The 54,028-nt window shown below is 69.9% G+C and carries 60 protein-coding genes and 1 pseudogene (1 of these 61 cut by a window edge); 31 read left to right on the top strand and 30 right to left on the bottom strand.

What is annotated here, in order from left to right; translation table 11 throughout:
* Positions 1–272 carry the end of a cyclase family protein gene (locus ACFXI3_RS34255; RefSeq protein ID WP_378405247.1) on the top strand. Its footprint begins 601 nt before the window's first position, so the window shows 272 of its 873 coding nt (coding positions 602–873); the start codon falls outside the window, past its left edge; its stop codon occupies positions 270–272.
* A gap of 11 nt (positions 273–283) precedes the next feature.
* Entirely contained in the window at positions 284–1,816 is a 1,533-nt protein-coding gene (locus ACFXI3_RS34250; RefSeq protein WP_378405245.1) for an AMP-binding protein, read from the top strand.
* A 95-nt stretch (positions 1,817–1,911) separates the two neighbouring features.
* On the opposite strand, the gene ACFXI3_RS34245 is transcribed toward ACFXI3_RS34250, so the two are convergent.
* Genes ACFXI3_RS34245 through ACFXI3_RS34230 form a run of 4 tightly spaced genes read right to left on the bottom strand, consistent with a single transcriptional unit; the run spans position 1,912 to position 6,310 of the window.
* Entirely contained in the window at positions 1,912–3,432 is a 1,521-nt protein-coding gene (locus ACFXI3_RS34245; protein ID WP_378405243.1) for a class I adenylate-forming enzyme family protein, read from the bottom strand.
* A gap of 15 nt (positions 3,433–3,447) precedes the next feature.
* Positions 3,448–3,606: a hypothetical protein gene (locus tag ACFXI3_RS34240; RefSeq protein ID WP_378405241.1), complete on the bottom strand. Its 159-nt coding sequence runs from the start codon at positions 3,604–3,606 to the stop codon at positions 3,448–3,450.
* Positions 3,603–4,958: an amidase gene (locus ACFXI3_RS34235; RefSeq protein ID WP_378405240.1), complete on the bottom strand. Its 1,356-nt coding sequence runs from the start codon at positions 4,956–4,958 to the stop codon at positions 3,603–3,605. Before ACFXI3_RS34235 ends, ACFXI3_RS34240 begins: the two co-directional genes overlap by 4 nt.
* Positions 4,949–6,310 (bottom strand): MFS transporter, encoded by a 1,362-nt coding sequence (locus tag ACFXI3_RS34230; protein WP_378405238.1) that lies wholly within the window; start codon positions 6,308–6,310, stop codon positions 4,949–4,951. The genes ACFXI3_RS34235 and ACFXI3_RS34230 overlap by 10 nt, the downstream gene beginning before the upstream one ends.
* 266 nt (positions 6,311–6,576) lie before the next feature.
* On the opposite strand from ACFXI3_RS34230, the gene ACFXI3_RS34225 reads away from it, so the two are divergent.
* Genes ACFXI3_RS34225 through ACFXI3_RS34205 form a run of 5 tightly spaced genes read left to right on the top strand, consistent with a single transcriptional unit; the run spans position 6,577 to position 11,481 of the window.
* Positions 6,577–7,716 carry an acyl-CoA dehydrogenase family protein gene (locus ACFXI3_RS34225; protein WP_378405236.1) on the top strand — a complete coding sequence of 380 codons (1,140 nt, stop codon included), beginning with the start codon at positions 6,577–6,579 and terminating at the stop codon, positions 7,714–7,716.
* A 2-nt stretch (positions 7,717–7,718) separates the two neighbouring features.
* Positions 7,719–8,639, top strand: coding sequence for an acyl-CoA dehydrogenase family protein (locus ACFXI3_RS34220; RefSeq protein ID WP_378405234.1), 921 nt, complete (start codon positions 7,719–7,721; stop codon positions 8,637–8,639).
* Positions 8,636–9,565, top strand: a complete 930-nt coding sequence (locus ACFXI3_RS34215; RefSeq protein ID WP_378405232.1) for an acyl-CoA dehydrogenase family protein — start codon at positions 8,636–8,638, stop codon at positions 9,563–9,565. The genes ACFXI3_RS34220 and ACFXI3_RS34215 overlap by 4 nt, the downstream gene beginning before the upstream one ends.
* Positions 9,562–10,359: an enoyl-CoA hydratase-related protein gene (locus tag ACFXI3_RS34210; protein WP_344264467.1), complete on the top strand. Its 798-nt coding sequence runs from the start codon at positions 9,562–9,564 to the stop codon at positions 10,357–10,359. The genes ACFXI3_RS34215 and ACFXI3_RS34210 overlap by 4 nt, the downstream gene beginning before the upstream one ends.
* Before the next feature lie 3 nt (positions 10,360–10,362).
* Positions 10,363–11,481: an acyl-CoA dehydrogenase family protein gene (locus tag ACFXI3_RS34205; RefSeq protein WP_378405230.1), complete on the top strand. Its 1,119-nt coding sequence runs from the start codon at positions 10,363–10,365 to the stop codon at positions 11,479–11,481.
* A gap of 7 nt (positions 11,482–11,488) precedes the next feature.
* Here ACFXI3_RS34205 and ACFXI3_RS34200 read toward each other — a convergent pair whose 3' ends face one another.
* Both ACFXI3_RS34200 and ACFXI3_RS34195 read right to left on the bottom strand, forming a co-directional pair.
* The gene (locus ACFXI3_RS34200) at positions 11,489–11,926 is read right to left on the bottom strand and encodes a hypothetical protein (protein ID WP_378405228.1); all 438 of its coding nucleotides are present in this window, start codon (positions 11,924–11,926) and stop codon (positions 11,489–11,491) included.
* A gap of 73 nt (positions 11,927–11,999) precedes the next feature.
* A complete protein-coding gene (locus ACFXI3_RS34195; RefSeq protein ID WP_378405226.1) occupies positions 12,000–12,800 on the bottom strand; it encodes an IclR family transcriptional regulator in 801 nt (266 codons plus the stop codon).
* Positions 12,801–12,858: 58 nt separating this feature from the next.
* Between ACFXI3_RS34195 and ACFXI3_RS34190 the strand changes: the two genes are divergently transcribed.
* The 9 genes from ACFXI3_RS34190 to ACFXI3_RS34150 all read left to right on the top strand — a co-directional run bounded on the left by ACFXI3_RS34190 (position 12,859) and on the right by ACFXI3_RS34150 (position 20,095).
* Positions 12,859–13,959, top strand: coding sequence for a mandelate racemase/muconate lactonizing enzyme family protein (locus ACFXI3_RS34190; protein WP_378405224.1), 1,101 nt, complete (start codon positions 12,859–12,861; stop codon positions 13,957–13,959).
* Positions 13,956–15,125: an iron-containing alcohol dehydrogenase family protein gene (locus ACFXI3_RS34185; protein WP_378405222.1), complete on the top strand. Its 1,170-nt coding sequence runs from the start codon at positions 13,956–13,958 to the stop codon at positions 15,123–15,125. Before ACFXI3_RS34190 ends, ACFXI3_RS34185 begins: the two co-directional genes overlap by 4 nt.
* 190 nt (positions 15,126–15,315) lie before the next feature.
* Positions 15,316–17,013, top strand: coding sequence for an APC family permease (locus tag ACFXI3_RS34180; protein ID WP_378405220.1), 1,698 nt, complete (start codon positions 15,316–15,318; stop codon positions 17,011–17,013).
* A gap of 21 nt (positions 17,014–17,034) precedes the next feature.
* Positions 17,035–17,187, top strand: a complete 153-nt coding sequence (locus ACFXI3_RS34175) for a hypothetical protein (RefSeq protein WP_344264489.1) — start codon at positions 17,035–17,037, stop codon at positions 17,185–17,187.
* A 128-nt stretch (positions 17,188–17,315) separates the two neighbouring features.
* The gene (locus tag ACFXI3_RS34170; protein WP_378405218.1) at positions 17,316–17,450 is read left to right on the top strand and encodes a hypothetical protein; all 135 of its coding nucleotides are present in this window, start codon (positions 17,316–17,318) and stop codon (positions 17,448–17,450) included.
* Positions 17,451–17,483: 33 nt separating this feature from the next.
* Entirely contained in the window at positions 17,484–18,437 is a 954-nt protein-coding gene (locus ACFXI3_RS34165; protein WP_378405216.1) for a GlxA family transcriptional regulator, read from the top strand.
* Positions 18,438–18,541: 104 nt separating this feature from the next.
* Positions 18,542–19,180 (top strand): HD domain-containing protein, encoded by a 639-nt coding sequence (locus tag ACFXI3_RS34160; protein WP_344264495.1) that lies wholly within the window; start codon positions 18,542–18,544, stop codon positions 19,178–19,180.
* 76 nt (positions 19,181–19,256) lie between these two features.
* Positions 19,257–19,670 carry a polyketide cyclase gene (locus ACFXI3_RS34155; RefSeq protein ID WP_378405214.1) on the top strand — a complete coding sequence of 138 codons (414 nt, stop codon included), beginning with the start codon at positions 19,257–19,259 and terminating at the stop codon, positions 19,668–19,670.
* On the top strand, positions 19,667–20,095 hold the full coding sequence (locus tag ACFXI3_RS34150) for a MarR family winged helix-turn-helix transcriptional regulator (protein WP_344264501.1): 429 nt from the start codon (positions 19,667–19,669) through the stop codon (positions 20,093–20,095). Before ACFXI3_RS34155 ends, ACFXI3_RS34150 begins: the two co-directional genes overlap by 4 nt.
* Positions 20,096–20,251: 156 nt before the next feature.
* On the opposite strand, the gene ACFXI3_RS34145 is transcribed toward ACFXI3_RS34150, so the two are convergent.
* The 3 genes from ACFXI3_RS34145 to ACFXI3_RS34135 all read right to left on the bottom strand — a co-directional run bounded on the left by ACFXI3_RS34145 (position 20,252) and on the right by ACFXI3_RS34135 (position 22,513).
* Positions 20,252–20,887 carry an SRPBCC family protein gene (locus ACFXI3_RS34145; RefSeq protein WP_378405212.1) on the bottom strand — a complete coding sequence of 212 codons (636 nt, stop codon included), beginning with the start codon at positions 20,885–20,887 and terminating at the stop codon, positions 20,252–20,254.
* 254 nt (positions 20,888–21,141) lie between these two features.
* On the bottom strand, positions 21,142–21,495 hold the full coding sequence (locus ACFXI3_RS34140; protein ID WP_378405210.1) for a hypothetical protein: 354 nt from the start codon (positions 21,493–21,495) through the stop codon (positions 21,142–21,144).
* Between the two features lie 73 nt (positions 21,496–21,568).
* A complete protein-coding gene (locus tag ACFXI3_RS34135) occupies positions 21,569–22,513 on the bottom strand; it encodes a LysR family transcriptional regulator (RefSeq protein WP_378405208.1) in 945 nt (314 codons plus the stop codon).
* A 113-nt stretch (positions 22,514–22,626) separates the two neighbouring features.
* Here ACFXI3_RS34135 and ACFXI3_RS34130 point away from each other — a divergent pair, with 113 nt between their 5' ends.
* The gene (locus ACFXI3_RS34130) at positions 22,627–23,508 is read left to right on the top strand and encodes an NAD(P)H-binding protein (protein WP_378405206.1); all 882 of its coding nucleotides are present in this window, start codon (positions 22,627–22,629) and stop codon (positions 23,506–23,508) included.
* A 16-nt stretch (positions 23,509–23,524) separates the two neighbouring features.
* Positions 23,525–23,884 (top strand): darcynin family protein, encoded by a 360-nt coding sequence (locus ACFXI3_RS34125; RefSeq protein WP_378405205.1) that lies wholly within the window; start codon positions 23,525–23,527, stop codon positions 23,882–23,884.
* A gap of 59 nt (positions 23,885–23,943) precedes the next feature.
* Here the strand turns inward: ACFXI3_RS34125 and ACFXI3_RS34120 are convergent, their stop codons facing one another.
* From ACFXI3_RS34120 to ACFXI3_RS34095, 6 genes are all read right to left on the bottom strand, one after another.
* Complete coding sequence (locus ACFXI3_RS34120) at positions 23,944–25,092, bottom strand: hypothetical protein (RefSeq protein WP_378405203.1); 1,149 nt, start codon at positions 25,090–25,092, stop codon at positions 23,944–23,946.
* A gap of 206 nt (positions 25,093–25,298) precedes the next feature.
* Positions 25,299–27,089, bottom strand: a complete 1,791-nt coding sequence (locus ACFXI3_RS34115) for an APC family permease (protein WP_378405201.1) — start codon at positions 27,087–27,089, stop codon at positions 25,299–25,301.
* A 76-nt stretch (positions 27,090–27,165) separates the two neighbouring features.
* Positions 27,166–27,507, bottom strand: a complete 342-nt coding sequence (locus ACFXI3_RS34110; protein WP_378405199.1) for a DUF3040 domain-containing protein — start codon at positions 27,505–27,507, stop codon at positions 27,166–27,168.
* Positions 27,501–27,821 (bottom strand): DUF3618 domain-containing protein, encoded by a 321-nt coding sequence (locus ACFXI3_RS34105; RefSeq protein WP_344264528.1) that lies wholly within the window; start codon positions 27,819–27,821, stop codon positions 27,501–27,503. Before ACFXI3_RS34105 ends, ACFXI3_RS34110 begins: the two co-directional genes overlap by 7 nt.
* Positions 27,818–28,228 (bottom strand): phage holin family protein, encoded by a 411-nt coding sequence (locus ACFXI3_RS34100; RefSeq protein WP_378405197.1) that lies wholly within the window; start codon positions 28,226–28,228, stop codon positions 27,818–27,820. The genes ACFXI3_RS34105 and ACFXI3_RS34100 overlap by 4 nt, the downstream gene beginning before the upstream one ends.
* 54 nt (positions 28,229–28,282) lie before the next feature.
* The gene (locus ACFXI3_RS34095; RefSeq protein WP_378405195.1) at positions 28,283–28,408 is read right to left on the bottom strand and encodes a hypothetical protein; all 126 of its coding nucleotides are present in this window, start codon (positions 28,406–28,408) and stop codon (positions 28,283–28,285) included.
* 218 nt (positions 28,409–28,626) lie between these two features.
* Here ACFXI3_RS34095 and ACFXI3_RS34090 point away from each other — a divergent pair, with 218 nt between their 5' ends.
* The gene (locus ACFXI3_RS34090; RefSeq protein WP_378405193.1) at positions 28,627–29,484 is read left to right on the top strand and encodes an SDR family oxidoreductase; all 858 of its coding nucleotides are present in this window, start codon (positions 28,627–28,629) and stop codon (positions 29,482–29,484) included.
* Between the two features lie 97 nt (positions 29,485–29,581).
* Here the strand turns inward: ACFXI3_RS34090 and ACFXI3_RS34085 are convergent, their stop codons facing one another.
* The 3 genes from ACFXI3_RS34085 to ACFXI3_RS34075 all read right to left on the bottom strand — a co-directional run bounded on the left by ACFXI3_RS34085 (position 29,582) and on the right by ACFXI3_RS34075 (position 33,037).
* A complete protein-coding gene (locus ACFXI3_RS34085) occupies positions 29,582–30,691 on the bottom strand; it encodes an enolase C-terminal domain-like protein (protein WP_378405191.1) in 1,110 nt (369 codons plus the stop codon).
* A complete protein-coding gene (locus ACFXI3_RS34080) occupies positions 30,688–32,481 on the bottom strand; it encodes a thiamine pyrophosphate-requiring protein (RefSeq protein WP_378405190.1) in 1,794 nt (597 codons plus the stop codon). The genes ACFXI3_RS34085 and ACFXI3_RS34080 overlap by 4 nt, the downstream gene beginning before the upstream one ends.
* A gap of 220 nt (positions 32,482–32,701) precedes the next feature.
* On the bottom strand, positions 32,702–33,037 hold the full coding sequence (locus ACFXI3_RS34075; RefSeq protein WP_344264541.1) for a plasmid stabilization protein: 336 nt from the start codon (positions 33,035–33,037) through the stop codon (positions 32,702–32,704).
* Positions 33,038–33,135: 98 nt separating this feature from the next.
* Between ACFXI3_RS34075 and ACFXI3_RS34070 the strand changes: the two genes are divergently transcribed.
* A complete protein-coding gene (locus tag ACFXI3_RS34070) occupies positions 33,136–35,088 on the top strand; it encodes an aconitate hydratase (RefSeq protein WP_378405187.1) in 1,953 nt (650 codons plus the stop codon).
* A 3-nt stretch (positions 35,089–35,091) separates the two neighbouring features.
* On the opposite strand, the gene ACFXI3_RS34065 is transcribed toward ACFXI3_RS34070, so the two are convergent.
* Complete coding sequence (locus ACFXI3_RS34065) at positions 35,092–35,991, bottom strand: Ku protein (RefSeq protein WP_344264547.1); 900 nt, start codon at positions 35,989–35,991, stop codon at positions 35,092–35,094.
* Positions 35,992–36,093: 102 nt separating this feature from the next.
* Here ACFXI3_RS34065 and ACFXI3_RS34060 point away from each other — a divergent pair, with 102 nt between their 5' ends.
* Positions 36,094–36,708, top strand: a complete 615-nt coding sequence (locus ACFXI3_RS34060; protein ID WP_378405185.1) for a DUF47 domain-containing protein — start codon at positions 36,094–36,096, stop codon at positions 36,706–36,708.
* Positions 36,709–37,704, top strand: coding sequence for an inorganic phosphate transporter (locus ACFXI3_RS34055; RefSeq protein ID WP_344264553.1), 996 nt, complete (start codon positions 36,709–36,711; stop codon positions 37,702–37,704).
* Here the strand turns inward: ACFXI3_RS34055 and ACFXI3_RS34050 are convergent, their stop codons facing one another.
* The 3 genes from ACFXI3_RS34050 to ACFXI3_RS34040 are packed head-to-tail and all read right to left on the bottom strand — an operon-like array spanning position 37,705 to position 39,025.
* On the bottom strand, positions 37,705–38,334 hold the full coding sequence (locus ACFXI3_RS34050; protein ID WP_378405183.1) for a phosphoribosyltransferase: 630 nt from the start codon (positions 38,332–38,334) through the stop codon (positions 37,705–37,707).
* Positions 38,331–38,705 (bottom strand): hypothetical protein, encoded by a 375-nt coding sequence (locus ACFXI3_RS34045; protein WP_378405181.1) that lies wholly within the window; start codon positions 38,703–38,705, stop codon positions 38,331–38,333. The genes ACFXI3_RS34050 and ACFXI3_RS34045 overlap by 4 nt, the downstream gene beginning before the upstream one ends.
* Positions 38,684–39,025, bottom strand: a complete 342-nt coding sequence (locus tag ACFXI3_RS34040) for a DUF3040 domain-containing protein (RefSeq protein ID WP_378405179.1) — start codon at positions 39,023–39,025, stop codon at positions 38,684–38,686. Before ACFXI3_RS34040 ends, ACFXI3_RS34045 begins: the two co-directional genes overlap by 22 nt.
* A 147-nt stretch (positions 39,026–39,172) precedes the next feature.
* On the opposite strand from ACFXI3_RS34040, the gene ACFXI3_RS34035 reads away from it, so the two are divergent.
* The gene (locus ACFXI3_RS34035; RefSeq protein ID WP_344264565.1) at positions 39,173–39,388 is read left to right on the top strand and encodes a hypothetical protein; all 216 of its coding nucleotides are present in this window, start codon (positions 39,173–39,175) and stop codon (positions 39,386–39,388) included.
* Between the two features lie 119 nt (positions 39,389–39,507).
* Here ACFXI3_RS34035 and ACFXI3_RS34030 read toward each other — a convergent pair whose 3' ends face one another.
* Positions 39,508–40,041 carry a hypothetical protein gene (locus tag ACFXI3_RS34030; protein WP_344264567.1) on the bottom strand — a complete coding sequence of 178 codons (534 nt, stop codon included), beginning with the start codon at positions 40,039–40,041 and terminating at the stop codon, positions 39,508–39,510.
* 434 nt (positions 40,042–40,475) lie between these two features.
* On the opposite strand from ACFXI3_RS34030, the gene ACFXI3_RS34025 reads away from it, so the two are divergent.
* From ACFXI3_RS34025 to ACFXI3_RS34010, 4 genes are all read left to right on the top strand, one after another.
* On the top strand, positions 40,476–40,766 hold the full coding sequence (locus ACFXI3_RS34025) for a hypothetical protein (protein WP_378405177.1): 291 nt from the start codon (positions 40,476–40,478) through the stop codon (positions 40,764–40,766).
* The gene (locus ACFXI3_RS34020) at positions 40,759–42,372 is read left to right on the top strand and encodes a hypothetical protein (protein WP_378405175.1); all 1,614 of its coding nucleotides are present in this window, start codon (positions 40,759–40,761) and stop codon (positions 42,370–42,372) included. The genes ACFXI3_RS34025 and ACFXI3_RS34020 overlap by 8 nt, the downstream gene beginning before the upstream one ends.
* A gap of 11 nt (positions 42,373–42,383) precedes the next feature.
* Positions 42,384–42,617, top strand: a complete 234-nt coding sequence (locus ACFXI3_RS34015) for a hypothetical protein (RefSeq protein WP_378405173.1) — start codon at positions 42,384–42,386, stop codon at positions 42,615–42,617.
* 88 nt (positions 42,618–42,705) lie between these two features.
* On the top strand, positions 42,706–43,467 hold the full coding sequence (locus ACFXI3_RS34010; protein ID WP_378405171.1) for a hypothetical protein: 762 nt from the start codon (positions 42,706–42,708) through the stop codon (positions 43,465–43,467).
* Positions 43,468–43,479: 12 nt separating this feature from the next.
* On the opposite strand, the gene ACFXI3_RS34005 is transcribed toward ACFXI3_RS34010, so the two are convergent.
* Positions 43,480–43,938 carry a cupin domain-containing protein gene (locus tag ACFXI3_RS34005; RefSeq protein ID WP_378405169.1) on the bottom strand — a complete coding sequence of 153 codons (459 nt, stop codon included), beginning with the start codon at positions 43,936–43,938 and terminating at the stop codon, positions 43,480–43,482.
* Between the two features lie 63 nt (positions 43,939–44,001).
* On the opposite strand from ACFXI3_RS34005, the gene ACFXI3_RS34000 reads away from it, so the two are divergent.
* Positions 44,002–44,556 (top strand): TetR/AcrR family transcriptional regulator, encoded by a 555-nt coding sequence (locus tag ACFXI3_RS34000; RefSeq protein WP_378405167.1) that lies wholly within the window; start codon positions 44,002–44,004, stop codon positions 44,554–44,556.
* Here the strand turns inward: ACFXI3_RS34000 and ACFXI3_RS33995 are convergent.
* The 3 genes from ACFXI3_RS33995 to ACFXI3_RS33985 form a co-directional block, all read right to left on the bottom strand.
* Positions 44,553–44,912: a hypothetical protein gene (locus tag ACFXI3_RS33995; protein ID WP_378405165.1), complete on the bottom strand. Its 360-nt coding sequence runs from the start codon at positions 44,910–44,912 to the stop codon at positions 44,553–44,555. The genes ACFXI3_RS34000 and ACFXI3_RS33995 overlap by 4 nt on opposite strands.
* Before the next feature lie 54 nt (positions 44,913–44,966).
* Entirely contained in the window at positions 44,967–46,169 is a 1,203-nt protein-coding gene (locus tag ACFXI3_RS33990) for an NAD(P)/FAD-dependent oxidoreductase (protein ID WP_378405163.1), read from the bottom strand.
* A gap of 143 nt (positions 46,170–46,312) precedes the next feature.
* The gene (locus ACFXI3_RS33985; RefSeq protein WP_378405161.1) at positions 46,313–46,849 is read right to left on the bottom strand and encodes a hypothetical protein; all 537 of its coding nucleotides are present in this window, start codon (positions 46,847–46,849) and stop codon (positions 46,313–46,315) included.
* Positions 46,850–47,010: 161 nt separating this feature from the next.
* Here ACFXI3_RS33985 and ACFXI3_RS33980 point away from each other — a divergent pair, with 161 nt between their 5' ends.
* Positions 47,011–47,493 (top strand): DoxX family protein, encoded by a 483-nt coding sequence (locus tag ACFXI3_RS33980; RefSeq protein ID WP_378405159.1) that lies wholly within the window; start codon positions 47,011–47,013, stop codon positions 47,491–47,493.
* 52 nt (positions 47,494–47,545) lie between these two features.
* Here ACFXI3_RS33980 and ACFXI3_RS33975 read toward each other — a convergent pair whose 3' ends face one another.
* Positions 47,546–48,682 carry an 8-amino-7-oxononanoate synthase gene (locus tag ACFXI3_RS33975; protein ID WP_378405253.1) on the bottom strand — a complete coding sequence of 379 codons (1,137 nt, stop codon included), beginning with the start codon at positions 48,680–48,682 and terminating at the stop codon, positions 47,546–47,548.
* Between the two features lie 5 nt (positions 48,683–48,687).
* Positions 48,688–49,746 carry a biotin synthase BioB gene (bioB, locus tag ACFXI3_RS33970; protein ID WP_378405157.1) on the bottom strand — a complete coding sequence of 353 codons (1,059 nt, stop codon included), beginning with the start codon at positions 49,744–49,746 and terminating at the stop codon, positions 48,688–48,690.
* A gap of 48 nt (positions 49,747–49,794) precedes the next feature.
* On the opposite strand from bioB, the gene ACFXI3_RS33965 reads away from it, so the two are divergent.
* Positions 49,795–50,337, top strand: coding sequence for a TetR family transcriptional regulator (locus ACFXI3_RS33965; protein WP_344264603.1), 543 nt, complete (start codon positions 49,795–49,797; stop codon positions 50,335–50,337).
* A gap of 1,007 nt (positions 50,338–51,344) precedes the next feature.
* Here ACFXI3_RS33965 and ACFXI3_RS33960 read toward each other — a convergent pair.
* Positions 51,345–52,574, bottom strand: a pseudogene (locus ACFXI3_RS33960) (APC family permease); the annotation flags it as partial.
* 387 nt (positions 52,575–52,961) lie between these two features.
* Here ACFXI3_RS33960 and ACFXI3_RS33955 point away from each other — a divergent pair.
* Complete coding sequence (locus ACFXI3_RS33955; protein WP_378405251.1) at positions 52,962–53,894, top strand: bile acid:sodium symporter; 933 nt, start codon at positions 52,962–52,964, stop codon at positions 53,892–53,894.
* Positions 53,895–54,028 lie beyond the last annotated feature (134 nt).

Raw genomic sequence — 54,028 nt, 5'->3', positions numbered from 1 at the left:
TCGGCGTGGACGGGGCGCAATGGCTGGTGTCGAAGGGCGTGCGGTACGTCGGCGCGGACACGATGTCGTTCGAGGTCCGGCCGTCGCCGGTGCCGGGCAACCCGCTGCCGGTGCATGTGCTTTTGCTGCAGCAGCACGGGATTCACATCATGGAATGGGTGAACTGCGAGGACCTGGCGGCGGACGGCGTCGTCACGTTCCTCTTCGTCGCGCTGCCGCTGACGCTGCGCGGCGGGACCGGTTCGCCGCTGCGCCCGATCGCTGTCGTGTGAAGGGAGCCGGGATGGAATTCGCCAACGACGTGCCGCTCAGCCCGCTGAGTTTCCTGCGGCGCACGGTCGACCTCGACGGCGACGGGATCGGTGTGGTCACCGACACCGGGGAACGCGTGACGTGGGCGCGGCTCGCGGACCGGGCGGAGCGGCTGGCCGGACGCCTGCGGGAGCTGGGACTCGGCGAGGGCGACCGGGTCGCCGTGCTGGCGCCGAACGGTGTGCCGTTGCTGGAGGCGCATTACGGCGTGCCTGGGGCCGGATGTGCTTTGGTAGCGCTGAATACGCGTCTCGCACCGGAAGAATACACGCAGCTGTTGCGGCTTTCCGGCGCGAAAGTGCTCATCGTCGACCAGTCGCTGGTCGCGCAGGTCGCCGAGGCGGGGTCCGGGCTGCGCGCGGTCGTGGTGATCGGCGAGGACTACGAGGATTGGCTGCGCACCTCGGATCCGGTGCCGTTGCGGCTGCCGAGCGACGAACGTCAGCCGTTGGCGGTCAACTTCACCTCGGGCACCACGGCCGGTCCGAAAGGCGTGGTCTACACGCATCGCGGCGCGTATCTGAACGCGCTCGGGCAGGTCGTTTCCACTGGCCTGCAAGCAAGTTCGCGCTATCTGTGGACGCTGCCGATGTTCCATTGCAACGGCTGGTGCTACACCTGGGCGGTCACCGCGGCGGGCGCGCGGCACGTCACGCTCCGGAAGGTGGACGCGGCGCGGGCGTTCGAACTCATCGAGCAGGAAGCCGTGACGCATCTCAGCGGCGCGCCGGTCGTGCTCGACCTGCTGGTGCAGGCGAGCGGCGGCGCGCGGTTCGCGCAGCGGGTGCAGTTCGCGGTCGGGGGAGCGCCGCCGTCGCCCGCGGCGATCGCGGCGATGGCCGGGATCGGGATCGAGGTGACGCACCTGTACGGGATGACGGAGACGTACGGCCCTTCGCTGATGTGCGTTCCTCGGCCGGAGTGGCCGGAACTTGGACCGGAGAAACGGGCGAAACTGATGGCCCGGCAAGGGGTCCGGACGGTGAACGTCGAGTCGGCGCGGGTGGTGACTCCGGAGTTCGCGGACGTTCCCCCGGACGGGGAGACCCTGGGCGAGCTGGTGATCCGCTCGAACACGGTGATGGCGGGGTACCTCGACAATCCGGCGGCGACCGAGGCGGCGTTCGCCGGCGGCTGGTTGCACACCGGGGATGTCGCGGTGCGGCATCCGGACGGGTATGTGGAGGTCCGCGACCGGCTCAAGGACGTGATCATCAGCGGCGGGGAGAACATCGCGTCGATCGAGGTCGAGAACGCGCTGCTGGACCACGAGGCGGTCGCGGAGGCGGCAGTGGTCGCGAAGACCGATCCGAAGTGGGGCGAGGTGCCGGTGGCGTTCGTCCGCCTCCGCGCGGGGGCCGAAGTGTCCGGTGCGGACTTGATCGGCTGGCTGCGGGGGCGGCTGGCGCATTTCAAGGTGCCCAGGGACATCCGGTTCGCGGAACTGCCCAAGACGTCGACCGGCAAGATCCGCAAGGCGGAACTGCGCAAGCTGGCGGAATGACGGGTGGTCCGTGAGGGGAACCCGGAGGGACTCTGAGTCCGTGAGGGTTCCCCTCACGGACGTCGAGGCGGGGACCGGCGGCGGAATGCGGGGCTTCAGTCCCGCGCGGCGAGAGCGTCGGCGCGAGCCCGGCGGCGGTCCGGTTTGTTGTTCGCGGTGAGCGGCACCGCGGCGATCAGCCGGACCGTCTTCGGGATCTTGTACCCCGCCAGTTCCGCGCGGCAATACTCGCGCAGCGCGGCGGGTTCCACCGTCCGGCCCGCCACCGCGACCACGCTCGCCTCGACCCGTTCTCCCCAGCGCTCGTCCGGCATCCCGTACACGATCGCGTCGGCGACATCCGGGTGCCGGAGCACGACCTCCTCCACCTCGCGCGGGTAGACGTTCTCCCCGCCGCTGATGATCATTTCCTTGCGGCGGCCCGCGATGGTCACCCAGCCGTCCTCGCTGCGCGACGCGAGGTCTCCGATGTGGACACCGTCAGCCTGGAACGTCGACGCCGTTTCGCCGGCAAGGCCGTAGTAGCCGTGCGTCTGCCACGGGCACGAAACCACCAGGTCGCCGACGACGCCCGGGGCGGCTTCGCGGCCGTCGGCGTCGAGGATCCGCACGGTCGCGCCTGGCAGCGGCCTTCCGACGCCGGCGAACCGTCCGGCCAGCAGGTCGTCGTGGTCGAATCCCATCACCGAGCCGAATTCGGTCGCGCCGAAACCGGCGCGGACGCGGGCGTTCGGGAAGTCGCGCAGCAGGTCCCGCACGAAATCGCCGGTGGACGGGGCGGAGCCGAAGCGGATCGCGGTGACGTTCTCCCGCCGGGTCGACGCGTACTCGGGCCGGGCGCGCAGGGCGGCGAACATCGTCGGCGCGCCCATGAGCCTGCTGGCGCCCTGGTCGATCGCGGCGAGCGCGGCGGCGGGATCGAAACGCCGGTGGATCCAGACCTCGCCGCCGGCGAACAGCGGCGTCAGCAGGTTCGTGCCGAGCGTGATGTGGAAGAAAGGCGAGAAGAACAGCTCGACGTCCGAGGGGACGCGCGGATTGCCGTGGGCGCAGGTGTTCAGCCAGAGCCACAGGCTGCGGTGGGTGTGCACCGCGCCTTTCGGGCTGCCGGTGGTGCCGCCGGTGCCGAAGATGATCGCGAAGCCGTCCTCGTCCGGAGCGGCCGGTTCACCGCTCGGATTGTGCAGCGGGGCCAGCCGTTCGGCGATCGGCGCGGATTGGTTCGCCGAGGGAAGTTCGATGACGCGGTACCCGGTTTCCCGGGCGAGCGGAGCGTACGCGGGGTCGGCGACCAGCGCGGCGGGTTCGAGTGCGCTGAGGTACGCGCGAGCTTCCGGCGCGGTCAGCCGGATGTTCAGCGGCGCGGCTACCATCCCGGCGGCCAGCGCGCCCAGGATCGCGACGGTGTGCGGGACCGACGGTTCCATCGCGGTGACGATCCGGTCGCCCGGCTTGGCCCCGGACTCGCGCAGCCCGGCGGCGGTCGCGTCCATGGCGGCGACCAGTTCGGCGAAGGTGAGTTCGCCGTGCTCGTCGGCCAGGGCGCGACGGTGCGCGCCGTGCGGCTGGCCGCCGATCGTCCGCAGCCAGCTCGGCAGCGTCAGGTCGTTGCCCACGGTCGTTCCTCCTTCTCACAGCTCCGCCCGGAAGACCGGGGCGGGCTCCTCGTATAGTGCCTCGTCCAACGCGGACAGCTCGGTTGCCCAGCCGGGGTAGTCCGCTTCGAGCCGGGCGATCTCGGCCGGAGCCGGGGACAGTCCGGCCGCGGCGAGCAGAGCCGCGACGGTCATCGGACGCTCTCCCACGGCGTCTGGCGGTGCCAGCTGGTCCGTTGCTGGTAGGCGTGTCCGGCGGCGAGCACGGTGGCGTCGTCGAACGGCCGTCCGGCGATCTGCAGGCCGAGCGGCAGCCCGTCGGGGGTGAAACCCATCGGGACGGACAGCGCCGGGTTGCCGACGGCGTTCCAGTAAGAGGTGAGCGCGGTTTCGGCCATCCCGGAGGTACTCAGCTCAGCGATCGCGGGCGCGCCGCGGGTGGCCGTTGGCGTCACCACCAGATCGACTTCGGCGAACAGTTGCGCGAGCTTCCGTTGCCCAGCCCGTCGGACCCGCTGCAGCCGCACGTAATCAGCGGCGGAGACCAGCGCGCCCTTCGCGATCGCCATCCGCGTGGAAGCACCGTAATCGGACCACCGGCGCTGCAGATTCGTTCGGTGCCAAGCGAAAGCCTCCGCCGCGAGACCGAACTTGGTCACCGTCCTCAGTTCCGCGTAGTACGGGAGTTCGACCGGTGTCGTGCGTGCGCCCGCGTCGCGCAGAACAGCCACTGCCTGCTCGAAACCCCGGTCCTCGTGCGGCACCACCCCGATCCGCAGACCGGCCAGCGACTCGGTCAACCCGCTGCGGAAGTCCTCAAAACGCCGGTCGACGGACGAGGGGTCGCCGCGATCGGCCCCGGCGAGCGCGGTCAGCAGGATCGCGCAGTCCTCGGCGCTGCGGGCGAGCGGGCCGACGTGGTCGAAGCCGGGCGCGAGCGGGACGCAGCCGTTCTTCGGCACCCGGCCGTACGTCGGCTTGAGCCCGGTGACCCCGCACAGCGCGGCCGGGTACCGGATGCTGCCCGCGGTGTCGGTGCCGAGACTGCCGAACACCAGGCCCGCGGCGACCGCGCTCGCGCTGCCGGAGCTGGATCCGCCGGGGTAGTGCGTGGGACGCCACGGGTTGCGCGGGAGCGGGAACGGCTTCGTCCGGTCCGGCGCGCCGATCCCGAACTCCATCGTCGTCGTCTTTCCGGTGAGCACCGCGCCCGCGGCGCGCAGCCGGGCGACCGCCGGACCGTCGCCGCGCCGGCCCCAGGCGCGATCGAGCACCTGGCTCTGCGCGGTCGTCTCGCCGTCGTCGGTGGCGAGAAGATCTTTTACTGCCAGCGGAATCCCGTGCAGCGGACCGCGATCGAGGCCAGCCGCCAGCTCGGCGTCCGCCCGTGCCGCAGCAGCCCGCGCCGGTCCGTCGAACCGGGAGAGGTAGACGCCCAGCGCGGCGTCGCGCTTGTCGGCGGCGGCAAACGCCGATTCGGCCAACGCCACCGCGGTGGTCCTCCCGGTGCGAAGGGCCACCGCGGCTTCGGCGATCGTCAGGACCATCGAGCGGCCGGTTCGGCGGCGGGGGAGTCCGCCTCGGACGACGCGGTGAGGTCGCTGCCGCGGGTTTCCGAGATCCGCCAGATCGCCACGATGGTGATCACCGCCCCGACGCCCGCGATGGCGCTCAGCGGCAGGCTCGACCCGCCGAACCCGGCGACCAGGCTGCTCGCGATCAGCGGCGTGAACCCGGCGCCGATCAGGCTCGCCAGCTGGTATCCGAGCGAAACCCCGGTGTAGCGCACCTCGGTGCCGAACATCTCCGACAGCATCGGCGCGAGCGGCGCGTACATCAGATTCTGCAGCACCTGCGCGCCCATGAGACCGACCGTCAGCCACAGCACCGAGCCGCTGGTGACCATGGCGTACAACGGAATCGCGTAGATGATCGTGCCGACCGCGCCGATCAGGCTCACTGTCCGCCGCCCGATCCGGTCCGACCACGCGGAGAAGGTCGGGATGCAGATGATCCCGACGCCCGCGACGAACAGGAGCGCGCGGGCGACGTCGGACACGTCGTAACCGAGGGTTTTGGCGTAGGCGATGCTGTGCGAGCTGACCAGCGCGGTCAGCGCGAACGGGCCGATCCCGGCCGCGCAGGCGAGGATGAGCGCGCGCGGGCGGCGCAGAACCTGCAGCACCGGGACGGCCGGCTTCTTGTCGCCGGACTTGGCCGCCTGCTCGCGGAAGACCGGGCTCTCCGACACCCGCAGCCGGACGTACAGCCCGATCATCAGCAGCAGCGCGCTCAGCAGGAACGGCAGCCGCCAGCCCCACGAGAACAGCGCGGGTTTCGGCAGCAGGCTCACCAGCGCGAACACGAGCGTCGCCAGGAACGACCCCAGCGGCGACCCGAGCTGCATGATGCCCGCCCACAGGCCGCGCCGGCGCGCACTCGCGTGCTCGACGACCATCAGCGCCGCGCCGCCCCATTCGCCGCCGACCGCGATCCCTTGCACCACGCGGAGGAACACGAGCAGCAGCGGCGCGGCGATGCCGATCGAGCTGTAGGTCGGCAGCACGCCGATGAGGAAGCTGGCCGCGCCCATCAGCGTCATGGTCACCATCAGCATCGACTTGCGGCCGAGCTTGTCGCCGAAGTGGCCGAACACGAGCCCGCCGAGCGGACGCGCGACGTACCCGGCGGCGAGCGTGCCGAACGCGGCGATGGTGGAGGTCGAGGAGTTCAGCGACGGGAAGAACAGCGGCCCGAACACGAGCGCGGCGATCGAGCTGTAGATCAGGAAGTCGTAGTACTCGATCACGGTGCCCAGCAGGCTGGACATCGTCACCTTGCGCAGTTCGGGGGACGCGGCGCCGCCGGGGGCGGGCGGCTGGGGTGCTGGCGAGACCATCGGGACCTCCGGGAATGGGGGCGGTGGGCGACCGAGTTGAGGATACTGATAGGTCGCCGGAGTGCAAGAGGTGTGCGCTCCGGATGCGATTCCGTTACCACCGCTATGACCGGTGATTTTGGGACGCTGAGGGAGCTTCGGGTTCCGCGCACGGTTGCGTAGTGGAGCTAATTGAGTATCCTTTATTCATCGAACGAGGTGGAAGGAGTCGGCGACGTGCACCGACTGGACGAAAGCCTGGGCCGCCGCGGGCCGGAGGGACGCTGATGGAGTTCGCGTGGGATCGGGCCGACGTCGCGTTCCGGCGCGAGCTGGGGGACTTCCTCGACCGCGAGCTGGCGGGATGGGACCGGTCCGAGACCGGCCTCGGCAGCGCCGTCTACAGCGATTTTTCGCGCGGGTTCGTCGGCAGGCTGGCCGAAAAGGGCTGGCTGACGCCGCACTGGCCGCGCGAGTACGGCGGCGGCGGGCAGGGCGCGTGGCAGCATTTCGTGCTCGGCGAGGAGATGTGGCGGCGCGGGGAGCCGCGCGGGCCGCAGTACATGAACGTCAACTGGGTCGGGCCGGCGATCATCAAGTACGGCACCGAGGACCAGCGGCGGAAGCTGCTGCCGCCGATCGCGCGCGGCGAGGTCTTCTGGTGCCAGGGCTTCTCCGAACCCGAAGCAGGCACGGACCTGGCCGCGCTGCGGACGAAGGCGGTGCGCGACGGCGACAGCTACGTCCTCAACGGACAGAAGATCTGGACGTCCTACGCCAACGTCGCCGACTACTGCTTCCTGCTCGCGCGCACCGGATCGGCCGCCGCCGGCCGCGACGGCATCTCGGTCTTCCTGCTCCCGCTGAACACCCCGGGGGCGCAGGTCCGGCGCATCCCGGGGTTCGTGGGCGATCATTCCTTCAACGAGCTCTTCCTGACCGACGCCCGGATTCCGGCCGATTGCCTGCTCGGGGAGGAGAACAAGGGATGGGAGATCGTCCGGCGCACGCTCGCCTACGAACGCGTCGGCGCGCCCCGGTACGCGCGGGCGGCGCTGGTGCTGGACCGGCTGGCCGCCGAGGTCCGCGCGTCCGGGCAGCTCGCCGACCCGGGGATCCAGGAGCAGTTCGGCGGCGCGCGGGCAGCGTGCGAGGCGGCGCGCGTGCTGGTGTACCGGGTGATCGACGAGCGGGCGAAAGCGAAGGAGCCGTCGCCGATGGCGTATCAGGCTCGCGCCGCGATGGTGCAGGCCGAACGCGCGGTGGGCGACCTCGCGCTGGACGTGCTGGGCAGCGAAGCGCTCGTCGAAGGGGCGCTGGGCGACGCGCAGTTCCGCAACTCGCTCGGCGCGGGCATCGCCGCGGGCAGCTACGAGGTGCAGCTCAACCTGATCAGCCGTCTCATCCTCGAACTGCCGAAGGACTAGCCGTGGATTTCGAACCGACCTCGACCCAGCGCGCGGTGCTCGACGCGCTGGGCGCCCTGCTGGCCCGGCACGCCGGACCGGAACGCAGCCGTGCGCTGGCGGCTCGCGGCGAATACGACTGGAACCTCGAAGAAGCGTTGCGGCGCGACGGTTTTCTCGACCTGTTCGCCGCGGAGGACGCCGGTCCGCTCGACGCGGCCTTGGCAGTGGAGGCGATCGCCGCCGAACTCGGTGCGGTCAGCGCGGTGCCGCACCTGCTGGTGCTGCCCGCCCTCGGGCTTGACCGTCCGGCCGGGCCGGTGGTGCTCGCGGTGGGCGAGCCGGGTCCCGTCCGTTATGGCGGCGAGGCGACGCGAATGCTTCTCGCTGACGACGATCGGTGTTTCGCCGTTGCCCTCGATTCCGTTGCTGCTGAACGGGTTCCGTCGGCTTACGGTTATCCGCTCGCCCGGGTGGTCGCAGCTGGCCGGGAGGAGCTGGCCCCCGGGAGCGCCGCGACGATGGTGAACTGGTGGCGGGTCGGCGTGTCCGCGGAGGCGGTCGGCATGATGCGCCGGGCCGCTGACATCGCGGTCGCCTACGCCAAGGACCGCAAGGTGTTCCGCCGCTCGCTCGGCTCGTTCCAGGCGCTGCAGCACCGGCTGGCCGAGGTGAACGTGCTGGTGGAAGGCGCGCGCTGGCTGGTGTACGAGGCCGCGTTCGCCGGGGCTCCGGCCGAAGCCGCCGCGGTCGCCGCGACGCACACGATGTCCGCGCTCGGCCGCGTGACCAGGGAAACCCACCAGATCATGGGCGCGATCGGGCTGACCGCGGAGCACGACCTGCACCTCTGGACGCTGCGGTTGCAGGCGTTGCGCGCGGAACTGGGCAGCTGGCGGATGCCGAGCCGGGCCGCCGCCGAAGCACGCTGGGCGACGGCATGAGCGTCGCGTTGACGCCGACCGAGGAGCAGCGGGCGCTGGCTGAGGTGGTCCGGCGTTTCTGCCGGACACACTGTCCGGACGAGGTCTGGCGTTCCGGCGTGTTCCCGGCGGAATTCTGGCGCGGGCTGGCCTCGCTCGGAGTGCTTTCGCTGGCGGTGCCGGGCGAAGGCGGCGGAGCAGGTGACATCGCCGCTGCCTTCGCGGAGCTGGGCCGGGCTGCCGCGCCCGGGCCGTTGGCGGAGACGGTGTTGGCGACCCACGTGCTGCCGTCGGAGCTTGCTGCCCAGGTCGCGGACGGGAATTTGGTGGCCTCGGTCGGCGCGCCGCCCTTGATGCCGTGGGCTCCCGTCGCTGGTGTTTTCGTTGAAACAGACGGCGCCGGTGCCTGGCTCGCCGAGGCTGGTTCAGTCGAGCCGGTCGAGGTGCTGGGCGGCGAGGAGTGGGGCCGGGTTGCGCTGACGCGAGGTCAGCTGTTGGAACGCGTCGAGGCGGCGACGGCGCTCTCGGACATCGCGGCGGCGGCGTACTTGAGCGGTGCGGGACGGCGGTTGCTGGACCTCGCCGTCGAACACGCGCGCACGCGAGTCCAATTCGGACGTCCAATCGGGACATTCCAGGCGGTCGCGCATCCCCTCGTGAATGCCGGGCTTTCGCTTACTGCGGCGGAGAAACTCACCACGATGGCGGCGCTCGCGCTCGACGACGAGCATCCCGATGGAACCGCACTGGCGGCCGCGGCGCGGTGTTCGGGAGGACGGGCGGCGGTCGAGGCGGCGGAAGTCGCGCATCAGACGTTCGGCGCGATCGGGTACTCCGTGGAAGGACCGATCGGGCCGCTTTCGCAACGGATCAGGCACCAGGCACTGCGGCCGGGGTGCGCGGACAAGGTAACGGCGAAGTACCGCCGGAAAGGCCAGGAACGATGAGCGACGCGCCCGAGGTGCTGTTCGAAAAGCGCGACCACGTCGCCTGCCTCACGCTCAACCGCCCGCACCGGGGCAACTCGCTGACCGGGTCGATGATGCCGGTGATCCGCGAGATGTGGGCCGAGGTCCGCGACGACCCGTGGATCCGCGCGGCGATCGTGATCGGCGCGGGGGAGCGGCATTTCTGCACCGGGGCCGACGTGCACGCGGTCGCCGGGCGCGGCGGGATGAGCACCGGGAACGGGCCGCTGACCGACGAGGTGTTCTGGTCGCCGCGGCAGAACCGGGTGTGGAAACCGGTGATCAGCGCGGTCAACGGGCTGGTCGCCGGGGCCGGGCTGCACTTCGTGGTCGACGCGGACATCGTGCTGGCGGCCGACCACGCGGCCTTCATGGACACGCACGTGAACGTCGGTCTCGTCGGCGCGATGGAGAACATCGGCCTGGCGAAACGGCTTCCGCTCGGGTCGGCGCTGCGGATGACGCTGATGGGCAAGAGCTACCGGATGCCCGCCCAGCGCGCGTACCAGCTCGGGCTCGTCGACGAACTGTCCACTTCGGAGGATCTGATGGCCGACGCCGAGGAGATGGCGCAGGCGATCGCGCGGAACTCGCCGGAGGCGGTGTCGCTGTCGAAGCAGGCGGTCTGGAATTCGCTGGAGATGGGGTACGGGCAGGCGTGCGAGTACGGCTGGTCGCTGCTGCGCATGCATTGGGCCCACCCGGACGCGAAGGAAGGCCCGCGCGCGTTCGCCGAGGGCCGCGAGCCCAACTGGACGACCGGGGAGCAGTGAGAGATGGATTTCGGCTTCACCGCTGAGGAAGAGGCGTTCCGGGCGGAGGTCCTCGAGTTCCTCTGGGAATACCGGGACACCGACGGATACTTCCACCGCGGCAAGGACACCGCCGACGGCGTCCGCCGGGTCTACCGTGCGCTGGGCGACCGGGGCTGGCTGTCGCTGTCGTGGCCGACCGAGTTCGGCGGCGGCGGACGGTCGCCCGCGTACGAGTTCATCCTCTGGGACGAGATGGCCTACGCGCGGGTGGCGCGCCCGCCGATGGGCCCGGGTCTCGTGGCCAAAGCGCTGATGACGCACGGCACCGACGCGCAACGCGAGCGGTACCTCGCCGACCTGCGACGCGGTCGGCTCAACTTCTGCCTCGGCTACTCCGAACCCGACGCGGGCTCGGACCTCGCCGCGGTGCGCACGAAGGCGCGCCGCGAGGGCGACCACTACGTGGTCGACGGGGCGAAGTGCTGGACGTCCAATGCGCACTGGTCGGACTGCGTTTGGCTGCTGTGCCGGACCGGCGCGCCGGACAGCCGGTCGCGAGGGTTGAGCGTGCTGATCGTCCCGTTGGACAGCCCAGGGATCACCGTGTCGCCGATCCCGACGCTGGACGGCGGACGGCTGAACGAGGTCCGGTTCGACGGCGTGCGGGTCCCGGTTGCCGATCGGGTGGGCGCGGAGAACGAGGGGTGGCAGGTCGTCGCGTCGGCGCTCGCGGTGGAGCGGCACGTGCAGTTCCCGCCGAAGCGGTTGCGCCGGGATCTGCATGACCTGATGGCGGCGCTGGACTCGGCCGGGGTCGCCGAAGATCCGGTGGTGCGGCAGCGGGTCGGCGAGCTGGCGGTGCGGCTCGCGGAGGTGGATGCGCTGGCGCTGGCCTTGCTGGGCGAAGTGATTCGGGGTGAACCGGCTGCTGTTGCGGCGGCGTATCACAAGCTGGCGGGCACGGTGCTGGCCCAGGACATCGCCCGCGCCGGGGTGGAGTTCGGCGGGGCGGAGGCGGTGGTCGCGGGGACGGATACGGAGTTTTTGTGGCGGCAGTCGATCTTGGAGACGATCGGCGGCGGGACGACGGAGGTGATGCGGGGGTTGATCGCGCGGCAGGAGTTCGGGCTGTCAGCTTGAGGGAGCCTCAGCTCAAAACCCGCGCCCCGCGCAGATAAGCCGCCAGCCGGATCCGCAGCCCGCGCAAGTCCCGCAGCGCGAGCGGCAGGTGATACGCCGGGCGGTACCCCACTGCGACACCGGCGTCGCCGCACGGTCCCGCGAAGTACACGAACCCGTCGTCCTGGTCGCGGCGCGCCGGGGACCACGGCTGATCCTGCCAAGCGCGCGCCGCGGCGTGGCTGGCGATCCAGTAGCTCGGGGCCTTCATCGTCTCGGCGATCGCGGCGGCGAAACCCGCGGCGTCGGTGTCGCTGACGCCTAGTCCGCGGCCCGGCCACACACGCGGCAGCACCCGGTCGGCAGTGTGGTCTTCGAGCCATGGCGCGCAGGCGAAGATCGCGCTGGTCCCGTCGACCGAGACCGACCAGCGTTGCATGGCCGCAGTGGGCGGGATTTCGTACATGGCGACCACCTGCCGGGAAAACGACGATTTGGCGAAGCATAAATGAACGGTGCGGGGCCCTGCAGATCGCGGTTCAGCGAGGGGCGCCGAGGGCGGCGGAAATCCGGTCGGCGACGGTGCGGGTGAAGCGGCCCGCCGCGGGCAGTCGTCCGCCGAGGCGCGATTTCGGGGCGGACACGTTGACTGCCGCGACAATGTCGCCGCGGAAGCCGTACACCGGCGCGGAGACGCCGACCAACCCCGGCTCGAACTCCTCGTCCACGGTTTCGTAGCCGCGTTTCCGGATCCCCGCCAGCTTCGCGGTCAGTGCCTCGAGGGTGAGCGGCGGCGGTTCCTCCGCGGCGCCGGGGAGGTCAGGGAGCGGATGCGCGGCGGCGCCGGCGAAGGTCCGCCACCATTGCCCGACGGTTTCCTCGTCCCATTCGCTCAATAACACCCGTCCGGGTGAGGTTGTGAACGGGTCGACGCCGACGCCTTCCCAGCCGAGTCCGCGAAAAGCGTGGGACGCGAGTTCGCTCCGGAGGGTGAACACCTGGCCGGCGCGCAGGACGCACAAATGCGTCGTTTCGTTCAGCCGCGCCACAATCGTGCGCAAAAAGGGCGCGGCCAGGTGCGCGAGGTGCGTTTCGGTGGCGTGCGTGGCCAGCGCGAAGAGCCGCCAGCCCGGCCGGTACGCGCGGGTGTGTTCGTCGCGCGACACCAGGCCGGTGTCGGCGAGCGTCGAGAGGGCTCGCGAGACCTGTGCCTTGTCCCGGCCGGACAGTTCGGCGACGCGGGACACGCCGAGTCCGTCGCGCGCTTCCGGCAGTGCGAGGACTTCGAGCAGGTCGACGTCGCGGACCAGACCCGAACCGTAGGTGCGCTGGTTCGCCATGTTGAGGACTGTGCAACAACGATTGGGCGAGCGTCAATCCGGGGTTACCGTCCGGAGAGTGAAGATCGCCGACATCCAGCTGCTGCCCGGGACGCTGCCGCTCGATCCGCCGTTCGACGCCGCCTGGGATCCGGTTCCGCGCACGCGGTTCGACGCGACGGTGGTCAAGGTCGTGACCGACGAGGGCGTGGTCGGCTACGGCTCCGGCGACACGATGGCCGGCTTCGAGCCGTACGCGGAGTTGTTCCTCGGCCAGGATCCGATGGCGATCAGCAGGCACGTGCGGGCGCTGGAGACCGTCGCGTTCCACGCCGGGCGCTACTGGCCGCTGGAGATCGCGCTGTGGGACGTCATCGGGAAGGTGCTCGGCGTTCCGGTCGCGACGCTGTTCGGCGGCGCGGCGGACGCGATCCCGGCGTACGCGTCGACCGGCCGGATCCTGCCCGCCGACCAGCGGGCCGAGGTGATGGCCGGGATCCGCGGCCAAGGGTTCCGGGCGGCGAAGATCCGGCTGGCCGCGGACGATTTCGCCGGCGGAATCGCCACCATGCGGGCGGTCCGCGAGGCGGTCGGGCCGGAGATGACGCTGATGGCCGACCTGAACCAGGCGTGGCGGATGCCGGGCGACGTGCGGCCTTCCCTCGACCCGGCGGCCGTCCGGCGGTTCGCCGAGGCGCTGCGCGAGCTGGACGTGTTCTGGCTCGAAGAACCGCTGCCGCTGGACGACCGGCCCGGCCTGCGCGCGGTGCGGGACACCGGGATCCGCGTCGCCGGAGGAGAAATGGTCCGGACCTTCCGTGAGCTGCTGGACCTGGTGGAATCCGACGCCCTCGACGTCTACCAGCCGGACGTCGCGCTCGCCGCCGGCATGCTGCGCGGCCGGACTCTCGCCGAACTGGTGCTGGCGCGCAACCGCCTCTTCACGCCGCACACCTGGTCGAACGGCCTCGGCCTGCTCGCGAACCTGCACGTGACCGCAGGCGTCGGCGGGGGACCATACCTCGAATTCCCTTACGACCCACCGGTGTGGACGCCGCAGCGGCGGGACTTCCTGCTCGCCGCGCCGCTGGACATCGACGCGGACGGCCTGCTGCACGTGCCGTCCGCGCCGGGGCTGGGCGTCGCTGTCGACGAGGAACGGTTCGGGAGGAAGTCATGACCGAGATCCCGGCCATCGAAATCGGGCCTTATCCGGCTGCCACCTTCGCCGCCGGTGCGGTCGAGCAGTTGCCGCGATTGGTCCGGACGATCGGTGTGCGGAAAGTTGTGCTGGTCAGTGATCGCGGATTGGTCGCGACTCCGCTGCCGGAGCAGACGTCAGAGTTATTGCGGCGAGACGGTTTGGCGGTCGAGGTTTTCTCCGAGGTGCACCCGAATCCGACCACCGACGACGTCGACGCGGGCGGTGCCTTCGCCCGGGCCGCTGGGGCACAAGCGGTGATCTCACTGGGCGGCGGGTCCGCTTTGGACGCTGCGAAGGCGATCGCGCTCGCCGCGGTCAACGACCGTCCCGCCACTGAATTGGGCTGGAGCACCGAGGATTCAACGGATTTGGTGCCCGCGTTGCCGATCGTGGCGATCCCGACCACGTCCGGCACCGGTTCGGAATGCAACGACCTCGGCGTCATCACGGACCCCGCGCGGCAGCGGAAGTGTTACCTGGGCGGCCCGACTTGCCTTGCCCGGTATGCACTTCTCGACCCGGCGCTCACGCTGAGCCTCCCGCGGCGCGCGACTGCCGCCGCGGGAATCGACTGCCTGACCCATGCGGTGGAGTCATTTCTTTCCGCCCGGCCGAATCCGTGGGCGGATGGTCTGGACCTGCAAGCCGTCCGTTTGGTCGCGGAGAATCTCCGTCGCGCGGTCTCCGATGGCGGAGATCTGGCGGCCCGGGCGAATCTGATGCTGGCCGCGCACACCGCGGGCCTGGCGATGCGGACGACCGGACTCGGCGTGGTGCACGGCGTCGGGCACTCGCTCGGCGGCCGGTTCGACCTGCCGCACGGCCAGGCTTTGGCGTTGGTGCTGGGCGAATGCCTGCGGTTCAACCGTGCGGTGCGGGAGGAACGCTTGGCGCGATTGGCGGAACCGCTGGGCGTGGCCGACGCGCGGAAATCGTTCGCACACAACGCGGACGCGGCGATTTCCGCGATCGAACGGCTGGTCGCCGACGTCGAACTGTCCGGCCGGCTCCGCGAATTCGGTATCGGCGAAGGAGATCTGCCGGACCTGGTGGCCGACACCCTGGCGGACGGGGTGCTGGCGAACACCCCGCGCGAGGTCTCGGCGGACGACGTGACCGGGATTCTCCGCGCGACCTGGTAGTCCGCGGCGGGAAACCGGCGATGCCGGACATAGTTCGCGAATACCGTTGTGCGGCAACGGAAAACCGAGCAGGATCGCGGCCCTGCGCCGAACCGGTGCACCAGGTAACGATCTCATGTCCGCTTGTTCTGCGCGCGCCGCCGCGGGAGGACAGTGGAAGCGGACCGCCGACCCGGCAGGAGGCCGCGCCATGGACAAAGCCGGAACGACCGAACAGCCGTCCCCGGCGGTCGTCGCGGGGGACGACAAGCGGCTCAAGAAGCATTTCGGCCCGATCGGGCTGCTGTTCACCGCGGTGGGGTCGATCATCGGGTCCGGATGGCTCTTCGGCGCGCTCAACGCGGCGCAGCTCGCCGGGCCCGCGGCGATCGTGTCGTGGGGGATCGGCGCGGTGATGTTCGTGCTGATCGGGATGACGTACGCCGAATTGGGCACGATGTTCCCGCATTCGGGCGGCGTCGCGCGGTTCCCGCACTATTCGTACGGCTCGTTCGCGAGCTTTTCGATGGGCTGGGTCACCTGGGTCGCCGCGGCCGCGGTGTCGCCGATCGAGGTGCTCGCGGTCGTCCAGTATTCCACGAATTACCTTCCCTGGCTGGAGAAACTCGACGCGGACCGCAACGCCGTGCTCACCCCGGCGGGCACCGGGATTTCGATCCTGCTGCTGGCGTTCTTCGTGCTGGTGAATTTCTTCGGCGTGCGCTGGTTCTCCCGGATCAACAATGTGCTCGTGTGGTGGAAACTCGCGGTCATCGCGCTGGTGATCGTGGTTTTCCTGGTGACCGCCTTCAACACTGATCATTTCGCGGGGTTCGGCGGGTTCGCTCCGTACGGGACGCACGGGATCTTCTCCGCGGTCGCGAGCGCCGGGATCGCGTTCTCCTTTTTCGGCTTCCGGCAAGGCGTCGAACTGGCGGGGGAGACGGCCAACCCGAAACGCAACGTGCCGCTCACGCTCATCGGTTCGGTGGTGCTCACCGGGATTTTGTACGTGCTGCTGCAGATCGCGTTCATCGGCGCGGCCCCGTCCGACGCGATCGCCAAACAGGGCTGGGAACACGTCGGCGCGAACTTCACCGCGGGCAGCGACGTGCTGGCCACCTTCGGCCCGCTCGCCGCGATCTCGAGCGTGCTCGGCATCGGCTGGCTGGCCACCCTGCTGTACGCGGACGCGATCATCTCGCCCGGCGACACGGGTTTGATCTACACCGGCGTCACCGCGCGCATCTCGTATGCCATGGGGCGCAACGGAAACGCGCCGTCCGGGCTGGCGAAGGTGAATTCCGCGGGCGTTCCGTGGCTCAGCCTGATCCTCGCGTTCGTCGTCGGCTGTTTCTTCTTCCTGCCGTTCCCCGGATGGAACAAACTGGTTTCGTTCGTCACGAACAGCACGGTGCTGTCGTTCGGTTCCGGGCCCCTGGTGCTGCTCGCGATGCGCAGCCAGCTGCCGCGCCACGACCGCCCGTTCCGCCTCGGCCGCGGCTTCACGTGGGCGGTCGCGTTCCTCGCGATGTTCTCCACAAACCTGATCATCTACTGGACCGGCTGGGACACGAACTGGAAACTGTTCGTGGTGATCGTCTTCGGATACCTCCTGCTCGCGGCGCACCAGGCCTTCGCGAAGACCGCCCCGAAGCTGGACTTCCGGCACGGCTGGTGGGTGCTGGTGTGGTTCGCGGGCCTCGCGGTGATCAGCTATCTCGGCACGTATCCGGAGGCGTCGAAGCATGCCGGGAACCTGGGGGTGCTCGACTTTTCGCTGGGTGCGGCGGCGTCGCTGGTGCTGACCGCGGTGGTGATCGCGCTGGCGCTGCGGAGTGCGTTGCCCAGCGAGCGGGTGACGGAGATCTTGGCTGAGCGGCGGGAGCCGAACGAAACCCCGGCGTGAGGCTCGGGGATGATTCGAGCGGTGGCCACGCTTCGCTTCGAGTTCCCTCCGCCCGGCGAACTGGGCGGTCCGGTCGTGGTGCCGTATGTCGACGACGTCGCGCTGACCGAGCTGATCGACCGGTTCGAACTCGCCGAAGGCATGTCCCCGGCCGGGGTGCTTACGGCGGCCTGATTCCGGACTGTTTCGCTGGCACGCCGACCGAGCACTTCCACGGCCTCGACTTCGAGGAAGGCGAAACGCCGCTGCTCGCCTGTGCGTGCGGGGTCTGGGGCTGCTGGCCGCTGCTGGCGCGCATCACGGTGACCGGCGACGAGGTCGTCTGGGATTCGTTCGCGCAACCGCACCGGCGGAAGCGGGACTACCGCGGGTTCGGGCCGTTCCGGTTCGCCCGCGCCCAGTACGACGCGGCAGTGCTCCGGTTCGCGTCCGCCTGACGGTCTGCCATGCTGGGCCCCGGAGGTCGGATCATGGGCGCGAGCGTGGTTTTCGTCGTGTTCGACGGCGTGAAGATGCTCGACGTGACCGGGCCCGCCGAGGTGTTCGCCGAGGCGAATCTGGCCGGGGCCGGGTATTCGGTCAGCTACCGGTCGCCGTCGGGAGCACCCGTGGCGACGTCGGTGGGCGTCCGGCTGCCCGTCGACGGGCCGGTCGCCGAGACGCCGGACCCGGACCTCGTCGTGGTGGCCGGCGGCGACGGGCTGGTGGAGCACGGCGTGCCCGTGGATCTGGTCGCCGCGATCCGGGAAATCGCGCCGCGTGCTGGTCGGCTGGTGTCGATCTGCACCGGTTCCTTCGCGCTGGCCGCCGCGGGCGTGCTGTCCGGACGGCGCGCCACCACGCATTGGCGGCACGCGGCCCGGCTCGCCCGCGCGTACCGGGACGTCGAGGTGCTTCCCGACGCGCTTTTCGTGCGGGACGGCGACATTTTCACCTCGGCCGGAGTGTCCGCGGGCATCGATCTGGCGCTCGCTCTGGTCGAACAGGACCACGGCCCCGATCTCGCGCGCACCGTCGCGCGCGGTCTCGTGATGTTCATGCAACGGCCCGGCGGCCAGTCGCAGTTCTCCGCGCCGCTGCGGATGCCGCGGCCGAGCACTCCGACGTTGCGCGAGGTGACCGACCTGGTTTCGGCGCAGCCCGGGCTCGACCACAATGCGTCCGCGATGGCCTCGCGGGCGGGCGTCAGCGCCCGGCATCTCGCGCGGCTGTTCGCGAGCGAACTGGACACGACGCCGGCGAAGTACGTCGAGCAGGTGCGGCTGGACCACGCGAAAGCCCTCCTCGGCGCGGGGCACGGCGTCGCGGAGACCGCCCGTGCCTCCGGATTCGGCAGCTCCGAGACGATGCGCCGCGTCTTCGTGGCCCGCCTGGGGATTTCGCCGAGTCAGTACCGCGCGCGCTTCGAGACCACGGCCTCCTGACTCCTGTCCGGATCTGTGGGCACGCGGTCGGTTTTCGCAGTGGGACCGAGGACTTCGCCGGGCGAGACTCGGGCTGAGCCCAATTTTTCCCGAGGAGGTCTGTGGTGCCCGAGGTGATCGCCGGGATCGAGATTCCGGATACCGCGCTGGTGCGCGAGGCGACGGCGCTGGTGCGCGACGTCGCCGACGAGACGTTGTTCCACCATTCGCGGCGAGTGTTCCTGTGGGGTTCGCTGAAAGCCGCCGCGCGCGGGCTGACGGTGGATCCGGAACTCGCGTACGTCGGCGGGCTGTTCCACGACCTGGGGCTCACCGACGGGTACGCGACCTCCGACCGCCGTTTCGAACTCGACGGCGCCGAGGCGGCCCGGACGTTCCTCCTCGACCACGGCCGTTCGGAGGAAGACGCCCGGAACGTCTGGCTCGCGATCGCCCTGCACACGACGCCGGACGTCCCGCTGCGGCTGGCCCCGGAGGTGGCGGTGGTGACGCTGGGCGTGGAAACCGACGTGCTGGGCCTCGGCCTGGCCGAGATCGCCGGCGACCGGCGCGCGGAGGTCGTCGCGGCACATCCGCGGCCGGACTTCAAGAACCGCATCCTGCGCGCGTTCCGGGACGGGATGGCCGGCCGTCCGGAGACGACGTTCGGCACGATGAACGACGACGTGCTCGCCTATTTCGATCCGGCGTTCGAGCGGACGGACTTCGTGGAGCTGATCAAGGGGAGCGCTTGGCCGGAGTGAGGGGCCGCGCGGCTCGGGCTTGCCAGTTAGTCTGCGCGCAGATAGTCTCTGCGCAGACTAACTGGGAGGACCGATCATGTGGACCACTGACTACAGCGCGGAGACTTCGGCGCGTCCGGACGCGGTGTGGGCGGCGTTGCGGGCCCTGCACAGCGGGACGCCGCTGAGCGAGCGCAGCGACCGGTTCGAACTGCACGGACCGTTCGAGAAGGGGACCGAGCTGTCGGTCACCCCGCAGGGGCAGGACACGTTCCGTTCGCGCATCACGGAGTTGACCGAGAACGAGGTCTACGAGGACGAAACGCGCTTCGGCGAGGTCGTGCTGCGGTTCCGGCACACGCTCGCGCCGCTCTCCGGCGGCGGCACGCGCGTCACGCATCGCTTGGAAATCGAGGGGGACGCGGGTCCGGAACTCGGGCCGCAGATCAGCGAGGACTTCCCGGTCGCCATGAGCGATTTGCTGGCCAGTGCGGAGCGGTCCGCGCGATGACGCGGTTCGCGGGTCCGGGGGACAGCCCGGGTTTCCTGCTGTGGCACGTGACTTTGGCGTGGCAGCGGCGGATCCGGCAGACGCTCGAACCGCTGGGCCTCACGCACGTCCAGTTCGTGCTGCTCGCGTGCTGCTGGTGGATGGAAACGCACGGCGCGCCGCCGCGGCAGCAGGAACTGGCCGCGCGGGCGGGCACCGACATCAAGATGACCTCCCAGGTGATCGCCCGGCTGGAGGCGGCCGGACTGGTGACGAGGACGGTCGACTCCGGCGACACGCGCGCGAAACTGGTGCGGCTGACCGAAAACGGCCGCGATTTGGCCGGGCGGGCGGTGACCGCGGTGGAGCGCGTGGACGTGGAGATGTTCGGCGCCGAGGCCGCGCCGTTGCTGCGGACCTTGCGGTCGGTGCTCGACGCGGAGTGATCCGCTGCGGCGGCTTGGCTGTCGCCTGGGTGGGGTCCGAGTTCTTGCCCGCTCCGGGTGCAAGAACTCGGAGACCGTGCCGACCGGTGGTGGTGCCGCGGACGGGCCAGGGCGGCGGTGTCTGCGTGGCCCGTCGGACCGTGCGCCCATCTCCGCTCAGCGCTGGTGCGGTCCGTCGCAGGTACCGGATTCGGCGGCGGCCTTGAGGTCGGCGAGCCAGGTTTCGAGGCCCATGTCGGAGGTCGGGTCGGCTTGCGGGCCGGAGTGGCTTTCCTCGGTGCGGACGAGGATGCCGCCGCGGACGGGAGTGAAGGTCCAGACATGTGTGCCGTCGATGTGGTAGCCGGCGCTGTCGGCGGGGCCGGTCCAGCGAAGGCATTTGCCGCGCTGGAGTTGCTGGACGGTGGAGCTGATGACCACAGTGCTCGGGGGAGTCGTGGGCACGTGGACGGTGGCTTGGAACCGCGAGTGCTTGCGCAGCGGGCCGGAGTCCAGGCGCCGCACGGTCATCGGGGCGGCGGGTTTCTGCCAGGACGTCCAGGCTTCCACATCGGTCTGCAAGTCCCAGATGGTGTGCAGCGGCGCGTGGACGAGGATTTCGGCCCGGTGACGGGCTTTCGCGGCCGGGTCGACGCCTTTGCCTTGGCAGGTCAGTGAGGTGTGGCCGGGAGTCGCGGCTTGGGCGGGTGTGGCTCCGAGGACAGCGGCGGCAGTCAGCGGGACTGCGAGCAGGGCGGTCCCGAGGCTGCGGCGGCGAGGGGTTCGCGAGGTGGCCGGGTCGGTGCTGCGCATGGGTTTCTCCTCTTGTCGAGTGTCTGTTAATACCATTAACTGTGGTGAAACCCTATAGCTCGGCGCTGGTGAAGGTCAATAGGAAAAGTGAAGGGCATTAACCTCGTCTCGGCACGGCGGAGACGGGGTGCGCGGACGGCGCGACCGCTGGCGTGCTCCAGCGGTCCGGATGCTTGACTTCGCCGACCAGTTCAGGCGAACGGGCTCAGCGGAAGAACTGCCGGGCGACGGCGGGCCGGGACCCGGTGCCGGAGTCAGGTCTGGAGGAGGACGTCCGTCAGGGCGAAGCTCGGTCGAAACCGTACAGCCGTCCCGCCTCGGCAGCCGTTCGCGTGATACTCCGCCACGACCACGGGCCCGGTGTCGCGGACCTCGATCGTCAGCAAGGTCGCGTGCTCGCGGTAGACATCGACGACGGTGTCCGACTCCCGCCGGTGCCGGAAGCGGACGCTCCGGTGCATCGCGTCCCAGCTGAGGTGGAGTTCCTCGGTCTCGGAGACGGGAATCCTGACTTCCCGCACGAAGTCGTCGCCCGTCGCCTCCTCTGTCCGCGGGAGGACGTCGAAAACGGAGAACCACACCTCGTCCTCGGCAACCGCGAACTCCACGCGGGGCAACCTACCGGACCTCGGGAGGCGGAGCGGAGGCAAATTCTGGTGGGGCCGCAGAAGCGAAGCGCGCCTAATGCGGAGAAGTCCCTGGCGCGCAAAGTGCCCGCCGCACCGCGGCGCGGAGCCAGCGGTGCGCCCCGTCGGCGGATTGGCGCGGATGCCACGCCATGCCGATCGTCAAGGGAGGCAACGGAACCGGGATGTCGAGCAGCTGCAGGCCGAGTGCGGTGGCGTCGGCGGTGAGCGGCGACGGGGGTTCGCCGGGGAGCGACGCGGGGATCAGGCAGACGACATCGCTGCGCGCGGCGAGGGCCATCGCGGCCAGGTGGCTCGGCAGGACGATCGCGACGCGGCGGCGGAGGCCGTGTTCGGCCAGTGCGGTGTCCAGAGGGCCGGTGAACCGGCCGCGGCGGCTGACGGCGACGTGGTCGGCCGCCGCGAGCCGGGCTGGGGTCAAGGGGGCCGAAGCGAGCGGGTGGCCGGGGCGGACGGCGGCGGCCATGCGCAGGGTGAGCAGTTCTTCGACCTGCGTTTCCGGGTCGACGTGGTCGATGGAGCCGACCTCGAGGTCGAGCCGTCCGTCGCGGAGGGCGGAACCGGCTTCCCATTCCTCGGCTCGGACTCGCAGCGAGATGCCGGGGGCTTCTTCCCGGGCGAGTTGCAGGAGACCGACGGCCAGGGCGGCACCGACCAGATCGGCGGCTTGGATCGTGAAGGTCGAGCGCAGGGTCGCGGGGTCGACGACGGCGCCGGGGCTCAGCAGCGCGCCCAGGCTGTGCACCACCGCGGCGGCCTCCTCGCGCAGGGACTGCGCGCGCGGCGTGGGGACCATCGCTTGCCCGGCCCGGACCAGCAGCGGGTCTTGCAGGATGCGCCGCAGCCGGGCGAGCGTGCGGCTCATCGCGGCCGGCGAGGTGTGCAGGCGCGCGGCGGCCTTGGTGACGCTCTGCTCGGTCAGCAGGGCGTCCAAGGCGACGGCGAGGTTGGCGTCGAGTGCCGGGTTCAGGCTATTCACCAGGGTAATTCCACTTCAGGCAAGGATTGCGTGCCGAAGTTCCCATTGTGGCAGCACCGCCGCGCTCAGCAGGATCGAGGGCGTACCCATCGGTCCTAATCCACGAGGTTTTCATGATCGTCATCACTGCCCCCACCGGGAACATCGGCAGCCGGGTGCTGCGCCTGCTGTTCGACGCGGGCGAGGACCTGCGGGTGATCGTCCGCGACCCGGCCCGGCTCCCGGATTCGGTGCGCGAGCGCGTCGAGGTCGTCGTCGGATCGCACGGCGACGCCGAAGTCGTCGACCGGGCCTTCGCGGGCGCGGACGCCGTTTTCTGGGTGGTCCCACCGGATTCGTCGCGTACTCCGGCAGACGGCTGGAGCGGTTTCACCGGCCCGGCCGCGAAAGCGCTTGCCGCGCACGGCGTCGGGCATGTCGTCGGGGTTTCGGCGCTCGGCCGCGGCACCGCGGTCGCCGATCGGGCGGGGCTGGTCACCGCGTCGCTCGCGATGGACGAGCTGATCGCGGGAACCGGGGTCGCGTACCGGGCGCTGGCCAACCCGTCCTTCTTCGAGAATCTGCTGGAGGAGGTCGGCTCGATCCGGGAGAAGGGCGTCTACGCCGACGTACTGGACCCGGACCGCAAGGCCCCGCTCGTCGCCGTCGCGGACATCGCCGCGGTCGCCGCGCGGCTGCTGCGGGACCGGTCCTGGACCGGGTTCGCGGACGTCCCCGTGCTGGGGCCGGAAGACTTGTCTCCCACCGAGGTCGCCCGGATCATGACCGAGCAGCTGGGCCGTCCGGTCCGCTACGAGCGCGAGTCGCTGGACGACCTGCGCAGCACGCTCATCGGCTACGGGCTGAACGAAACCTTCGTCCACGGCATCGCGGACATGAAGCACGCCAAGGACAACGGCCTCGACGCCGGTGTCACGCGCACCGCGGAAACGGCGTCTCCGACCACGTTCGAACAGTGGTGCGCCGAATCCCTCAAGCCCGCCTTCGAAGCCTGACCTCCAAGGAGCCGCAATGTCCGCGAAGGAAACGCCGGTCACCGCGTTCCTGCTCGTCAAGACCACGCCGGAATGGCTCGCCCTGACCCCGCCGGAACGGGCCGACGCTTTCGCCAGCCAGGTCGTGCCCGCGATCGAGGCGAAAACCGCCGGCGTCCGGTCGCGCTTCTACGACACCGAGTTCTACTCCGCGCGCGTCACCGACGTCTGGGTCTGGGAAGCCGATGATCACCACGCCTACCAGCTGTTGATCGACGCGCTGCGGGAAACTCCTTTCTGGGACCGGTATTTCGAGGTCGTCGACCTGCTCGTCGGCACCGAGAACGGCTACGCCCGCACGTACGGCCTGGACCCGTTGGCCACCATCGCCACCTGAGCACGCGAGAGGGCCCCGTCTCCCGGAAAGCGGAGACGGGGCCCTGGCACCGCAAGAGATCAGTGCGCCGAGGCGAGCGCCGCCGTGGCGGGCGGCATCAGCTTCGGGTATTCCTTCTGGAACTTCTCGATCATCTTCGCGGACGGGATGATCCGGTTCGGGTTGTTCTGGCTCACGGCCTGCTTCTCGCCCCACGCGCCGGCGGCCTTGCGCTGGTCGGGGGTGCCGTGGCTGTGGAAGCAGTCGCCGATGGAGGCGTCGAGGTAGGTGACCTCCTGCTGGGTGCGGGCATTCCACGCCTCGCCCTTGGCGTGCGCGACGAAGTAGCCGCCGTACGCGTCCGGGCCCATTTCGGCGGATTCGTCGCGCGGGTAGTTGTTGTGCGCGAAGTCGACCTGGTGGCCGTACTCGTGGCCGACGACCGCTTCCACCGACACGTCGTCGAAGCCGAGGTGGTTGACCACGTCGAGCAGGCCGTCGCCGAGCATGACGCGCTTGCCGCCGAGGCTGTCGGCCGGGGCGGAGAACGCGTTCAGGGTCAGCAGCGGGTTGCGGCCGCCCTGCAGGGCCGGGACCTCGTAGAGCACCTTGGTCGCGAGCGCGCCCGCCGCGGCGGCCCGCTTCGGGTCGAGGCCGAGCTTGAACGTCTGCGTCGTGCGGTCCTGGCTGCCGAGGTCGGTGCCCTTCCAGGCGACCAGCTGGATGTTCCAGCTCTCGATGTCCCAGAACCCGCGCAGCTTGTCGATCGTCGAGCCTGCCCGCGGCGTGTACTGGCCGTCGGTGCCGAAGACCTGCGGGGTCTTGTCGCTGGCGACGGCCTGGGTGTAGAGCTGGCCGATCGCGCTCAGCGCGCTGAGCGCCTGGCCCTCGGTCGGGGTCAGCGTGGAGGCGAGCTTGTTCGCGTACGTCAGCAGCGATCCCTCGGTGCAGCCCGGGATCGGGCCCTGCGCGGCGTGCGCCTGCTGGCCCGGCCGCTTCACCGGCGAGTCGAAGAACGGGTCGACGCCGCGCAGCGCGTTCGCGGGCAGCCCGTTGTAGAGGTCCTCGACGTCCTGGTACAGCTGCGCGATGTCCTGTTCGACCGAGGTCGGCTCGGCCGCTTTCGCCTGCGGCGCCGCGATCGCCGGGACGGCCGTGGCGACCGTCAGCGCCGCGAGGGTGCCTGCCGCCGCGAGCGTTCTGCCGAGAATTCTGGTCCGTTTCCGCATGGGCCCCTCATTCCGGTTCCAAGATCACGAATACGCCCAACCCTAAGACGATCTTGGGCGGCGGAACCGGGGCGAGGGAAAGACCCCCGGGATGGCCCACGCCTTTCGGCGGGTTTTCGCCCTGCGGACATCGGCCGAAAGTACTATCGGGCAACGCGTCGCCCGCCCCGGGAAAACGGGCATTCGGGAAAACCGGACGAAATGGCTCAGGCCTTGACCCGGAACCGCATCCGGCAGACGACCGCGTCGGAACGGCGGCGCAGCACCCGGGCGAGCACCGCGCCGCGGCGGTTCTGCAGGACGCGCTGCCAGAAATGCTCGGGCTCGACCTCGGCGACCAGGACGAAAACGTGGCATCCGTCGTGTCGCCGGAGGTGTTCCGCGATCGGCTCGCCGAGGCGGCGGCGTTCGTCGTGCAGCTGGACGAGCGTGACCTCCGGGTGCCAGCGCTCCCACGTTTCGACGAACTCGCGCGCGGCCGCCTCCTCCTCGGGGTGCGTCACGTGCACGGCCTCGACGTGCTCGCCGAGCGACAGCGCGGCGGAGAGCGCGTCGCGGGTCAGCCGCGACACCGTGTGGACCGGGACGACCACCAGCGACCGGTTGGGCCGCGGCGGAGGCGGGACGCGCCCGAGTTCGAGCCGGTCGCCGATGCGGCGGTAGGTGCGGTGGACCCATTCCATCATCAGCACGAGCACCGGCAGCGCGACGACGATCAGCCAGCCGCCTTCGCCGAATTTCGTCGCGGTGACCACGATCGCCGCGATTCCGGTGAGCAGCGCGCCGAAACCGTTGAGCGCGGCCTTTCCTCGCCAGCCGCGCGGGCGGGCGCCGAACCAATGCCGCACCATTCCGACCTGCGAAAGGGTGAAGCCGACGAACACGCCGATCGCGAACAGCGGCACCAGAGTGTTCATGTCGCCATTCGCGAGAATCAGCAGCAAAGCGGAAGCGAGAGCGAGGAAACCGACGCCGTAGCGGTACACCTGACGTTCGGCGCGCAGGGCGAAAACGTGCGGGAGGTTGTTGTGTTTCGCGAGCAGTTGCGCCAGCACCGGAAGCCCGCCGAAGGAAGTGTTCGCAGCCAGTGCCAGCAGGACCACGGTGGAGAATTGCACTACGTAGTAACCGAAACCGTTCCCGAGCGACGCGGCGGTGACCTGCGACAGCACGGTCACGCCGTCGACCGGGTGGATCGAGAACTTCCCGATCAGCACGGCGATCCCGAGCAGCATCACCGCGAGCAGTCCGCCGAGCGCGACCTCCGCCCGCTGAGCCCGGCGCACGCGCGGTTTGCGGAAGGACGGGACGGCGTTGGCGATCGCCTCGACGCCGGTCAGTGCCGCGCAGCCGTTGGCGAAAGCCTTGAGCAGCAAAAGGATTCCGACGGTCTGAAGGCTGGGGAGGTGCCCGCTGGCGACGCTCGCGGCCGGAGCGCTGCGGAAGAGGCCGACTACAACGACGGTGAGGATCGAGCCGACGAACACCGCGGTCGGCACGATGAACGCCCGCGCGCTCTCGGCGATACCGCGGAGGTTGATGCCGGTGATCAGCACGAGCACGCCGAGACAGAGGGGGAGCTTGTACGGCAGCAACGCGGGAAACGCCGACGTCAGCGCGGCGACCCCGGCGGCGACGGAGACCGCGACGTTCAGCACGTAGTCGACGATCAGCGACGCGGCGGCGACCAGCGAGGCCCGGCGGCCGAGGTGGGTGCGGCTGACGCCGTAGGCCCCGCCGCCGTCCGGGAACGCGGCGATGACCTGCCGATACGACAGGGTCAGCACGGCGAGCAGGACGGCGATCGCGAGCGTGACGGGCAGCGTGAAGCCGAGTCCCGTTCCGCCGGCGACGGCCAGCACGAGCACGATCGCCTCGGGTCCGTAGGCGACCGACGCCATCGCGTCGAGGGACAGCGCGGCGAGGCCGCCGACGACGGAAAGCCGGTGCCGGTCGGCGGCCGGCGGCGTTTCCGGGCGGGACAGAGTTGCGGTCACCCGGTCAGGCTGGACCCCGGCGAGCGCTCCAGGGACGGTCGTTGACGGTTTCCTGACAGTGATCTAGCGAACTGATCTAGCGAACTGATCTGGCGAACTGATCTGGCGAACTGATCTGGCGACCGCCCGGCGGGTCAGCGCCAGGATCCGGCTTTCCAGTGCCGCACCGCGAACGGCCCGCCGACGAGCACCGCGAGCCGACCACCCCGGCCACGATCATGCCCGGCCGCGTGTCGAACGCGCCGGTCGCGATCAGCACGACGCTGGTGATCGTCGCCAGGATCTCCAGCGCGGAGCGGCGGCGGCACAGGCGCGGACGGCCGGATCCGCGGTCCAGCTTCGCGCTGAGCCGCGGATCCGTCTCGCCCAGACCGCGTTCGATTTCGTTCAGCGCACGCTGTTCCCGGTCGGTCAGCATGCGCCGCCCTGCTTCCGGTGCGCGGACCGGCGGCGGATCAGGAACCGGAGCACGAACACGCCGCCGAAGACCGCCGCGAACAGCGGGAGCGGGTTGCTCCGCACGGCCTCCGCGCCGGCGCGGACCTTCTCCGCAGCCGGGGCAGAGACGGTCTTCTCCACTTGCGCGGCCGCCCGGTCGATCGTCTCGTCCACCTTCTCGGCGGCGCGGGTGCGGACGTCCAGCTTGTGGCCCAGCGCGTCCAGCGTTTCGGCCAGTTCCTCGCGGGTGACGTCCCGGTCCGCGCGGGCCTCTTCCACCTTGCGTTCGGTCATGACCGCACCTGCTTCATCGTCTCGATGTCCTCGCGCACCCTGTCCACGGACTCCTCCGGCACCGGCCCGCCGGCGCGGCTCGCCTCCTTGCCGCCGACCAGCGCGGCAAGCCCCGCGACCAGCAGCAACGCGCCGCCGACGATCAGCGCGGCCAGCCAGCCGGGCACCACGAGCGCGAGACCGAGCACCGCCGCGGCGATCAAGGTCGCGCCGCCGAGAAGCGCGAGCACGCCGGCGAACCCGACGAGCCCGGCCCCGACGCCGAAGCGCTTGCCCTTCGTCTGGAATTCGGCCAGCGCCAACCGGAACTCGTCTTGGAGCAGGCGTTTGATGGAAGTGGTCAGATCGGCCGCGAGGTCCGCGGTGGATTTCTCCTCCGCGGGCGTCCGGTTCATCTCCTCCAGCACGGTTGTCCTCCCTTCTTGTTCGAGGCGTACCCGGCTTGGGGGTGGCGAAACGGATCAGCGCCGTGCTGATCCGAGCGTGGTCAGTGCTTCGCGGAGTGCGCCGACGCCGGACTCGTGCAAAGCGGCGATCCCGGGATCGTGCCGGACCAGCAGGCAGCCGTGCGTGCGAGAGTCGGACACCGGCGTGCTGGTCGAGGCGCTGTCCCACGATTACTGATCGTCCCCGGGTTTGCCGGCCGCACGGCGGGGTAATCGCCGCGCATCCGCAGCGCGGGCCAGGGGCGAGGGGCCGCGCAACCGTCGCGGGGGGACGGTTGCGCGGCCGTTCGGGTGATTGAACCGCGGCGCAGCGGGTAGCCGGAAAGAGACGGCACCGACTTTCCGGGGAGGACTCTCGCATGGCAGACCGCATCCGACCGCCGCAGCAGCAGGAACCGCCGGGCGCCACGGCGGAAATGGATCCGCAGCCGCGCGATTCGATGACCGGCTACGAGGGCCGGGGCCTGCTCGCCGGGCAACGCGCGCTGATCACCGGCGGCGACTCCGGGATCGGCCGGGCGGTCGCGATCGCCTTCGCGAAAGAAGGCGCGGACGTCGCGATCTCCTATCTCAGCGAGCACGAAGACGCCGAGTACACCGCCGATCGCGTGCGCGCCGAGGGCCGGGAATGCTTGCTGCTTCCCGGCGATCTCGCCGACGCGAGCCACTGCCGGGAGATCGTCGACCACACGCTGTCCGAATTGGACGGTCTCGACATCCTGGTCAACAACGCCGCGACGCAATGGCCGGTCGACCGTCCCGAGGACCTGACCGAAGAGCAGTGGATGCACACGTTCGACGTGAACCTGCACAGCTTCTTCCGGGTGACCGCCGCCGCGCTGCCGCATCTCGGCGACGGCGACGTCATCATCAACACCGGTTCGGTGAACGGCTTGCGCGGCAACAAAACCCTCATCGACTACTCGGCGACGAAGGGTGCGATCCACGCCTGGACGTACGCGATGGCGCAGGCGCTGGCCGACCGGGGGATCCGGGTGAACTGCGTCGCGCCGGGTCCGGTGTGGACACCGCTCATCCCGTCGACGTTCCCGCCGGAGAAGGTGGAGAAATTCGGCCTGCAGGCACCGTTCCAGCGGGCGGCGCATCCGGACGACATCGCGCCGTCGTATGTGTTTCTCGCGTCGAATCGCCTTTCGTCGTACTACAGCGGCGAGGTGCTGGCCTCGCTGGGCGGCGAGACGGTCCCGGGCGGATAGCCCTCCGCGGCGAGCCCGGCGGCCGCAGTTCGGAGCGGTGACGAGGGCGCTGGTGTCGGCGGATGCGGACAACGGGATTCGGGAGTTCAGCGCTGGCTCATCGGCCCTCGACCGCGTACTCGGCGGCAGCGTCGGCATGCAGGCGCAGCCCGTGCCCGGCGACGGACATCGACGGGGCGACCCGGCCGCCACTGGGGTCGAGGCCGCCGTAGAAGAGTTCCCGTTCGATGCGGTCGTGGTCGGCGAACCATTCGAGGTGCCGGAAATTCGGGGTCGCCGCGGCCGCGTGCGCGGACAGGTTCGGTGCGCAGTGCGCGGAAACCTCGCGGTTCGCGGCAGCGGCCAAAGCGGCGACGCGACGCCATTCCGTGTAGCCGCCGCATCGCGTCACGTCGACTTGGAGGCAATCGACCGCGGGCAGCATCCGGGCGAAGTACGGCAGGTCGCAGCCGTACTCGCCGGCCGCGATGTCCGGGCCGTCCGGCGTGCGCAGCTGGGCCAGGCCGGGCAGATCGTCGCTGGACACCGGTTCCTCGAACCAGGTCACGCCGAACTCGCGCAATGTCTCGGCGATCCGGCGAGCGCGCCCGACCGAGTAGCCGCCGTTCGCGTCGACGTACAGCGCGGCGTCGTCCCCCATCGTCTCGCGCGCCAGCCGGACCCGGCCGATGTCGCGGGCGACCGCGTTGCCCCAAGCTTCGCCGATCTTGATTTTCACGCGCGGAATGCGTTGCTTCCGCACCCAGTATTCCAGCTGCGCGGCCAGTTCGTCGTCATCCTGCGAGGTGAAACCGCCGCTGCCGTAGACGTCGACCTCGTCGTGCACCCGGCCGAGCAACCGGCTCAGCGGAACGTCGAGCAGCCGCGCGGCGGCGTCCCAGATCGCTATGTCCACAGCGGACAGTGCACAAGAGACCAGTCCGGCGCGGCCGAGGTTCCGGATCGCGTGCTGCATCGCGTTCCAGCACGCGGGCGGATCCAGGACCGGCATTCCGGCGATCGCGGAGGCGAGTTTTCCTTCGATCAGCGGGGCACAGGAGAAATCGGCATACGTCCAGCCGAGTCCATCGGTGCCGCCGGCCCGCACTCTGGCCACGACAAGCGTTGTGGAGTCCCAGGCGAGCGTGCCGTCGGCCTCTGGCGAAGGGGTCGGCACCCGGTAGGCGCGCGCGTCGATCCGTTCGATGTGCGGGGCGGCGACCGTCACCGCGACCGCCCGGGCAAGAACTCCTGCAGCTTCGTCTTCGCACCCTGGAACATCAGGTGGAACGCTTCCGGATCGCCCTTGAGCACGGACTCGGTCACCGATTTCATCTGCTCGAACGTCGCGTGCGGCGGAATCGGCGGAACCTCGGCGTCGCACCGCACGTCCAGCACGGTCGGCCGGTCCGCGGCGAACGCGGTCTCCCAGGCCGAAGCGAGGTCGCTCGGGTCCTCGACGTTGATCCCTTCGAGGCCGACGCTGCGCGCGAAACCGGCGTAGTCGACGTCCGGCAGCGACTGCGATTCCTCGAACTTCGGTGCGCCGCCCATCGCGCGCAGTTCCCAGGTGACCTGGTTGAGGTCGTTGTTGTGGAACACGCAGACGACGCACCGCGGATCCGTCCACAATCCCTGGTAGCGGGCGATGGTGATCAGCTCGGCCAATCCGTTCATCTGCATCGCGCCGTCGCCGACCAGCGCGATCGCCGGCCGGTCGGGATGCGCGAACTTCGCCCCGATCGCGTAAGGCACGCCGGGGCCCATCGTCGCGAGGGTGCCGGACAGGGTGGCGCGGATGCCGTCGCGGATCCGGAGATTGCGCGCGTACCAGTTGGTCGACGAACCGGAATCGGCGGTGACCATCGCGTTGCCCGGGATTTGCTTCGACAGCTCGTGCACGATCCGCATCGGGTTGACCGGCTTCGCGTCGACTGCCGCCTGCTGGTCCATTGTGGTCCACCAGTCGGCGACGTTCTTCTCGATTTTCTCGCGCCACGAACGGTTTTCGGTCCGGTTCAGCTTCGGCAGCAGCGCGCGCAGAGTCGCGGCGGCGTCGCCGACGAGGTTGACCTCGGTGGGGTAGCGCATGCCGATGAACCGGCCGTCGAGGTCGATCTGCACCGCGCGGGCCTGGCCGTACTCCGGCAGGAACTGGCTGTAGGGGAAGTTCGACCCGACGATCAGCAGCGTGTCGCAGTCGCGCATCATCTCGTAGCTCGGCCGCGTGCCGAGCAGTCCGATCGCACCGGTCACATAGGACAGGTCGTCAGCCAGAACGTCCTTGCCGAGCAACGCTTTCGCCACTCCCGCCCCGGTGATTTCCGCGACCTCGCGGACTTCCGCGGCCGCGCGGCGAGCGCCCTGCCCGACGAGGATCGCGACCTTCTCCCCGGCGTTGAGCACGTCGGCCGCCTCGGTGATGGCGGGTTCGGGCGGCACCGGATTCGGCCACGCGGTCCCGGGCGGGCTCGACGGCATCTGCTTGAACGCGTGCTGCGGCGGCTCGTAGGGCGCTTCCTGCAGGTCCGCCGGGATGATCAGCGCGGTCGGCGTGCGGGACGCCTGCGCCACCCGGAACGCGCGGTCGAGCGCGTTGGGCAGCTGCTCGGCGACGTTCACCTCGATGCAGTACTCGTTCGCGACATCCCGGTACAGCGCCTGGAGTTCGACCTCCTGCTGGTAGCTGCCGCCCATCGCGGTGCGCGCGGTCTGCCCGACGATCGCGACGACCGGGACGTGGTCGAGTTTCGCGTCGTAGAGCCCGTTCAGCAGGTGGATCGCACCGGGCCCGGACGTCGCCATGCACACGCCGACGGCCCCGCTGAACTTCGCGTAGCCGACCGCGGAGAAGGCGGCCATCTCCTCGTGCCGGGCCTGCACGAAGCGCGGCTGGTTGTCCGCCTTGCCGAAGGCGGCGACGAGACCGTTGATCCCGTCCCCGGGGTAGGCGAACACCTGCTCCACGCCCCAATCGCGCAGCCGCGAAAGCAGGTAGTCGCCGACGGTCTCGGTCATGGCAATCCTCTCGTGCGTCGATGTCGTGCAAGGCATCGGCGAACCAGAAACCGCACAGCAGGAAGGCGTCTTCGCCGCCGCGCAATTCGCCGGGGCCATTGTCTGCGTCCGGGTCGTAACGATGGGCGAAACCGTCTCGCGACAGTTCTTTCCGCACGGCGCCGAAATGGCGGATCCAAGCCCGGTCGCGCCGATCGGGCGCTGGTTCACCGCGGCGGAATCAGCCCCGGCCCAGCGCGTTGGCCAGTTCCTTCTTCGTCATCGTGGACCGGCCGTGGATGTTGCGCTGCTTGGCCTCGTTGTAGAGCTGGTCGCGCGTCGGACCGCCAGGCCCGAGTCCCTTGCCGGAGCGGTGCCCGCCGCGCTGCTGCGGCGATTTGTCGCGCACCGAGGTCTTGCTCGCGCGGTCCGATTCGCCCGACTGCGCCCGGTTCTTGTTCACCGTGCGGGCGGCGATCTCCTTCGCGCGCTTCTTGCTCGCGCCGCGGTCCTCCTGCGACTCCTCGATGTGCTGGTACTGCCGTTCGCGTTTCGAACTCCAAGCCTGCTGCGGCATCCCAGTCTCCTTCCGCCGTTCTTGATCCCCGGATTGCCTGTGCGGGCGGCCCGGAAACATGGCGGTTCGCCGCGCCGGAAACGGGTATCCGCTCGGGCGTGGGACGCGAACAGACTCTCGCCGGGCGGCTGCTGGCCGAGCACCTGGTCGCCGGCCGGCTCGAACCAGGGACCGAGATCGGCCTGCGGGCCGATCAAACGCTGACCCAGGACGCCACGGGCACGCTCGTGATGCAGGAGCTGGAGGCGCTCGGGCTCGATCGCGCGCGCACCGAGCTGAGCGTCCAGTACGTCGATCACAACCTGCTGCAGGCGGACGAGAAGAACGCCGAGGACCACGCCTACCTGCGCTCGGCCTGCCGCCGGTTCGGGCTGTGGTTCTCCAAAGCGGGCAACGGGGTCTCGCATCCGACGCACATGGAGCGGTTCGGCGTGCCCGGCAAGAGCCTCGCCGGGTCCGATTCGCACACCTGCGCGGCCGGGGCGCTGGGCATGCTCGCCGTCGGTGTCGGCGGCCTCGAGGTGGCGCTGGCCATCGCCGGGGAGCCGCTCTACCTGCGGATGCCGGAGATCTGGGGTGTCCGGCTGAGCGGCGAGCTGCCGCCGTGGGTGTCGGCGAAGGACGTCGTGCTGGAGATGCTGCGAAGGCACGGCGTGAGCGGCGGGCGGCACCGGATCATCGAGTACCACGGGCCGGGGCTGGCCTGCCTGAGCGCGATGGACCGGCACGTGATCGCGAACATGGGCGCCGAGCTGGGCGCGACCGCGACGGTCTTCCCGGCCGACGAAGCGATCCGCGCGTTCCTGCGCGCGGAGGGGCGCGAGCACGACTTCCGCGACCTGCGCGCCGGCCGCGACGCTTCCTACGACATCGAAGACGAGATCGATCTGTCCACGGTGGAGCCGCTGGTCGCGAAACCGTCTTCGCCCGGCAACGTGGTTCCGGTGCGGGAGGTGTCGGGCACGCCGGTGGGACAGGTGGTGATCGGTTCGTCGGCCAATCCCGGGTTCCGGGACTTCGCAGTCGCCGCGGCCACCGTCCGGGGCAGGCAGACGGCCGATTCGGTCAGCTTCGACGTCAACCCGACGTCGCGGCAGATCCTCGTCGAACTGGCCCGCAGCGGACACCTCACCGACCTCGTCGCGGCCGGGGCCCGGGTGCACCAGGCGGGCTGCCTCGGCTGCATCGGGATGGGCCAGGCGCCCGCGCCCGGCACGAACTCGCTGCGCACGTTCCCGCGGAACTTCCCCGGCCGGTCCGGCACCTCGGACGATTCGGTGTGGCTGTGCTCGCCGGAGACCGCCGCGGTGTCGGCGCTGACCGGCGTGCTGACCGATCCGCGCGACTACGCCACCGTCCACCACCTCGCCCACCCGCGGGTTTCCGGACCGGCCCGCTCGGCGGCCGACCCGCGCGTCTTCACCGCTCCGCTGCCCGAGGACGAGGCGATGCGGGAGGAGCTGGTGAAGGGCCCGAACGTCGCCGGGCTGCCGGACTTCGAGCCGTTGCCGGACGAGATCGAGGGCCCGGTGCTGCTGAAGGCCGGGGACGACGTGTCGACCGACGAGATCTCGCCCGCCGGGGCACGCGCGCTGCCGTACCGCTCGAACATCCCGAAGCTGGCCGAGTTCACGTTCACCCGGCTCGACGAGGACTACCCGAAGCGCGCGGCCGACAGCCCGGAGCATTTCGTGGTGGCGGGGGAGAACTACGGCCAGGGCTCGTCGCGGGAGCACGCCGCGATCACCGCCCGGTACCTGGGCCTGCGAGTGGTGCTGGCCCGGTCGTTCGCGCGGATCCACTGGCAGAACCTGGTGAACTTCGGGGTGCTGCCGCTGGAATTCGCCGATCCGGAGGACGGCGCGAAGATCCAGCGCGACGACGTGCTGTGCGTGTCCGGGCTGCATCGGCTGGCTGAGACCGCTGAGTTCGCGGTGCGGAATCAGACACGGGACGAGGAGTACCGGGCGAGGCATCAGCTGTCGCCGCGCCAGGTGGACGTGCTGCTGGCCGGCGGGCGGATTCCGCAGCTGGCACGCGCGCTGCACTGACCCCTACGACGCCTTCAGCGCAGCCTCCAAATCAGCGCGCGACATCTTCGATCGCCCCTTGACGTCGCGCTCCTTCGCCAGCTTCTGCAACTCCGTCTTGGACAGCCCGGACAGATCCGGCGTACGCGGCCGACGGCTTCCCCGCACGCTCTTGGCCAGCGCCTCCATCAGGTCGACCACCTTGGTCGGCTGCTCCGGCTCCGCGGCGGGCGTGACGGTGTTCCCCGCCTTCTTCGCCTCGATCAGTTCCTCCACCCGCTCGCGGTAGGTGTCGCGGAACTCCTCCGGCCGCCACGGCTCGGACATCGCGTCGATCAGCTTCACCGCGAGGTCCAGCTCTTTCTGGTTGGTCTTGGCCTTGGCGGGCAGCTGCGGCACGTCGTCCGCGCTGCGCACCTCGGCGGCGTAATGCAGCGTGTTGAGCACGATCACGCCGTCTCCGGCTCGGGCGAGCGCGAGGTGCTCCCGGCCGTGGAAGACGAACTTCGCGACGGCCGCCTTGTCCCGGCGGGAGAGCGCGTCGAGCAGCAGCACGTACGGGCGTTGCGCCTCCTCCTTGGCGGGGGCGAGCCAGTAGGCGCGGTCGAAGTACACCGGGTCGACCTCCTCGAGGTCCACGAAGCTCTCCACCTCGAGCGACCGCGACCGGCCAGGCGCGATCTCGTCCAGTTCCTCCTGCTCGACCAGCACGTACTCGTCGTCGCCGACCTCCCGGCCGCGCACGATGTCGTCGTAAGGGACCTCGTCGCCGGTCCGCTCGTTCACCCGCCGGTAGCGGATGCGGTCCCGCGTCCCGCGCTGGAACTGCGTGAAGTGCACCGCGTGGTCCTCGACCGCCTTGTACATCCGCACCGGGACGTTCACCAGCCCGAACGACAGCGCACCCTGCCACACCGGACGCATCGGCAGCTCCTTCCTCCCTGATTGCCCGGTGGGTACCCGGTGCGGGCGTTCGGCACACCGCGCCGGTGTAACCGCGGGGCATTCGGGGTAACTGATCTTCCGATGCGCATAAAACCTCGCGGAAGCCAGTTCTTCCAGCTGCTCGCGGACGCGGCGGCCAACCTCGTCACCGCCACCGCTTTGCTGCGCGATCTCACCGAGGCGCCGCCCGGAGAGCGGGAGGCCATCGCGGCCCGCCTGCACGAGGTCGAGCACGCGGGAGACGACCTGACGCACACCGTCATGGTCGAGCTGAACAGCACGTTCGTCACGCCGTTCGACCGCGAGGACATCCAGGCGCTGGCCGCGCGGATCGACGACGTCCTTGACTTTTTGGACACTGCGGCCGACCTCGCCGTGCTGTACCGGCTCGAGGAGTTTCCGCCGGGCACCAAGGGGATGCTGCGCGTGTTGTCCCGCGCCGCGGAGCTGACCGCGGAGGCGATGCCCGGGCTGGCGAAGGTCGGCGAGCTCTCGCCGTACTGGATCGAGATCAACGCCCTGGAGAACGAGGCGGACCACACCTACCGGCGGATGCTCGCCGATCTCTTCCAGCCGGGGGCCGACGCGCTCGAAGTGCTCAAGGCGAAGGAAGTCGTCGAACAGTTCGAACTGGCCGCGGACGGATTCGAGCACGTCGCGGACGTGGTGCAGACGATCGCGGTCAAGGAGTCCTGAGTGGACGGCACCGCCGCGCTGATCGCGGTCGTGGCGCTGACGATTTTCTTCGATTACACCAACGGTTTCCACGACGCGGCCAACGCGATCGCCAGCGCGGTGTCGACGCGGGCGCTCCCGCTGCGCACCGCGCTCGTGCTGGCCGCGGTGATGAACCTGGCCGGAGCGCTGCTGTCGACCGGGATCGCCGCGACTGTCGCGAAAGGAATCATCGACGTCCCGGCCGGCCCGGGCGCGCTGACCGTGGTGCTCGCCGCGCTGGTCGGCGCGATCGCGTGGAACCTGGTGACCTGGTATTTCGGACTGCCGTCCTCGTCGTCGCATTCGCTGATCGGCGGCATGGTCGGGGCCGCGCTGGCGGCGGCGAGCACGGTGCACTGGACCGGCATCGTGGAGAAGGTGCTGGTGCCGATGGTCGCTTCGCCGCTGCTCGGGCTCGTGCTCGGTTATGCGGCGATGGTGGCGGTGCTGTGGTTGCTGCGGCGGGCGAATCCGCACCGCAGCGGCCGGGTGTTCCGGCGGCTGCAGATCGTGTCGGCCTCGGCGCTGGCGCTGGGGCACGGATTGCAGGACGCACAGAAGGGGATGGGCGTGCTCGTCCTGGCGCTGATCGCGGCGGGAAAGCAGAACACGTTTTCGGTGCCCCTGTGGGTGACACTGGTGTGCGCCGGGGCGTTGTCGCTCGGTACCTGCTCGGGTGGTCTGCGGATCATGCGGACGTTGGGCCGCCGGGTGTTCCCGCTCGACCCGCCGCACGGGTTTGTCGCGGAATCCGTTGGGGCGTCGGTGCTGTACCTGACTGCTTTCGCGGTGAAGGCGCCGATTTCGACCACGCACGTGATCACGGCGGCGGTGATGGGGGTCGGCGCGACGCGGCGGCTTTCGGCGGTGCGGTGGGGGATCGCGCGCGACATCGTGCTGGGGTGGGTGCTCACGTTCCCGGCCGCGGCGGGGGTCGCGGCGCTGGTTTTCTGGCTGTTGTCGGCGTTCGGCTGATCACCGGGGAACGAGGGCGAGGACTTCGTCGTCGCTGGTCGGGCTGAAGTCCGAATAGAACTCGCCGACCGCGCGGAAGCCCTCCGGCTCGCGGAGGCACACCACCTCGTCCGCCTCCCGGGCGAGCTTGTCCACCGCGGACGGCGCGCCGACCGGAGCGGCGAAGACCAGCCGCAACGGTGCGGACGAGCGAAGGGCTCGCAGCGCGGCGATCGCGGTCCCGCCGGTGGCCACGCCGTCGTCGACCACCACCACGTCGCGCCCGGCCGGCGAGCGCGGGACGCGACTGCCCAGGTAGCGGCGGACCTGGTCGCGGGCTTCGGTGCGGGCGTGGTCGACGAGAGGGGCGACGTCGTCGACCGTCAGCCCGAGCGCGCGGAGCCCGGCGCGGTCGAAGAACGGCGGCCCGTCCGCCGCGACGGCGCCGAGGCCGAGCTCCGGCCGTCCCGGCGCGCCGATCTTGCGGGCGACCAGGAGTTCCAGCGGTGCGTCCAGTTCACGGGCGACGGGTGCGGCGACCGGCAGGCCGCCGCGGGCGAGCCCGAAGACGACCGGGTCGGCCCACTCCCGCCAGGCCAGCGCGGCGGCGAGCCGGGCACCCGCGTCGGCGCGGTTCCGGAACGGTCTCACCAGCGGACTTTCCTTGCCCAGCAGCGGAATCGACAGTCCTTTTCGGACTTCACGGTGCGGCGCAGCGGCTGTCCGGTCACCGCGCCGTGATTCAGCACCGGCTGGACGGCGTGCCCTTTTGCCTGCTGGTCGAACCCGCGCGGGCCGTCCGCCGGTTCCCGCAGGTTCGCGGGCTGGCCCGGCGGCTGAGGCAGGCCGGTTTGCCCGAAACCGAGATAGGCCACTTCGGTGTCGCGCCGGTATTCCTCGGATCGGAGGTCGGCGAACCGCGAGCTGAACGCGACATTGGCCCCGACGTCGATCGGCCCCGGCTCACGTTCGGCCCGGCGCACTCCGGTGCCGGCCCCGGTCACGACTGCGACGGGCGGCATGGAAATCCTTTTCCCGGGCCGGGAGTCCGGCGGGCCGGCGGACGCAGGCATTCCTGGCGGGCGACGTGCCCGCACACCGCGACCGCGGCCAGCACGAAGCCGAGCAGCGCGAGCGGCACCTCCGGCGGAAAGGCGATCCCGCAGGCCACGAGCCCGGCGGCGATCGCGGTGAGAGCCCAGCACGCCACCGGCCACACCCTGCGCAGCGGCCACGCCTTTTCGCCGAAGGCACGGCGCACCCACAGCGCGTCGGTGGCGAGAAGATCCCGTTCCATCGACCGCAGCGCCCGGCGGGGATCCGGCTGTCGGTGTGGCCCCATCGCCTGCTCCCTTCCGCCTGACTGACGGCTTACCCGCTTCCGGCCAGCGCAAACCGGAAGGGCGGAAGCGTCCGGTTTGCCCGGGAAGACGACGGGTAACCGGGCGGGCGGGCGCACTCGCCGGAGAACCTATGGAGGGAGCACGAGATGAGCAGGCTGCTGGTGGACCCGGAAAGCGCGACAGTCCCTTGTGGACAGTGCGGACGCGAGGCGGTGCACGTGGGAAGGCTGGTCCAGGAGGACGGGACTCCGGTCAGCCACGCCGTGGTGTGCACGGTGTGCCGCGCGCACCGGCCGGGGCCGGGCCTGGGGGACACGCGACGCCCACGGCTGGCCGTGCTTTCGCGGCCCGCCGAACGCTGAGCGCCGCCCTGTCGCAGGTCCGTGAAGGGCTCCTTGAGGGAATCAGATTCCCTCAAGGAGCCCTTCACGGACATTGCGGTTTCGGGCCTACGCGAGGGCCCGGAAGCTGAAACCCCAGATCAGTCGATGCCCAGCACGGATTCCGCGGTGGTCCAGTTGGTCAGCATCGCGTGCTGCGCGTCGGCCAGCGTGGCCTTCCCCGCGCACACCGCCTTCTTCACCGCGTTCTCGACGGAATCCTTGCTGTAGGAGTTCTGGTCGCCGTCGTGCGGTTCGGGCCAGAGGTTCTTCGGGTCCTTCGGCGCGCCGCCCAGTTCGAGCGGCAGGAAGTGGTCCTCCTCGTACGAGCTGAGCGACGTGTCGGAGTAGCCGTAGTCGATGATGCCCTGCTTCTTGAGCTGGTTGGTGTAGGACGTCGGCGGGCGGATGGTGGCCGTCCAGCCGGAGACGCAGATCGTGTCGTCGATGGTGTCCTGGGTGACGTCCGGGTTGGTCGCGCCGGGCGTGCAGGCCGGGTCGGGCAGCGGAAGGTACGACTGCGAGCACTTCGCGGCCAGCGAGTGCTGGACGTCGGCGTGCGCGGCCGGCGCGACCAAAGCGAGCGAACCGGCCAGAATGACGGCAGGCGCGGCGAAACGGGCAAGTCGGGACATGGAAATCTCCTCCTCGGGCACGGTCGCGCCAGCGTCCGCCGTGACCGGGTTATCGCGGTACCTACCTTCGAAGGAATGAGTGAAGAATTAACCGGGCGCTCAACTTGTCGGGCGACAAAATGCACAAGGTGGACGTAGGCGCGGGGTTGCGAAGCGGCTTTCGCGCGAGATGATCAGCGAATGCGGCGCAACCCGGTCAAGTGCGGGTCAACGGCCCAAAACAGCTTGATCCGCCAGCATTCGGGCGTACGGGGCAGGGGGCGGGCCGAGGGCTCCCGGCGCTTGGAAAGGTTCTTGGAAACTGTTTCCGGTCGGTTTTTATGCGCCTTCGTCGGGAGTCGGGGAAAAAATGGTGCAATCGATTTCCGCTGCGCCGTTCGGCTGAAGGTTGCGGGGCTCCGGTATCCGTTCTCGGCTCTTGTGCGACCTTTTTCGTGAACGCCGCCGAAATGGATCTTTTCGGGCGGATTTCCCGGGGGTGGGCGATGGGCGAACGGTCCGGTGCGGGACGCGCCGAGGGCGCGGAAAGCGGCCCGGCGAACGAAAACGCGCCCGCCGAACCGGAACCGGGGTACGAGATTCCGATCGGGATGCCGGTTCCGGCCGCCGAGATGGAACGGCTGAAAGCGGCGGCGCGGCGGCACCGCGATCGGGAGGAGGCCGACGCCCCGGCACGGGCCGGCGACGAGGCCGCGGAGGAAGAGGGTGATCACCGTGATGCCTGAAGCACAGGTGCTCGAGGGCCAAGCCGGAGAAACGGCCGGCGGCGCGTCGCGGGAAATGGCGGATCTGACGGTCGGCGAACTGCTCGCCGAACCGCCGTCGCCGGACCGGTCTCCGTTGTTCGCGCAACGGTTCCCGGTTCCGGTCGAGGAGTACGACCAGCTCAAGACCGGGGCGCGGGAGCACGGCGCGGAAGCGCTGGCGCCCGGGGACGCGCTCGACGCACAGCTCGACGAGGAGGCGGCGGCGGAACTGTCGGAGGAGAATCCGCCGGAGGACGAGATCGTCGAGGGGCTGGCCCCGGCGGCGTCGGCGAGTTTCGAGGGGATCTCGCAGACCGCTTTCCGGCCGCCGGACTGCACGGTCGCGGTCGGCCCGAAGCAGGTGATGGCGGCGGTCAACGTCGACCTGGTCGGCTACGACAAGACCGGCCTGCAGCAGTTCCGGTGGGCGAATTTCACCGCGATGTTCAACCCGGTGCTGCCTGCCGGGGCGCAGCTTTTCGACCCGAAACTGGCCTATGACCACTACAGCGGCCGATGGATCGTCTGCATCGCCGCCCGGCGCGCCAACCCGCAGGGCTCCTGGATCATGCTCGGCGTCTCGCAGACCGGCGACCCCGCGGGCGGGTACTGGATCTGGAGCACCGACGCGACCGCGAACGGGTCCACCGCCACCGCGAACTGGTCGGACTACCCGATGCTGGGCTTCGACTCCCAGGCGATTTACGTGTCCACCAACCAATTCGCGTTCGGCGGCGGGTTCGCCTACGCGAAACTGCGGATCTTCAACAAGGCGGAGCTGTACGGCGGCGGTGCGGGCGGCGGCCACACCATCCGCTGGTGGGACTTCTGGGGCCTGAAGAACCCGGACCGCAGCGCCGCGTTCTCCGTGCAGCCGTGCTGCCATTTCCAAGGCGTGGGCGGGAATCCGCGGGCTTACCTGGTGAATTCGCTGTTCCCGTCGGGGTCGAGCCTGACGCTGTGGACGCTCTCGAACCCGCTCGGCCTGTGGTCCGGCGGCGCGCCGGCGCTCACCTCGACCGCGGTGAACTGCCGCAGCTACAACCTGCCGCCCGGCGCGGTGCAAAAGGACGGCGGGACAACGAGAATCGCCACGAACGACACCCGGCTGCTCAACGCGGTCTTCCAAGCGGCGGGCCGAACGCAGCGCCTGTGGACGACGCACACCTCCGCGTACAGCTGGCCGGGCGACTCCGAGGCGCGGTCAGTGGTGCAGTGGTACGAGATCGACGTGCCCAGCCACTCGATCACGCAGCAAGGAGCGTTCGGCGCGCCGCGCAGGCACTACTTCTTCCCGGTGGTCCAGACTGACATTTCCCGCAACGCCCACGTCGCGTTCGGCCGGTCCGCGGACGACGAGTACGGCCACTTCCGCCAGACCGGCCGCCTCGCCACCGACCCGCCGGGAACGTTGCAGGGCAGCGCTTCGGTGATCGCCGGGCAGAGCGCCTACACCGGCGGCAGATGGGGCGACTACTTCGGCATTGGCCGGGACCCGTCGGATTCCCGGACGGTGTGGAGCTACGGCGAATACGCCGGCGCGGGCAACACCTGGCGGACGCGCCTCAACGCGGCGAAGTACTGAGGGAGGCTTTCATGAACACTGCACAAAAGCTCCGGATCACGGCAGAGGCCGTGCTCGCCGCGCTCAGCGCCGTCGCGCTGGTGCTGACGTTGACCGTTCCGGATTGGATCGAGCGCACGACCGGCGCGTCCCCGGACGGCGGGGGCGGCGAAGCTGAGTGGCTGCTGACGGCTGTCGCTTGCGTGGCGACGGTGTTGTTCGCCGGGTTGGCCGCGTGGGAGTGGCGGCGGTTGCGGACCGTGTGAGCGGTTGAGCGGGTACCGGCTTTCGGGCCGGTGCCCGTTTCAGCGCGGAAAGCCAGACGGGAATCTCGCGCCGCCCTAGGCTGGTCCGGTGACTGTCTTCGAGCCGTCGTCCGAGATTCGCCGCTCTGACCTTCCGATGTATCTGGTGGAAGACCCGCGCGCGCCGGCCGGACCCGGTTCCCGGAATACCTTCGGCGGCAGGCCGATCCTGCCCGCGGGCGAGGACTGGCCGGAGTGCTACTGCGGCGCGCGGATGGTGCTCTTCTTCCAGTTGGACGTCCCGCCGGACATCCCGCGGTTCGGCGGCGACCATCTGCTCGTGTTCCAGTGCCCGGTGCACAACGACGCGGCCTGCCTCCCAGGCGATCCGGAACAGCTTCCGGAGCGCTACTGGGAAAATCCGCATGTGCTGGACCACCCCGGTGCGTTCTGGCGAATCCTGCTGCACCGGGACCCGACCGGCCCGGCCGACGCGGAGGAACCGCATCTCCTCGGCTACGAACTGGTGCTCCGTCCGGAGTACGAGACGGAGACCGTGTGGCGGGCGGTTCCTCCGGTCCCGCGCGGAATGTTCACCGAATTGCGCGTCGGCCGGTTGGAGTTCAAAGTCGGAGGGCTGCCGCGCTGGCTTCAGCACGCGGAAGCCCGCCGCTGCGTGTGCGGCGCCGAGATGGTGTTCCTGTGCGAGATTCCGGGGGAAACCACTTTCGCGAGGAGGCCCGGCCAGCCGGAACAGCCGCATACGTTCGATCCCGACTGCTACCTGCTCTTTCTCGGCAACGAGATCTACCTGCACGCGTGCCCGGCGCGATGCCACCCGGCCGCAATCTGGCCGGTGCTGCAGCACTGAGCCCGCGCGGCGTCACTCCTCATAAGTGATCGAGTACCGAGCCGCCACCGGATTGATCTTCACTGGGTCCACCGCGCCGTCCGTCAGCACCGCCGGCCCGGCCTCGAACAGGTCCTCCAGATAGTGCTCCCACCCGCCGGGCGAAGAGATCTGCAGCAACCGCGGCGCGGGATCCGACACCGCCCGCAGCGCGTGCGGGACCCCGTGCGGCAGCAGCACGAACATCCCCTTCGTCGCGACATGCGTCTCGTCGGCGAAGTCCATGCCCAGTTCGCCTTCCAGGACGTAGATGCACTCATCGGCCTCGTGGTGGACGTGGCGCGGGATGTCGCGCGCCAGCGTCACCTCCAGCAGCGAGAACCGGGTCTCGGTGTCGCCTGTCATCGCCTTCACCGCGAACGCGGGCGGCAGCGGCACCCGGCCCGGGCGCGCCTCGCCGGGCTGCAGCAGCAGGAAGCGGTCCTTCGTCATGGGGTATCCTCTCAACTATCGGAAGCGGAGTCCGTTTCCAGATTAACCAGAGGAGGGCGTCGGTTGTCAACGGAGCGCAAGCCGAGGGCGGACGCGGAACGCAACCGGGCGCGGGTGCTGGAGGCGGCCCGCGCGCTGCTCGCCGAGCACGACGACGTCCAGTTGCCGGAGATCGCGCGGGTCGCCGGGGTGGGCGTCGGGACGGTGTACCGGAATTTCCCGGACCGGCGGGCGCTGGTGGAAGCGTTGGCGGAGCAGCGGTTCGCCGAGATCGCGGAGTACGCGCGGAAGCGGTGCCTCGACGGGAAGTCCGGAGTCAAACGCTATCTGCGGCACGTCGGCGAGGTGCTGTCGGGGGACCGGGCGCTGTCGTCCGCGATCGAGACGGCGCGCGGGTCAGTGGGGAGCGAACCGCGCGGCGACGCACTGGCAGAGCTGGAAACCGTGCTGGCGCAGGCGATCGCGGCGGATCAGGCGGCGGGGGTGCTCCGCGCGGATTGCACGGTCGGCGACGTGTACCTGCTTGTCGGCTGCTTGTCGTCAGTGGTCCGAACGGGGAGCGGGGACTGGCGGCGGTTTCTGGAACTGGCGCTGGAGGGGTTGCTGCCCCGGGACTAGTCGTCCAAGCGCATCAGGTGAGACGTGAGTTCGCCGCAGTCGTGCATCGCGATCAGCACGGCGGTCATTTTCCGCACGCCGGGTTCGCGGACGATCACCTCATCGACACCGGCGAAATAACTGCCACCGGCACACTCGCCGGTGCTTTCCCAGCGGCGTATGATCCGGTCGACCTCGTCGAGGGTGAACATCGTCGCGCTCCACCGGGAGCCGTCGGGATAGCGGACCTCGACGTCGACGTTGTGCACCTCCTCGGGGGCCTCTCCGCCGCCGACTAGGAACATCGCGTCGAACGCCGAGGTGCGGAAGACGTAGTACGGAGAGTCCCAGCCGTCGGAAAGAATTTCGGCCCCCACGGCGAAAAGCCTAGCGGGCCGCCCCGGACGCGGAGCGGCCCGCGGGCGCGGAAATCAGGCGAGGTCCTCCAGCGCGACCCCGGGGTCGGCCAGCCGCTCCGGGTCCACCGCCTTGCCGGAGCGGATGAGCGCCTTGATCGGGTCCGTGACGTCCCAGACGTTGACGTTCATCCCGGCCAGCACGCGGTTTTCCTTGAGCCAGAAGGCGATGAACTCGCGCCCGGCCACGTCGCCGCGGAACACGACGCGGTCGTGGCCCTCGATGGCGCCGAGGTATTCCATGCCGAGGTCGTACTGGTCGGTGAAGAAGTACGGCAGCTCGTCGTACGACTCCTCCTTGCCGAGCATCCCGGCCGCGGCCACGGCGGGCTGGTTGAGCGCGTTCGCCCAGTGTTCGACGCGCACGTGCTTGCCCAGGAACGGGTGGTAGGCGTTCGCGACGTCGCCCGCGGCGAAGATGTCCGGGTCGCTCGTGCGCAGGCTCGCGTCGGTCACCACGCCGTTGTCGACGCGGAGGCCGGCCGCCTCGGCCAGTTCGACGTTCGGCTTCGCGCCGATCCCGGCCAGCACGGCGTCCGCTTCGAGGACGCTGCCGTCGCCGAGGCGGATCCGCTTGCTCTGGCCGCCGTTGGAGATGTGCTCGACCTGGACGCCGAGCCGCAGGTCGACGCCGTGCGCGCGGTGCAGGTCGGCGAACACCGGCGCGACCTCCGGGCCGAGTGCGGTGATCAGCGGCAGTTCGAGCGCCTCGACGACGGTGACCTCCACCCCGGCCTGGCGCGCGGCGGCGGTCGCTTCGAGGCCGATCCAGCCGCCGCCGACGACGACCAGCTTGGCCGCGGTGCCGAAGAGCTCCCGGAGGCGGTCGGAGTCCTCGATGCGGCGCAGGTAATGGATTCCCGCGGTGTCGGGCAGCACGCGCGGGCTCGCGCCGGTGGCCAGCAGGAGCCTGTCGTAGCCGAGGCTGGTGCCGTTGTCGAGCGTCACCTGCTTCTCGTCCCGCGCGATCGCCGTCGCCTTGACGCCCTGGCGCAGCTCGACGTTCTTCTCGGCGTACCACGCGGCGTCGTGCACCTGGAAGCTCTCGGCCTCGGCGTTGCCCGCGAGGTAGTCCTTCGACAGCGGCGGACGCTCGTAGGGCAGGTGCCGCTCGTCGCCGACGATAGTGATTTTCCCGTCGAAACCCTTGTCGCGCAACGCTTCGGCGGCTTTCGCTCCGGCCAGCCCGGCTCCGATGATGACGAACGACGAGGTCACGGACGAACTCCTTCGGTGCGGGGACGACGGGAGTACTTATATCACTAGCGAAGTTTGGTCTTATTCGGCCGCTCGGTCAAGTTCGCCTGATCAGAGGTACCCCATTGAGACTGCGCCTACCCGGAAGGGCGTTACCTCGCTGCTCAGCCGTACCCGCCGCCGGTGTAGCCGCCCCCGCTGTACCCGCCGGTGCTCGACGGCGCGGTGCTGGGCGCGGCGGGCGCTGCCGCGTTGGTGATCGCGGTGCCGTCCGGCGCGACCATCCACCACAGCCCGCCGCTGAGGTTCAGGCCCTGGCCGTTGGTCTGGCCGGCGGAGTGGTCGCCGAGGTACCGGTACAGCGGATGGCCGCTGAGCGTTTCCTGCTTGGACCCGTCCTGCCGGGTGATGGACCCGATGCTGCCCTGCGCGGGTCCGGTGAGCTGGGTGCCTGCCGCGACCGGGGGCCAGTAGCTCGCGCAGCTGGCGGTGCAGGCGGATTGGCCGTTGTGGTCCGCGGCGAACACGTAGATCGTGTCGCCCTTGCTGTCGGTCAAATGCGTCGGAGCGGCGGGCGGTGCGGCCGTGCTCCCGCCAGTGCCGCTGGTGCCGCCGCCGCATGCTGCGGCGAACAAGCCCGCCCCGGCCAGCGCGGCCAAGAGTCCGAAAGTTCTTGGGGTCGCCCGAATTTTGACCTTCATCCCAGCCTCCAACAGTACGTGGGCGGTGTCCTTCCCTCGACACGCGGCCGGCGCCGGAACGGTTCAGTTCGATTTAGCGAGCGTCACAGCGTCTGGACGGGAGGAACTCCGGCCCGTACGGTATGGCAAGCCTTACCTTAGTCACTCTCCGAGGGGGACCCATGCCAGAGCGTGTGCTCGACCGGGCCGTCCCGTTCGTGCTCGGCCTGTTCCGGATCGTCGTCGGCCTGCTCTTCGCGGCCCACGGCGCGGCGGCGCTGTTCGGGATTTTCGGCGGCGGCCCGAAGGGCGGAACGGTCGCGGCCGGCGTGTGGCCGTCCTGGTACGCGGCGGTGATCCAGCTCGTGGGCGGCCTTCTGGTGGCCTTCGGAGTGGGCACCCGGATCGCGGCGCTGGTCGCGTCGGGCTCGATGGCGTATGCGTACTTCGTGGTCCACCAGCCGGACGGGTTGCTCCCGCTGCAGAACCACGGCGAGCCCGCGGCGATGTTCTGCTGGGCGTTTCTGTTGCTGGCCTTCACTGGGCCGGGCGCGCTGGCGCTCGATGCGTTGTTCCGGAAGGGGCCGGGTGAGGCTCGCGGTGCGCGACCGCTGGGTGTCGTGGTGGGCGGCACGGTTCCGGCCAATCCCGGTGCGGGCGACTAGGGCGTCGCAAGCGAAAGGCGCGCGTGGAGTTCACGACCTTGGCGTCGGCCGGTCAGACGATGCTCGCGGTGCGCGACCACCGGGCAGCGAGCCGCGCGGCTTCCTGCGCACGGTCCAAGTCAACACCGGCGCGCGCGACCAGCCGGAGCCGCGAAATGCCGTCGGGAACGCTCGGCGGGCGGAAGCAGCCGACGACGATGTCCTTTTCGTACAGCAGGTTCGCGGCGGCCACAGCCTGCTCCGGCGAGTCCGCGGGAATCGACTGGACCGCACCAGGCGCCCGCGAAACCCCTGCGGCGTCGGCGATCGCGACTGCGGCGCGGTGCAGCTCCTCGACGCGCGAAGGCTCGGCCGCGATGATCCGGCACGCTTCAGCCGCGCTCGCGGCAGCAGCGGGGGCGAGGCCGGTGTCGAAGATGAACGTCCGCGCGGTGTTCACCAAGTGCTCGCGCAGCAACGGCGATCCCAGCACCGCACCGCCCTGTGCGCCCAATGCCTTCGACAAAGTGGCAGTCACCGCGACGTGCGGCGCGCCCGCGAGACCGGCCGCGTGCACCGCGCCCCGGCCGTTGCCCGCGACGCCGATGCCGTGTGCTTCGTCCACCACCAGGAACGCGTCGTATTCAGCGCACAATGCCGCGGCGCGACCAAGATCCGTGGCATCGCCGAGCACCGAATAGATCGACTCGACCACCACGATCGCCCGTTCCTGCGACCGGTCGCGCAGCAGCCGCGCGAGCGCGTCCAGGTCGCCGTGCGGGCAGATCGCGACGGGGGAGCGGGACAGCCGCGCGCCGTCGATCAGCGACGCGTGGATGTGCGCGTCGGTGATCAGCAGCGTGTCCGGCGAACCGAGTGCGGTGATGATGCCGATGTTGGCCGTATAGCCGCTGGAAAACCCGAGCGCGGCCGGTTGACCGGTGAGGTCGGCCAGCTCGCGTTCCAGTTCCGTGTGACACGGCGTGGTGCCGGTGACGACTCGCGACGCGCCCGCGCCCGCGCCGTACTTCTCGACGGCTTGGACGGCGGCCGCGCGCAATCGCGGATCAGTGCTGAGGCTCAGGTAATCGTTCGACGCGAGGTCCAATGTGGACGCTCGCGGATGCCGCCGGTCATCGGTCCGCCGGACGAGGCCGGCGACGTGCCGGTCCCGCTCGGCGGAGGTCAGCCAGTCGTGCATCGACACCATGGCGGTCACGCGTTAGGTGCGGCGGCGGTGCCCGCGCCGCGTTCCCGCAGGGCGGGGGAGGAGTGCTCGGCCTGCTGCTGTTCGCCCGCGCCGAGGACCTCGAACCCGGCGTCGGCGATCATCTCCAGGTCGGCCTTCGCGGCCTGGCCTTCGCTGGTGAGGTAGTCGCCGAGGAACAGCGAGTTGACCACGTGCAGCGCGATCGGCTGCAGCGAACGCAGGTGCATCTCGCGCCCGCCGGCCATCCGGACTTCCTTTGTCGGGCAAGCGAATCGCGCCAGCGCGAGGATGCGCAGCGCGCGCAGCGGGTTCAGCTCCCAGGTTCCGGCGAGCGGCGTGCCCTCGAACGGCATCAGGAAGTTGACCGGGATCGAATCGCTGTCGATGTCGCGCAGCGCGAAGATCGCGTCGATCAGCTCGTCGTCGGTCTCGCCCATGCCGACGATCAGGCCGGAGCACGCGGAAAGCCCGGCGGACTTGGCCTTTTCGACGGTGTCCACCCGGTCGTCGTACCCGTGCGTCGTGCAGATCTCGGAGTACCGGGACTCGCTCGTGTTGAGGTTGTGGTTATACGCGTCGACGCCGGCCTCGCGCAGCTTCTCGGCCTGACCGTCCTTAAGCAGCCCGAGACACGCGCACACCTCTACGTCGGCGTGGGCGGACTTCACCGCCTCGACGGCCTGCGCGACGCGGTCGACGTCGCGATCGCTCGGCCCGCGCCCGCTCGCGACCAGGCACACCCGCGACGCGCCGCCTTGGACGCCCGCGCTCGCCTGGCGCGCCGTTTCCTCGGCGGACAGCCACGAGTACTTGAGGATCTGCGCGGACGACCCGAGCCGCTGCGAGCAGTACCCGCAGTCCTCGGGGCACAGGCCCGATTTCAGGTTGACGAGGTAGTTGACCTTGACCCGGTTGCCGAAGTGCGCGCGCCGCAGCCGCCCGGCCGCCGCGACCAGGCCGAGCACGTCCTCGTCCGGGCATTCCAGCACCGCGCGGGCGTCAGTTCGGTCGAGTACGCCGCCGGCCAGCTGCCGGTCGGCCAGGTCGTCGAAGGTTTTGAACACCTATCAAATCCTAGGCGGCCGCTCGGCCGGAAGCAAGCGGCAGGCAGAATGAGAGGGGTGAAGGTGACGCGAGACCAGATCGTCGACCGGGCGTACGAGCTGCTGCGGGAAGCGGGGCTGAGCAGCCTGTCGATGCGGCGGGTGGCCCTCGACCTGGGGGTCCAGCCGGGCGCGCTGTACTACCACGTCGCCAACAAACAGGAGCTGCTCGCCGTCGTCGCCGCGCGGATCCTGAAGGGCCTGCCGGGGGTGGCGAAGGACCCGCGCGACGCGGCTGAGGGCTTCCGCTCGGCGCTGCTGCAAGTCCGCGACGGGGCCGAGGTGGTGTCGTTCGTGCAGGCGTATCGGCCGGACCTGCTGGTGCCCACGCACGCGCTGCGCCGGCTGTTCACCGGGAAGTTCGACGAGCGGCGCGCGGAATGGGCGGCGCGGACGGTCGTCCACTATGTACTCGGCTTCGTCTCGGAGGAGCAGAACCACGCCGAGCTGGTGCGTGCCGGGATCGTCGAGGAGGATCCGGCGCACAGCGGGGATTCGGACGAGGCGTTCGGGTTCGGGATCGATGCGATCCTCAGCGGGCTGGCCTCGTGAGTGTTGGGGGGGGGGGGGGGCGCCCCCCCGCCCGGACCCCCCCCACCAAGCGACCACACACACGCACCTGACCGGTCTTCCTCCTCTTCGCTGGCGGCTTCGAGGATGTGGCAGACCGGATCGCGGATGACCAGCGGCGTGCCCTCGGCGACTCGGCCGCTCACGCGCACCACTTGGCCGGGTTCGAGATCGGGATGCGCCTGGGTGAACTCCAGTGCGACCGTCGCGGTGTCGTCGGTGAGTTGTGCCGTAAGAACCGGCCCGCGAGTGTCCTCTTCGGACACTGTCAGTTCCTGAAGCCTCCCATCGATGCTGACGTCAGTGCCGGGCCGCAGTTCGGCAAGGGCGCTGGGCGTCAGCTCCTCCTTCGACGTGGAACCGATCCGGGTGAGCAGCCGTTCGACTGCCGCGGTGGCGCGTTCCTCGGGCAGGTGCGGCATGAGCGTGCGGATCCGGGTCTGCACGTCGTAGGGCACGATCGTCGCGGCGGCTTGCGGGATGCGGCTGACGATGCGGGCGATCCGGTCGGCGGTCCGGTCGTGCAGCAGCCGTCCGAGCAAAGGCGCGTAGCTTCGACGCGGCAGGAGCACGGTGACGCTGGTCCGTTCCGCGTCGGCGATCGCCTTCTGCACCAACGTGTAAGCGGCGCGGGCGATTCGCCGGTCAGGCACGTCGATCAGCCGCAGGCCGGTTTTCATGCCGAGTTCCTCCCAGCGGGCGCGCAGGCGTTCGGCGGCTTGGGCGTCGATCACGAAGTGCACGGCGGTGATCTTGTCCGGCCGGAGGCTCTTGCCGTACCGCAATGCTTCGAGGACGGCCAGGTCGATCGTATTGACCAGCACGAAAACCTGGTGGCGCGCGTATCGCGTCGGGTTGGCGCGGTTGGCGGTGATGCGTTCGAGCACGGCGGCTTCGGCGCGGTACTCGCGGTTGAGCCGGATGAGGACGAACACGAGGATCGGGAAGACTACCACGACCAGCCACGCGCCCTCGGTGAACTTGGCGATGGCGAAGATGCCGACGACCACAGTGGACAGAATTCCGGCGGCGAGGTTGACCGAGAGTTTGAACCGCCAGCCCTGTTCGCGCAGGCGCAGATGGTGTTTGGTCATGCCGTATCCGGCCATGGCGAAGCCGGTGAAGACACCGATCGCGTAGAACGGCACCAGTGCGGTCACCGTGCCGCCGGAGAAGAACAGCAGTGCGACGGCGAGCACGGTCAGTACCAGGATGCCGTTGGAGAACACCAGCCGGTGCCCGCGCGTCGTCAGCTGGCGGGGCAGGAAACGGTCGCTGGCCACGAAACTGGCGAGGAACGGGAAGCCGTTGAAGCTGGTGTTGGCCCCGGTGTAGAGGATGAGCGCGGTCGCGGTCTGGATCGCGACGAACATCGCCTGCCCGAACCAGCCGTCGCCGAACACCGCGCGGGCTTCCTGGGAGACCACTGACGGGTAGCCGCTGGCGTACGGAGTCGCGTGGGTGAAGAAGGCAAGCAGCGACACGCCGCCGACCAGGACGCCGAGGATGACGGCCATCGTGACCAGGACCTTGCGGGCGTTGAGGCCGCGCGGGCTGCGGAACGCGGACACTGTGTTGGAGATGGCTTCCACGCCGGTCAGCGACGAACCACCGTTCGCGAAAGCGCGCAGCAGCACCAGGACTGTCGCGCCGGCGATGAGGCCGTCCCCGTGCTGGACCGGCACCGCGCCGGGCAGGTGGGCGGCGTCGTAGGCTGGGAGCCCGACGGTCATCGCCTTGACCAGGCCGACCACGATCATCACCAGCATCAGCGCGGAGAACAGATAGGTCGGGATCGCGAACGGGCGGCCGGCTTCGCGCAGGCCGCGCAGGTTGGCGTAACAGAGCAGGATGACGATCGCGATGGTGATTTCCAGGCTGTACGGCCCGAGCGCCGGGATCGCGGACACCACGGCGACCGTGCCGGCCGAGGTCTGCACGGCGACAGTCACGATGTAGTCGATCAGCAACGCCGCCGCGGCGACCTGCGCGACGCGCGGCCCGAAGTTCTCCCGCGCGACGACGTACGACCCGCCCGCGCGCGTGTAGGCCATCACGACCTGCCGATACGAGGCGGCGACGAGCACCAGGATGACCAGGATCACGCCGGTGATCGGCAGCACCAGGCTGAACGCGGCGAGCCCGGCGTAGGGGAGCAATTCGACCAGGATCTGCTCGGTGCCGTAGGCCGACGACGAGATCGCGTCCGGGGAAAGCACGCCCAACGCGGTCGTGTTGGAAAGGCGTTCGTGCGTTAATTGCGCGTTGATGAGCGGTTTGCCGAGAAACAGCCGCTTCACCGCGTACCCGAACGCGCCCGGTTCCAGGCGGCGCTGGGGTTCTTCCGTGTCTGTCACGGGCTCAGCATGCACGCGCGACCCGCCTGGCACGCGCTGTGCGGCGAGATCAATCCCATTCTGAAATGCGTTAAGAAATGGGCACTTCTCTTGCGTCAGGAGTGCATTAAAACGTCTCTCGCGAGCGTTAGGATTTCGTCAAGACAGTGGCTTTCCGCGGGCGGGCAGGTCAATCGCTAGTCTGGTCCGGTACCTGGCATTCGTGAAGGAGCGCGCCCGTTGTCGCAATCATCCGGTCCGGTGTCGCGGATGGAACGGCACCAGGTCGCCGTCTACCTCGGCGCGCTGGCCGCCGGGGCGCTGCTCGGCTGGCTCGCCCCGGCGGCCGGGCCGGGCCTGGAACCGGCGATCAACCCGATCCTGGCGGCGCTGTTGTACGTCACGTTCCTGCAGGTGCCCGCCGCCGAACTGGGCCGCTCCCTGCGCGACGCCCGGTTCCTCGGCGCCGCGCTGACGGTGAACTTCGTCGTCGTGCCGCTGGTCGTCGCGGCGATGTTCGCCTTCTTCCCGGCCGGACCGGCGCTGCGGCTGGGCATGCTGCTCGTGCTGCTGGCCCCGTGCGTCGACTACGTGATCGTCTTCAGCGGCCTGGCCGGAGGCAGCAGCCGCCGCCTGCTCGCCGCGACTCCGGTGCTGCTGCTCGCGCAGATGATCTTGTTGCCTGGGTTTTTGTATTTGTTCCTGGGCGCTGACTTGGCGCGGGTCGTGCGGATCGGGCCGTTTCTTCGGGCGTTTCTGGTGCTGATCGTGGTCCCGCTGGTGCTGGCCTGGCTTACTCAGGCGTGGGCTGCGCGGCACGCGAGTGGGCGGCGGTTCGCTGATGTAGGCGGGATCGGGATGGTGCCGCTGATGGCTTTGGCGCTGGCGACTGTTGTCGCGTCGCAGACTCCGAAAGTCCACGGGGTTGGGGTAGTTGCGGTGGTGGTGCCGGTTTATGTGGTTTTTCTGGTGGTGATGGCGTTCGCTGGGCTCGGGGTGGTGCGGCTGTTTCGGTTGGATGTTTCGGGTGGGCGGGCGATTGTGTTTACGGGGGCTGCGCGGAATTCGTTGGTGGTGCTTCCGGTGGTGTTGGCGTTGCCGGGTGAGTTTGCTGTTGCGGCGGTGGGGGTGGTGGCGCAGACGTTGGTGGAGGTGGTGGGGATGGTTTGTTATGTGAGGTGGGTGCCTCGGTTGTTGTCTTAGGTGGGGGTGGGTTTGTTGTGGTGAGGTTGGTGGGGTGGGTCACCGAGCTGTGTTTTTGGCGCCGACTTCGTCGTCGCGTGCGGGATCGCTTTTAGCCGGCGTTTGGGGGCTGCCCGGCGTGAGGGGCCTTCGGC

It is taken from the genome of Amycolatopsis sp. NPDC059235 (genome assembly GCF_042754125.1).
Lineage (GTDB): Bacteria > Actinomycetota > Actinomycetes > Mycobacteriales > Pseudonocardiaceae > Amycolatopsis > Amycolatopsis albidoflava.
This window is presented reverse-complemented; position numbering and strand designations above follow the sequence as displayed.

What these genes read in the sequence shown, in the direction of transcription:
- ACFXI3_RS34145 (WP_378405212.1), bottom strand. Translation starts at nt 20,887, where the DNA reads ATGCGCAGCACCGACCCGGCCACCTCGCGAACCCCTCGCCGCCGCAGC.
- ACFXI3_RS34040 (WP_378405179.1), bottom strand. Translation starts at nt 39,025, where the DNA reads ATGGGGCCACACCGACAGCCGGATCCCCGCCGGGCGCTGCGGTCGATG.
- ACFXI3_RS34165 (WP_378405216.1), top strand. Translation starts at nt 17,484, where the DNA reads ATGGGCGCGAGCGTGGTTTTCGTCGTGTTCGACGGCGTGAAGATGCTC.
- ACFXI3_RS34180 (WP_378405220.1), top strand. Translation starts at nt 15,316, where the DNA reads ATGGACAAAGCCGGAACGACCGAACAGCCGTCCCCGGCGGTCGTCGCG.
- ACFXI3_RS33955 (WP_378405251.1), top strand. Translation starts at nt 52,962, where the DNA reads ATGGAACGGCACCAGGTCGCCGTCTACCTCGGCGCGCTGGCCGCCGGG.
- ACFXI3_RS34150 (WP_344264501.1), top strand. Translation starts at nt 19,667, where the DNA reads ATGACGCGGTTCGCGGGTCCGGGGGACAGCCCGGGTTTCCTGCTGTGG.
- ACFXI3_RS34155 (WP_378405214.1), top strand. Translation starts at nt 19,257, where the DNA reads ATGTGGACCACTGACTACAGCGCGGAGACTTCGGCGCGTCCGGACGCG.
- ACFXI3_RS34250 (WP_378405245.1), top strand. Translation starts at nt 284, where the DNA reads ATGGAATTCGCCAACGACGTGCCGCTCAGCCCGCTGAGTTTCCTGCGG.
- ACFXI3_RS34110 (WP_378405199.1), bottom strand. Translation starts at nt 27,507, where the DNA reads ATGCTGACCGACCGGGAACAGCGTGCGCTGAACGAAATCGAACGCGGT.
- ACFXI3_RS34035 (WP_344264565.1), top strand. Translation starts at nt 39,173, where the DNA reads ATGAGCAGGCTGCTGGTGGACCCGGAAAGCGCGACAGTCCCTTGTGGA.
- ACFXI3_RS34105 (WP_344264528.1), bottom strand. Translation starts at nt 27,821, where the DNA reads ATGACCGAACGCAAGGTGGAAGAGGCCCGCGCGGACCGGGACGTCACC.
- ACFXI3_RS34195 (WP_378405226.1), bottom strand. Translation starts at nt 12,800, where the DNA reads ATGGCGAACCAGCGCACCTACGGTTCGGGTCTGGTCCGCGACGTCGAC.
- ACFXI3_RS34075 (WP_344264541.1), bottom strand. Translation starts at nt 33,037, where the DNA reads ATGCCGCAGCAGGCTTGGAGTTCGAAACGCGAACGGCAGTACCAGCAC.
- ACFXI3_RS34020 (WP_378405175.1), top strand. Translation starts at nt 40,759, where the DNA reads ATGCCTGAAGCACAGGTGCTCGAGGGCCAAGCCGGAGAAACGGCCGGC.
- ACFXI3_RS34210 (WP_344264467.1), top strand. Translation starts at nt 9,562, where the DNA reads ATGAGCGACGCGCCCGAGGTGCTGTTCGAAAAGCGCGACCACGTCGCC.
- ACFXI3_RS34080 (WP_378405190.1), bottom strand. Translation starts at nt 32,481, where the DNA reads ATGACCGAGACCGTCGGCGACTACCTGCTTTCGCGGCTGCGCGATTGG.
- ACFXI3_RS34215 (WP_378405232.1), top strand. Translation starts at nt 8,636, where the DNA reads ATGAGCGTCGCGTTGACGCCGACCGAGGAGCAGCGGGCGCTGGCTGAG.
- ACFXI3_RS34005 (WP_378405169.1), bottom strand. Translation starts at nt 43,938, where the DNA reads ATGACGAAGGACCGCTTCCTGCTGCTGCAGCCCGGCGAGGCGCGCCCG.
- ACFXI3_RS34200 (WP_378405228.1), bottom strand. Translation starts at nt 11,926, where the DNA reads ATGTACGAAATCCCGCCCACTGCGGCCATGCAACGCTGGTCGGTCTCG.
- ACFXI3_RS34015 (WP_378405173.1), top strand. Translation starts at nt 42,384, where the DNA reads ATGAACACTGCACAAAAGCTCCGGATCACGGCAGAGGCCGTGCTCGCC.
- ACFXI3_RS34090 (WP_378405193.1), top strand. Translation starts at nt 28,627, where the DNA reads ATGGCAGACCGCATCCGACCGCCGCAGCAGCAGGAACCGCCGGGCGCC.
- ACFXI3_RS34185 (WP_378405222.1), top strand. Translation starts at nt 13,956, where the DNA reads ATGACCGAGATCCCGGCCATCGAAATCGGGCCTTATCCGGCTGCCACC.
- ACFXI3_RS34130 (WP_378405206.1), top strand. Translation starts at nt 22,627, where the DNA reads ATGATCGTCATCACTGCCCCCACCGGGAACATCGGCAGCCGGGTGCTG.
- ACFXI3_RS34235 (WP_378405240.1), bottom strand. Translation starts at nt 4,958, where the DNA reads ATGGTCCTGACGATCGCCGAAGCCGCGGTGGCCCTTCGCACCGGGAGG.
- ACFXI3_RS33975 (WP_378405253.1), bottom strand. Translation starts at nt 48,682, where the DNA reads ATGGTGTCGATGCACGACTGGCTGACCTCCGCCGAGCGGGACCGGCAC.
- ACFXI3_RS34030 (WP_344264567.1), bottom strand. Translation starts at nt 40,041, where the DNA reads ATGTCCCGACTTGCCCGTTTCGCCGCGCCTGCCGTCATTCTGGCCGGT.
- ACFXI3_RS33985 (WP_378405161.1), bottom strand. Translation starts at nt 46,849, where the DNA reads ATGAAGGTCAAAATTCGGGCGACCCCAAGAACTTTCGGACTCTTGGCC.
- ACFXI3_RS33980 (WP_378405159.1), top strand. Translation starts at nt 47,011, where the DNA reads ATGCCAGAGCGTGTGCTCGACCGGGCCGTCCCGTTCGTGCTCGGCCTG.
- ACFXI3_RS34120 (WP_378405203.1), bottom strand. Translation starts at nt 25,092, where the DNA reads ATGCGGAAACGGACCAGAATTCTCGGCAGAACGCTCGCGGCGGCAGGC.
- ACFXI3_RS34060 (WP_378405185.1), top strand. Translation starts at nt 36,094, where the DNA reads ATGCGCATAAAACCTCGCGGAAGCCAGTTCTTCCAGCTGCTCGCGGAC.
- ACFXI3_RS34045 (WP_378405181.1), bottom strand. Translation starts at nt 38,705, where the DNA reads ATGCCGCCCGTCGCAGTCGTGACCGGGGCCGGCACCGGAGTGCGCCGG.
- ACFXI3_RS34125 (WP_378405205.1), top strand. Translation starts at nt 23,525, where the DNA reads ATGTCCGCGAAGGAAACGCCGGTCACCGCGTTCCTGCTCGTCAAGACC.
- ACFXI3_RS34065 (WP_344264547.1), bottom strand. Translation starts at nt 35,991, where the DNA reads ATGCGTCCGGTGTGGCAGGGTGCGCTGTCGTTCGGGCTGGTGAACGTC.
- ACFXI3_RS33965 (WP_344264603.1), top strand. Translation starts at nt 49,795, where the DNA reads ATGAGAGGGGTGAAGGTGACGCGAGACCAGATCGTCGACCGGGCGTAC.
- ACFXI3_RS34225 (WP_378405236.1), top strand. Translation starts at nt 6,577, where the DNA reads ATGGAGTTCGCGTGGGATCGGGCCGACGTCGCGTTCCGGCGCGAGCTG.
- ACFXI3_RS34230 (WP_378405238.1), bottom strand. Translation starts at nt 6,310, where the DNA reads ATGGTCTCGCCAGCACCCCAGCCGCCCGCCCCCGGCGGCGCCGCGTCC.
- ACFXI3_RS34205 (WP_378405230.1), top strand. Translation starts at nt 10,363, where the DNA reads ATGGATTTCGGCTTCACCGCTGAGGAAGAGGCGTTCCGGGCGGAGGTC.
- ACFXI3_RS34240 (WP_378405241.1), bottom strand. Translation starts at nt 3,606, where the DNA reads ATGACCGTCGCGGCTCTGCTCGCCGCGGCCGGACTGTCCCCGGCTCCG.